General features: G+C 50.6%; 41 protein-coding genes, 1 pseudogene, 1 riboswitch and 1 other annotated feature. Of the genes and pseudogenes, 4 read left to right on the top strand and 38 right to left on the bottom strand.

Annotation, left to right across the window (positions count from 1 at the left end):
* Nucleotides 1-98: 98 nt before the first annotated feature.
* The 11 genes from HMPREF1246_RS07035 to miaB all read right to left on the bottom strand — a co-directional run bounded on the left by HMPREF1246_RS07035 (nt 99) and on the right by miaB (nt 13,866).
* Nucleotides 99-1,451, bottom strand: a complete 1,353-nt coding sequence (locus tag HMPREF1246_RS07035; protein ID WP_009015650.1) for a pyruvate carboxylase subunit B — start codon at nt 1,449-1,451, stop codon at nt 99-101.
* Between the two features lie 327 nt (nt 1,452-1,778).
* Entirely contained in the window at nt 1,779-2,765 is a 987-nt protein-coding gene (locus HMPREF1246_RS07030; RefSeq protein ID WP_021737108.1) for a diaminopimelate dehydrogenase, read from the bottom strand.
* A gap of 419 nt (nt 2,766-3,184) precedes the next feature.
* Nucleotides 3,185-4,036, bottom strand: a complete 852-nt coding sequence (locus HMPREF1246_RS07025) for a zinc metalloprotease HtpX (RefSeq protein WP_021737088.1) — start codon at nt 4,034-4,036, stop codon at nt 3,185-3,187.
* Nucleotides 4,037-4,048: 12 nt separating this feature from the next.
* Complete coding sequence (locus HMPREF1246_RS07020; protein WP_021737092.1) at nt 4,049-5,050, bottom strand: divergent polysaccharide deacetylase family protein; 1,002 nt, start codon at nt 5,048-5,050, stop codon at nt 4,049-4,051.
* Between the two features lie 92 nt (nt 5,051-5,142).
* Nucleotides 5,143-6,039: a site-specific tyrosine recombinase XerD gene (gene xerD, locus HMPREF1246_RS07015; RefSeq protein WP_009015654.1), complete on the bottom strand. Its 897-nt coding sequence runs from the start codon at nt 6,037-6,039 to the stop codon at nt 5,143-5,145.
* Nucleotides 6,023-6,292 carry an RNA chaperone Hfq gene (gene hfq, locus HMPREF1246_RS07010; RefSeq protein ID WP_016459579.1) on the bottom strand — a complete coding sequence of 90 codons (270 nt, stop codon included), beginning with the start codon at nt 6,290-6,292 and terminating at the stop codon, nt 6,023-6,025. The genes xerD and hfq overlap by 17 nt, the downstream gene beginning before the upstream one ends.
* Before the next feature lie 15 nt (nt 6,293-6,307).
* Nucleotides 6,308-7,246, bottom strand: a complete 939-nt coding sequence (gene miaA / locus HMPREF1246_RS07005) for a tRNA (adenosine(37)-N6)-dimethylallyltransferase MiaA (protein ID WP_021737125.1) — start codon at nt 7,244-7,246, stop codon at nt 6,308-6,310.
* A complete protein-coding gene (locus HMPREF1246_RS07000; RefSeq protein ID WP_021737076.1) occupies nt 7,243-8,043 on the bottom strand; it encodes a class I SAM-dependent methyltransferase in 801 nt (266 codons plus the stop codon). Before HMPREF1246_RS07000 ends, miaA begins: the two co-directional genes overlap by 4 nt.
* Nucleotides 8,040-9,926 carry a DNA mismatch repair endonuclease MutL gene (gene mutL, locus HMPREF1246_RS06995; protein ID WP_021737111.1) on the bottom strand — a complete coding sequence of 629 codons (1,887 nt, stop codon included), beginning with the start codon at nt 9,924-9,926 and terminating at the stop codon, nt 8,040-8,042. The genes HMPREF1246_RS07000 and mutL overlap by 4 nt, the downstream gene beginning before the upstream one ends.
* Nucleotides 9,923-12,538, bottom strand: coding sequence for a DNA mismatch repair protein MutS (gene mutS, locus HMPREF1246_RS06990; RefSeq protein ID WP_014128370.1), 2,616 nt, complete (start codon nt 12,536-12,538; stop codon nt 9,923-9,925). Before mutS ends, mutL begins: the two co-directional genes overlap by 4 nt.
* 2 nt (nt 12,539-12,540) lie before the next feature.
* A complete protein-coding gene (gene miaB / locus HMPREF1246_RS06985) occupies nt 12,541-13,866 on the bottom strand; it encodes a tRNA (N6-isopentenyl adenosine(37)-C2)-methylthiotransferase MiaB (RefSeq protein ID WP_021737079.1) in 1,326 nt (441 codons plus the stop codon).
* Between the two features lie 536 nt (nt 13,867-14,402).
* Here miaB and HMPREF1246_RS06980 point away from each other — a divergent pair.
* Nucleotides 14,403-15,119, top strand: a complete 717-nt coding sequence (locus tag HMPREF1246_RS06980; protein ID WP_014128369.1) for a LytTR family DNA-binding domain-containing protein — start codon at nt 14,403-14,405, stop codon at nt 15,117-15,119.
* 5 nt (nt 15,120-15,124) lie between these two features.
* On the opposite strand, the gene HMPREF1246_RS06975 is transcribed toward HMPREF1246_RS06980, so the two are convergent.
* From HMPREF1246_RS06975 to HMPREF1246_RS06885, 19 genes and pseudogenes are all read right to left on the bottom strand, one after another.
* On the bottom strand, nt 15,125-15,544 hold the full coding sequence (locus tag HMPREF1246_RS06975; protein WP_009015661.1) for a hypothetical protein: 420 nt from the start codon (nt 15,542-15,544) through the stop codon (nt 15,125-15,127).
* Nucleotides 15,516-16,952 (bottom strand): ImpB/MucB/SamB family protein, encoded by a 1,437-nt coding sequence (locus HMPREF1246_RS06970; RefSeq protein ID WP_021737120.1) that lies wholly within the window; start codon nt 16,950-16,952, stop codon nt 15,516-15,518. The genes HMPREF1246_RS06975 and HMPREF1246_RS06970 overlap by 29 nt, the downstream gene beginning before the upstream one ends.
* A 125-nt stretch (nt 16,953-17,077) precedes the next feature.
* Nucleotides 17,078-18,421, bottom strand: coding sequence for an MATE family efflux transporter (locus tag HMPREF1246_RS06965; protein WP_021737084.1), 1,344 nt, complete (start codon nt 18,419-18,421; stop codon nt 17,078-17,080).
* Between the two features lie 97 nt (nt 18,422-18,518).
* Nucleotides 18,519-19,694: a phosphoribosylaminoimidazolecarboxamide formyltransferase gene (locus HMPREF1246_RS06960; RefSeq protein WP_035224515.1), complete on the bottom strand. Its 1,176-nt coding sequence runs from the start codon at nt 19,692-19,694 to the stop codon at nt 18,519-18,521.
* A gap of 40 nt (nt 19,695-19,734) precedes the next feature.
* Nucleotides 19,735-19,813, bottom strand: a riboswitch (ZMP/ZTP riboswitch).
* A 761-nt stretch (nt 19,814-20,574) separates the two neighbouring features.
* Nucleotides 20,575-21,759, bottom strand: coding sequence for a molecular chaperone DnaJ (dnaJ, locus tag HMPREF1246_RS06950; protein WP_021737106.1), 1,185 nt, complete (start codon nt 21,757-21,759; stop codon nt 20,575-20,577).
* A 22-nt stretch (nt 21,760-21,781) separates the two neighbouring features.
* Nucleotides 21,782-23,641 carry a molecular chaperone DnaK gene (gene dnaK / locus HMPREF1246_RS06945; RefSeq protein ID WP_009015666.1) on the bottom strand — a complete coding sequence of 620 codons (1,860 nt, stop codon included), beginning with the start codon at nt 23,639-23,641 and terminating at the stop codon, nt 21,782-21,784.
* Between the two features lie 45 nt (nt 23,642-23,686).
* Nucleotides 23,687-24,268 (bottom strand): nucleotide exchange factor GrpE, encoded by a 582-nt coding sequence (gene grpE, locus HMPREF1246_RS06940; protein ID WP_009015667.1) that lies wholly within the window; start codon nt 24,266-24,268, stop codon nt 23,687-23,689.
* A 12-nt stretch (nt 24,269-24,280) separates the two neighbouring features.
* Complete coding sequence (gene hrcA / locus HMPREF1246_RS06935; protein WP_014128365.1) at nt 24,281-25,327, bottom strand: heat-inducible transcriptional repressor HrcA; 1,047 nt, start codon at nt 25,325-25,327, stop codon at nt 24,281-24,283.
* 224 nt (nt 25,328-25,551) lie between these two features.
* The gene (gene hemW / locus HMPREF1246_RS06930; RefSeq protein WP_021737080.1) at nt 25,552-26,691 is read right to left on the bottom strand and encodes a radical SAM family heme chaperone HemW; all 1,140 of its coding nucleotides are present in this window, start codon (nt 26,689-26,691) and stop codon (nt 25,552-25,554) included.
* Between the two features lie 280 nt (nt 26,692-26,971).
* Nucleotides 26,972-30,538, bottom strand: a complete 3,567-nt coding sequence (locus HMPREF1246_RS06925; RefSeq protein WP_231368258.1) for a YadA-like family protein — start codon at nt 30,536-30,538, stop codon at nt 26,972-26,974.
* 440 nt (nt 30,539-30,978) lie between these two features.
* Nucleotides 30,979-31,596 carry a L(+)-tartrate dehydratase subunit beta gene (gene ttdB, locus HMPREF1246_RS06920; RefSeq protein ID WP_009014753.1) on the bottom strand — a complete coding sequence of 206 codons (618 nt, stop codon included), beginning with the start codon at nt 31,594-31,596 and terminating at the stop codon, nt 30,979-30,981.
* A complete protein-coding gene (gene ttdA / locus HMPREF1246_RS06915) occupies nt 31,596-32,495 on the bottom strand; it encodes a L(+)-tartrate dehydratase subunit alpha (protein ID WP_009014754.1) in 900 nt (299 codons plus the stop codon). Before ttdA ends, ttdB begins: the two co-directional genes overlap by 1 nt.
* A gap of 54 nt (nt 32,496-32,549) precedes the next feature.
* Entirely contained in the window at nt 32,550-33,818 is a 1,269-nt protein-coding gene (locus tag HMPREF1246_RS06910; protein ID WP_014128359.1) for an SLC13 family permease, read from the bottom strand.
* A 349-nt stretch (nt 33,819-34,167) separates the two neighbouring features.
* Entirely contained in the window at nt 34,168-34,866 is a 699-nt protein-coding gene (locus tag HMPREF1246_RS06905; protein ID WP_369794677.1) for a GntR family transcriptional regulator, read from the bottom strand.
* A gap of 69 nt (nt 34,867-34,935) precedes the next feature.
* Nucleotides 34,936-35,142: pseudogene (locus HMPREF1246_RS11100) on the bottom strand (GntR family transcriptional regulator); the annotation flags it as partial.
* Nucleotides 35,143-35,232: 90 nt separating this feature from the next.
* The gene (gene lepA, locus HMPREF1246_RS06900) at nt 35,233-37,038 is read right to left on the bottom strand and encodes a translation elongation factor 4 (RefSeq protein WP_021737101.1); all 1,806 of its coding nucleotides are present in this window, start codon (nt 37,036-37,038) and stop codon (nt 35,233-35,235) included.
* 177 nt (nt 37,039-37,215) lie between these two features.
* Nucleotides 37,216-37,479 (bottom strand): 30S ribosomal protein S20, encoded by a 264-nt coding sequence (gene rpsT, locus HMPREF1246_RS06895; protein WP_009014758.1) that lies wholly within the window; start codon nt 37,477-37,479, stop codon nt 37,216-37,218.
* 105 nt (nt 37,480-37,584) lie between these two features.
* Nucleotides 37,585-39,957, bottom strand: a complete 2,373-nt coding sequence (locus HMPREF1246_RS06890) for an endonuclease MutS2 (RefSeq protein WP_021737105.1) — start codon at nt 39,955-39,957, stop codon at nt 37,585-37,587.
* Entirely contained in the window at nt 39,957-42,422 is a 2,466-nt protein-coding gene (locus HMPREF1246_RS06885; protein WP_021737089.1) for a DUF3656 domain-containing protein, read from the bottom strand. The genes HMPREF1246_RS06890 and HMPREF1246_RS06885 overlap by 1 nt, the downstream gene beginning before the upstream one ends.
* Nucleotides 42,423-42,652: 230 nt before the next feature.
* Here HMPREF1246_RS06885 and HMPREF1246_RS06880 point away from each other — a divergent pair, with 230 nt between their 5' ends.
* Complete coding sequence (locus HMPREF1246_RS06880) at nt 42,653-44,752, top strand: transglycosylase domain-containing protein (RefSeq protein WP_021737078.1); 2,100 nt, start codon at nt 42,653-42,655, stop codon at nt 44,750-44,752.
* A 208-nt stretch (nt 44,753-44,960) separates the two neighbouring features.
* On the opposite strand, the gene HMPREF1246_RS06875 is transcribed toward HMPREF1246_RS06880, so the two are convergent.
* From HMPREF1246_RS06875 to mscL, 4 genes are all read right to left on the bottom strand, one after another.
* Complete coding sequence (locus tag HMPREF1246_RS06875; protein ID WP_021737110.1) at nt 44,961-45,371, bottom strand: (deoxy)nucleoside triphosphate pyrophosphohydrolase; 411 nt, start codon at nt 45,369-45,371, stop codon at nt 44,961-44,963.
* Nucleotides 45,372-45,535: 164 nt separating this feature from the next.
* Nucleotides 45,536-46,885, bottom strand: a complete 1,350-nt coding sequence (locus HMPREF1246_RS06870; RefSeq protein WP_021737098.1) for a butyryl-CoA:acetate CoA-transferase — start codon at nt 46,883-46,885, stop codon at nt 45,536-45,538.
* Between the two features lie 318 nt (nt 46,886-47,203).
* Nucleotides 47,204-48,430 carry a tyrosine--tRNA ligase gene (gene tyrS / locus HMPREF1246_RS06865; protein WP_021737083.1) on the bottom strand — a complete coding sequence of 409 codons (1,227 nt, stop codon included), beginning with the start codon at nt 48,428-48,430 and terminating at the stop codon, nt 47,204-47,206.
* A 90-nt stretch (nt 48,431-48,520) separates the two neighbouring features.
* Nucleotides 48,521-48,976 (bottom strand): large conductance mechanosensitive channel protein MscL, encoded by a 456-nt coding sequence (gene mscL, locus HMPREF1246_RS06860; protein ID WP_009014765.1) that lies wholly within the window; start codon nt 48,974-48,976, stop codon nt 48,521-48,523.
* 344 nt (nt 48,977-49,320) lie between these two features.
* Between mscL and HMPREF1246_RS06855 the strand changes: the two genes are divergently transcribed.
* The gene (locus HMPREF1246_RS06855; protein ID WP_021737121.1) at nt 49,321-52,752 is read left to right on the top strand and encodes a pyruvate carboxylase; all 3,432 of its coding nucleotides are present in this window, start codon (nt 49,321-49,323) and stop codon (nt 52,750-52,752) included.
* 189 nt (nt 52,753-52,941) lie between these two features.
* Here the strand turns inward: HMPREF1246_RS06855 and rplT are convergent, their stop codons facing one another.
* The 4 genes from rplT to thrS form a co-directional block, all read right to left on the bottom strand.
* Nucleotides 52,942-53,295 (bottom strand): 50S ribosomal protein L20, encoded by a 354-nt coding sequence (gene rplT, locus HMPREF1246_RS06850; RefSeq protein ID WP_009014767.1) that lies wholly within the window; start codon nt 53,293-53,295, stop codon nt 52,942-52,944.
* A 33-nt stretch (nt 53,296-53,328) separates the two neighbouring features.
* Complete coding sequence (gene rpmI / locus HMPREF1246_RS06845) at nt 53,329-53,526, bottom strand: 50S ribosomal protein L35 (RefSeq protein WP_009014768.1); 198 nt, start codon at nt 53,524-53,526, stop codon at nt 53,329-53,331.
* Nucleotides 53,527-53,543: 17 nt separating this feature from the next.
* Nucleotides 53,544-54,071: a translation initiation factor IF-3 gene (gene infC, locus HMPREF1246_RS06840; RefSeq protein ID WP_009014769.1), complete on the bottom strand. Its 528-nt coding sequence runs from the start codon at nt 54,069-54,071 to the stop codon at nt 53,544-53,546.
* Nucleotides 54,072-54,112: 41 nt separating this feature from the next.
* Nucleotides 54,113-54,222: a sequence feature (ribosomal protein L20 leader region), on the bottom strand.
* 36 nt (nt 54,223-54,258) lie between these two features.
* Nucleotides 54,259-56,169: a threonine--tRNA ligase gene (gene thrS, locus HMPREF1246_RS06835; RefSeq protein WP_021737102.1), complete on the bottom strand. Its 1,911-nt coding sequence runs from the start codon at nt 56,167-56,169 to the stop codon at nt 54,259-54,261.
* A gap of 502 nt (nt 56,170-56,671) precedes the next feature.
* On the opposite strand from thrS, the gene HMPREF1246_RS06830 reads away from it, so the two are divergent.
* Nucleotides 56,672-57,625: an alpha/beta hydrolase gene (locus tag HMPREF1246_RS06830; protein ID WP_021737081.1), complete on the top strand. Its 954-nt coding sequence runs from the start codon at nt 56,672-56,674 to the stop codon at nt 57,623-57,625.
* The last annotated feature ends 46 nt before the right edge of the window (nt 57,626-57,671 follow it).

Raw genomic sequence — 57,671 nt, 5'->3', positions numbered from 1 at the left:
AGAGCCGTACCGATAGCACAAGACAGTCCCGTTGGCAAAAAAGAAGCAGCACCATGAAAGATAGGGTTCACGGTGCTGCACAAATTCATTCTGGTTTCTTAGCGGTTCTTTTTGAAGTATTCCAAAGCAACTTCCGGGAAGAGAGCGTAGCTTAAGACGTCTTCCACGCTAGCATTGGGATAGCCTTTTGCGGCAAGGTCAGCGCGCATCTTATCCATTTGCGGTGCGATATCATCGGCCGGACGATGGGTAATGGGCTGTTCACCATTTTTAAGGACCAGTTTTTTCAGCTCTTCGCTGATTGGGCCCGGCGTTCTGCCATATTTGCCGCGGACGATGTCGCGGACTTCTTTCGGAATCATCTTGTAACGGCCGAGAACAACGTTCATGGTAGCCATGGAGCCAACAATCTGGCTGCTGGGCGTAACAAGAGGAGGATACCCCAGGTCAGCACGGACTTTCGGCATTTCCTTCAGCAGGGCATCGTACTTATCGGCAACGCCCATCTCAGCAAGCTGTTTGCGCAGGTTGCTAAGCATGCCGCCGGGAATCTGGAAGCTGAGGACCTGCGGGTTGATGTCGCTGCTGTTTGGCAGGTTGAAGGTCTTGATAAGGTCGGCTTTAACCTTCTTGAAGTGATCAGCAATCGGATAAAGTTTGTTGACATCAATCTTCGGATCCCGTTCCTGACCGGTCAGGGTGTAAACCAGGGATTCCGTGCAGGTATGGCTCGTGCTTTCAGCAAACGGGGACATGGCTGTATCAACCATATCGGCACCGGCTTCAACAGCCTTGAGGATGGTCATGGCACCCATGCCGCTCGTGCAGTGGGAGTGAACATCGATAGGTACATGGATTTCTTTCTTAAGGGCCGTAACGAGGTTGTAGCAGGCGTAAGGAGCAAGCAGGCCGGACATATCTTTGATGCAGATGGAATCAGCCCCCATTTCTTCCAGTTCCTTGGCAAGCTTCACAAAATCGCTGTCCTTGTGATACGGACTGATGGTATAAACAAGCGTACCCTGGGCATGGGCACCGGCTTCCTTGATGGCCTTCATGGAGCATTCCAGGTTCCGTGTATCATTAAAGGCATCAAAAACGCGGACAATATCAATGCCGTTTGCCACGCTTCGTTTAATGAATTCCGTAACGACATCGTCTGCATAGTGGTTATAGCCCAGGAGGTTCTGACCGCGAAGCAGCATCTGCAGTTTGGTATTCTTCACATGGCTGCGGATGGTGCGCAGGCGTTCCCAGGGATCTTCATTCAGGAAGCGAAGGCAGGAGTCAAACGTAGCACCGCCCCATGCTTCGAGTGCGTAGAAGCCGCAATCATCTAGGGCTTCCAAGACGGGAAGCATATCGCTCGTACGCATTCTCGTTGCGCAGATGGACTGATGTCCATCTCTGAGGACAGTTTCCACGATCTTAACAGGATTCGGGTTATTCATGTTTTAAACCTCCCATATTCTTAACATTTCTGTTGTCAAATAAGCTAACTGTTTCCATTATAACATAAGACTTTCTTTTCTGTGTAATAGAAGAATCCTTATTGGAGGTATAAGTAAGAGTTCCCTTATTCTTTACTCGGTGCACAAATCGAGCTGACTTCAAAAAGGACGTACGACAGCATAGTTGGGGCTATTCAAAAAATGAGATCCTAGTATGTATTCTATTCCGATACGCCGTGCCCCCATTGGTATCAGATGAATCTCTTAAAAGCCAATGGGGGCACGTAACTACATCGTTTCGGTGCGATTTTCGCGCCGAGCAAAAAACTAAAGGAGATGGGCCCTCAGTTCCTCCCCGCTTTCAGGGCAGAGATAAGCCGGTGCGATATCAAGGGCCGTACGGCACCCCGTACCGCCTTCACGGGCAATGCGATGGGCAGCCCGCGCATAGGCCACAAGGACGGATCCCGTAAATTCCGGATTCGAATCAAGGGTCAGGGCCAGTTCAAAGATATGCTTGTGTTCGTCGTCTGTGCCTGTTTTCCCGGAACGGATGACAAACCCGCCATGGGCAAGACCACTATGATCTCGCTTCATTTCTTCCTCACTGATGAAGTGGACCGTCGTATCGTAGTCACTGAAGTAGTTCGGCATGGTTACGATAGCCTTTGTCACAGCCTCAGCATCGGCACCTTCTTCAAGGACAGCAAAAACTTCACGCGTATGTTTTTCCCGCGTCGTAAGTTCCGGGTTCTTGCCGGCACGAACCGCGTCAAGAGCGGTTTTCACGGGAATGGTGTACTGCTTGGCGTCCTTGACACCGGGAATGCGGCGAACCGCGTCACTGTGGCCTTGGCTGACGCCTTTGCCCCAGAAGGTATAGTCCTTCCCTACGGGAAGGACGGCATGGCTATAGACGCGGGCAAGGGAAAATAGGCCCGGATCCCAGCCAACGGAGATGACCCCGACGTGATTTGTTTCCTTACCGGCTGCATCAACGGCCGCAAAATGGTCAGGAATGCAGGCATGTGTATCAAAGCTATCCACCACGTTGAATTTCTTTACATATTGCGGCGTCTGTTTAGGCAGGTCCGTTGCACTGCCGCCGCAGATAATGAGGACATCGACCTTATCTTGGTAAGCGTCGATATCGTTTACGGAGATGACGGGAACACCGGTCGTTTTGATGCTGACCTTTGCCGGGTCACGGCGGCTGAAGACCGCGACAAATTCCATATCCGGACTGTTTCTAAGGGCCAGTTCAACACCACGGCCCAAATTTCCGTAGCCCATGATGGCAACTCTCGTTTTCATATCGTATACCCCTCCATGTAATTCATCTGGTTTAGTGAAGTAGAGTTACACTATAACATAAAATAAAAGGATTTTCATTAATAAATTGAAATTTTAGGGAAGTAAAAAGTGCAAGTTCCCTTTCACCAGAATGCCTGTATCAAAGGTTACATTAGACAGAGGATCCGTGCTCTCAAACTGCCTGCTCCAGCAATCAGACACCTGTTGTGCGGGGAACAAGGAAAAAAGATAAGGTGGTTTGGTGCCATGCATTCGAACTTAAAGCTGCAGGGACAGCGGTAAGGTGATAGCTATCCCCTGCCGTGAAATGTTCCGTTGTACGATGCGCCATGAGCCCATTGCTTCAGATTAATCTTTCTAAAGCAATGGGCTCACGTTCTACATCAAATCAGTCCGATTTTTGGGCTGAGTAAAAAGAATTACACAATACACTGCCTCGTCCCCATCCTTTCCGCCTGCTCGCGCAGCCGGCGGATGCGGTCTTCCGTTGCCGGGTGAGTGGAAAAGAGGCTCTTTGCCTCTTTTGCTGCAAAGGGAGAAATGATGAACATATGGGCTGAACTTTCCTGAGCCCCAGCCATAATGGTACGATGGGCGGCAAGGTCGATTTTTTCCAGGGCATTTGCCAGTTCATCGGGGTCACCGCACAGGGCGCCACCTGCTTCATCAGCCATATACTCCCGGGTCCGGGAAATCGCGAGTTGAATGATCATGGCCATGAGGGGCGTCAGAATGAGGATCAAAAGGGAAGCAATAGGATTTTGGCGATCCCGATCCCTGCCGCCGCCAAACCAGAAGGCAAACCGAGTCAACGCCGAAATAGTGCCTGCCATGACGGCGGCAATAGTGCCAACGAGGATATCCCGATGAAGAATATGGCTCATTTCATGCCCCAAGACGCCGGCAATTTCCGGAGCTGTGAGCGCGTCCATAAGGCCCGTCGTCACGCAGACCGCGGCATGCTGGGGATTGCGGCCCGTGGCAAAGGCATTGGGCACACGGCTGTTCATAACGTAGACCTTGGGCATGGGAAGGTTGGCCCGCGCCGCGAGTTTTTCTACAATGTCATATAATTCCGGCGCCTCATTTCTCGTTACAGGGACACAGCCATATTGATGGATGACCATGGTGTCACTGTACCAATACATGAAGAAATTCATAGCAAGGGAAACAAGCAGCATGAGGCTCATTCCGGATGAGCCCCCGAGATAGTCCCCTAAAAAAACTAAAAGGGCCGTCATAAGCCCCATGAGGGCAGTCGTTCTCAGCATTAGATGACCTCCTTACTGTAGCAGGGACGCGGCAGGGACCAAAGTAATGCCCGATTGTATAACAGCCTTGTAAGACCGTTTCCAGGCTTCTGCCGTATTGGGCCTAGCATGACAGATGACAATGACACTGCCATAACGGTCTGCCAGCTTGACAGCCTGCGCAATCTTTTCCTCAATGGCACCGATATCACTGCTGTTATCGAGAAAGAGCGAGTTATGTCCGGTTGGGATGCCAAGATTTCCCGCTTCCCTTTCTGCCACCGTGGCGGAATTGGTCCTGCTGTCAATAAAGAAAAGGCCATTTTCCCCAATGACAGAAAGAGCTGCGCGAATGGTTGGGCCATGGGCGGTTGCCTTGGAACCCTGATGGTTATTGACGCCGGAAATGCCGGGCAGGCTGTCGATGGCTTCCTGCACAAAGGACGCTATCTGAGCCTTTGTCTGCCCTACCCCCACGAAGCGGGTTTCGGAGCTGCCGCCTGAAACGGGTTCCATGGGCAGATGAAGCATAGCCGTGTGGCCGCTGTTTCGGATGATGGAAAGGGCTGCCGCGCTATTGGGTTTAAAGGGAATGACCGCAAAGGTCATCTTAAGGGGCAGGCTCGTCAGTGTCCGTACCGGTCCCAACTGGTAACCGCAGTCGTCAATGACGATGGCAAGGCACCCCTTATAGGCGCCTGGAGCAAGTCCCAAAGAATTTTCATCCGCCTTAGCCGGTTCCTTTTTCGCAGCCGGCGGAACCGTCTTTTTCTCTTCTACAGGGTGATCCCGAATGGGTCCCTGCTTCTCTTCTTTTTCAATTTTTTCAATCTTTTCTTTTTCGATTTCTTTGCGTTCTTTCTTGCGAACCTTCTCAATCTCTTCCTTAACGGTTTGGGGAAGGACTTCCTTCACGGTCTCGCGGACGGTTTCAGGCAGCGCTTCTTCAACCACATCGGGCCAAGTCAGATCGGGATTATTTTTTTTATGCGCCGCAAGAAACATCCCAAGACCAATAATGACAAAAAGGATCACAAATATCAAGCATCCGCCGTGCTTATTCCTGCGGCGGCGTGGCGAGCGGGCAGCCGCTTGCCGTTTAGGTTTACGAGGCATTGCATTCTCCCTTATGCCCGAGGATGGCTTTTATCATAGATGGCCTTGAGACGATGATTGGTGAGGTGAGTATAAATCTGCGTCGTAGAGATATCGGAATGACCCAACAGTTCCTGCACCGTTCTAAGGTCCGCTCCATTATCGAGCATATGAGTAGCAAAGGAGTGGCGCAGGATATGAGGCGTCAAGGATTTGGCAATATGGACCTTGAGCCCATAATTTTTAATGAGCTGCCAAAAGCGCTGCCGCGTCATGCCCGTTCCCCGAATGGTCAGGAAAAGATCGTCACAGGGACGGTTTTCCTTGACAAAATGGGGACGGACCCGGCTGAGATACTCCTTTAGATACTCAATGGCATAATGTCCCAGTGGAATGAGACGTTCCTTTGCGCCCTTACCATAAGCAATTACATAATGGGACGCAAGATTAACGCTCCCTACCTTGAGGGCAAGCAGTTCCGAAACACGCATGCCCGTTGCATACATCACTTCAAGCATGGTCCGGTCCCGGTACCCTTCCGGTGTATCTAGGTCGGGCGCTTCAAACAATCGATTCACTTCATCCACGCTCAAGACCTTTGGCAGGACCATCCCCCTTGTTTCCGATTCAACAACTTCGCAGGGATCGACCTCAATGGTTCCTTCGGCCGTCATAAAACGGAAAAAGGCCTTCAAAGCAGCCAGTTTCCGGGCAGAACTTGTTACTGCATAATTTTGGGCCTTAAGGACGCTCATATACGTAAGAATATCATCACGGCTGATTTCCTTAATGGGCTTTTTGACCCAGACTGCAAAAAGACGCAGATCACGGCCATAGGACTCACGCGTGTTGCGCGCAAGTCCCATTTCCACCGTTAGATAATCCATAAAAAGAGCAATCTCATCTTCTATTTTATTCCTTAGGGACACTCTGATCATTTCCTTTTTTAAGTACTAAGATCGATTCTGCCTCCACAGGGGCGATCGTCGAAATCGCATGTTTATAGATCAATTCCTGTCTTCCATCGCAGTCAATAATGACCGTAAAGTTATCAAATCCCCAAACCTTTCCGCGAACCTGAAATCCATTGAGCAAATAAATGACAATGGTCTTCTTTTCGGCGCGCACTTTGTTCAGGAAGCTATCCTGGAGATTGAGTGTCTTAGCGTTTGATGTTCCCATGAATGAATCCCTCTCTCATTTTTCTATAAATTGTCTTTCTCGAAGCACTTCCAGCATCTTATCCGCAATGGCTGGATAGTGAGGCGATGCGTCAAGCATCAGCCAATGGATGTAAGGCATTTTCTTGTACCAGGTAATCTGCCGTTTGGCAAAATTACGGGTTGCCTGCTTGATCTTGGCGACAGCTGTTTTTTTGTCCCATTCCCCTCGAAAATACTGGACACATTGACGGTAGCCGATGCTCTTCATGGATTGGGAATCCAAAGGGATCCCTTGATCATAGAAAAAGCGAGCCTCATCAAAAAGACCCTCTTCCACCATCAAATCAACACGGCGATTGATTCGATCGTACAGGAGGGCACGCTCCATCGTAAGACCAAAGACCACCGCGTCAAAAGGACTTTTGCTGTCCTTTTCTTGGGATACAGGGTCTCCATCTTCCCATGCTTCGATGGCTCTAATTATACGCCGTCTATCATTAATCTTCAATCGATTCGCCGTTTCTTCATCAAGTTTTTCCAATTTTTGATGGAGGGCCTCATTGCCATAGCGATCGGCATATTCTGCAAGGGCCTGACGTCGCTTGGTTTGTTCTTCGCTGGTTGAAAAATGGTAGTTTTCAAGAAGGGCCTTAAGATAAAGTCCTGTCCCCCCTACAATGATGGGCATATGCCCCCGCCCATGGATTTCCTGGATGAGGGACGCCGCTTCCCTTTTAAAATCAAAGGCCGAATATTTTTCTTCCGGGTCGCGCACATCAATCAGATGATGCACGGCAAGGGCCCGTTCTTGGGGCGTTGGTTTGGCCGTAGCAATGTCCATACCACGGAAAACAAGCATGGAATCACCGGAGATGATTTCCCCTTTGAGCTTTTGGGCAAGGAGAATTCCACAGGCTGTCTTTCCTGTCGCTGTTGGTCCGAGGATGACAACGACTTTTTCTTTTGCGGTCATGGTATCCTCCTTATGATTCCGTATTTGATGCGGCTGTAGCGGCCGCCTTGGATTTCCTGGGCGCCCAATTCGGTCAAGAACTGTCGGCTTCGTTCCTTGACGACGACAAGAGGGGCCGCCTTGAGTGCCTTTTCAATGACGCTCCGCGTCAGCGGGCGATGATCGGCAGCCGGACGCATGGGGACCATGTTAGAGGAGCCTTCGACAGGATGCTCAAACATAGGGTCAAAATAGACGGCATCAAAGGAGTCAGGCGGAAGGCTTTCCAAATAGGCCGCCGTATCCCCCAAAACAGGTTCAATGCGCCGAAGGGCCTTCAATAGGTCCTCATCGCCCTCGTCATAAGAGCGCAGGCCAAGCCGAGTCATTTGATAAAGAATGGGAGACGCCTCAACCCCCACGACTGTTCCTTCGGATCCCACAGCATAAGAAATAACCGCTGCGTCCGAGGCAAGGCCCAAGGTCCCGTCAAGGACCCGGCTGTCAGGCCGAAGGGCCAGGGCTTCCACCAGATGGTCCGTTTTTCCTTCTTTAAGGGCCCGCACGCGGAGCGTTGCCATACTGGGATGGTAATAAAGGATCCCCTCTTCGGTTTCTACTTGGGGCCCTTTCCGCGTTGCGACAAGAAGGCCGACAAGGTTCCTCTCTTTGCGAAGCGTTTCCAAGGAAACTCCACGGGGCCGCTTCAGATAAGGAATAGCAAGCGTTTCCGCCCAGGATTTCGCCATTTTGATAAGCTCCGTACCGCCCTTGAGCCCCACAGTTACGGCAAAGCGCCCTTTCTTCTCCCCCATCATGTCCGTTTAAAGAGCTTAAAGAGCTCCGGCGTCGTCACTTCAATCATACAGGGCCGTCCATGGGGGCAGGTAAAGGGATGTTCCGTATTGAGAAGTTCCAAGATGACTTCCCTCATCTGGCGGATATTCAGGAGTTCACCTGCCCGGATGGCACTGTGACAGGCCGCATAGTGAAGGACTTCCTCCCGTAGGTCACTGGTCTTGATGGAGCGGTTTTCCTCAAGAAGGGTCAGGATATCCTGGATAAAGGCTTCGGCCTCCCCGTCTTCCACATCGGCCGGCAGGGCAGAAACACGCAGGGAAGTTTCCCCGGCAGGTTCCGCGTCGACACCGAGTTTCAGAAATTCGTCGCGATGTTCTGTCACGGCATCCACATCCGCAGCACTTACGGAAAGAAAAAGCGGCATAAGAAGGGTTTGACTGGGGACCGGTTTCTGCTGCCTGATGAAACGGTCATACATGATGCGTTCATGGGCCGCATGCTGGTCGATGAGGTAAAGGCTTGTTTCTGACTGGGCGACGATGAAGGTCCGGTTGACCTGTCCCAAAGGCCAGATTACGTCAATCCCACTGGGGGCCTGGATTTCCCCTCGTTCATTCACGGAGCCAGCTATTTCTCCGCTTGTCTCTTCGCCCGTTATGGCATGGGGTTCTGTCGCGCGTGGCACCGTACGCTGCGCGCCAAAGATTTCGTCCGTATAGGAGCGATCAGGCCGCTCAACCTGAGGCTCCGGCGTACGCCAAATCGGCTGGCCAAAGGCAGGATTCTGGGGAAGAAAGCTGCGGCCTTGGGAATGAGGGAAAATACTTACTTCTTCGGCAAGGCTTTCGTCTTTTTGGGGAGACGGCTTTTTAAAGGTCACTTCGTCCTTTCCGTGTTCCGTCCCCCGCATAGGATGCGTCAGGGCATTTGTAAGTGCGTGGTAGACAGCCCGGTAAACAGCCTGCTCATCACCAAACTTGATCTCACTTTTTTGGGGATGGACATTGATATCAATCGCATGGGTATCCACGGTGAGCTTCAGCATGGCAAAAGGAAACCCTGACTTAGGGATCTGGGACTGATAGGCGTGATCGATGGCACGGCTCACCATCCGGCTTACGATATACCGATCATTGACAAAAAGAGTCTGCCACTGCCGCGTTCCCTTAAGAAGGGTGGGCCGACTGATAAACCCCTTGACACGGATTCCATCCTGTTCATGGTCTACGGGAAGAAGGGCCTCAACGACATTTTTCCCATAAAGCGCCCCAATGACGTCGAGTTCATCACTGCTTCCCGGGGTATTAAGGACTTCCTTGTCGTTATTTTGAAGCGTAAAATGGACATCCGGCCGTGAAAGGGCCATTTTGGAAAGGATATCGTTGATATAGCGACCCTCCGTACTGACCGTCCGCAAAAACTTGCGCCGTGCTGGAACGTTATAGAAAAGATCCTTTACCGTCACGGTCGTCCCCACATCTCCGCCCATCACATCAACGCTCATATTTTCCCCGCCATCGATGGTGATGCTTGTTGCAAACTCCGCGCCTTCTTCCCGTGTGAGAAGGTTGAAATGGCTGACAGAGGCAATGCTCGGCAGCGCTTCCCCGCGAAACCCCAGAGTTTTTAAGGTAAGTAGGTCCTCAGCCCTTACAATCTTGCTTGTTGCGTGGCGCAGTACGGCAAGACGGGCATTTTCCTCATCCATACCGGACCCGTTGTCCTTGACGCGGATATATTCCGTTCCCCCCTCATAAATCGTGACATCCACATGGGTGGCACCGGCATCAAGGGCGTTTTCTACCAATTCCTTGACAACGGACATTGGCTTTTCAACAACTTCACCAGCAGCAATCTGGTTGGATGTATTTTGGTCCAGGAGCTGGACTTTTGCTTTCACGAAAGTTTTCCTCCTTCCCGTTTGGCTTCTTCCGCCAGTTGATAGAGGGTATTCATGGCCTCAAGGGGGGTCATGGTCATGACATCAAGTCCCATGAGGGTATCCCGGATGGTATCGCCAAAAAGGCTTCCCTGCGTCTCATCCGTCGCCGCTTCCTTGGAAATCTCGACATGATGCGTGCCCTTATGGGAAAGCGGTGCCTCGGCGGCATATTCCTCCAAAAGCTCATCCGCCCGGTCCAGGACCTTTTTGGGCAGACCTGCAAGTTTAGCGACGTGGATTCCATAGCTGCGATCCGTTCCGCCAGGCACAATGCGCCGCAAAAAGACCACATCGTTGCCTTTTTCCTTCACGGCGATGGAATAGTTCTTGATGCCATCAAAAAGATCTTCCAATTCAATCAGTTCATGATAATGAGTTGCAAATAGGGTCTTGGCCTTGATTTTTTCGTTGATATATTCCACCACGGCACGGGCAATGCTCATCCCGTCATAGGTGCTTGTTCCGCGCCCGACCTCATCAAGGATGATGAGACTGCGGCTCGTGGCATTTTTAAGGATATTTGCCACTTCATTCATTTCCACCATGAAGGTGCTTTGCCCCGTGGCAAGGTCATCACTGGCGCCGACACGGGTAAAGATGCGGTCCACGGGGGTGATGACAGCTTCCCGGCAGGGCAGGAAGCTGCCCATTTGGGTCATGAGGACCAGCAGTGCCACCTGACGCATATAGGTCGATTTCCCGGCCATATTAGGGCCCGTCAGGATGATGAGGCGTTCATTCGTCCCATTTAAATGGACATCGTTGGGGACAAAAAGCTCCCGTTCGAGGAGTTTTTCCACGACAGGATGGCGCCCATCCTTGATGATGATTTCACCTTTGTCGCTAAGGCGCGGGCAGACATAATTTCCCTTGAAGGCAGCCATGGCAAGAGAATAGATAGCATCAAGCTCACCAATGGCACGGGCCGTATCCTGGATTGTAACAAGCTCATCACGGACACAGTCACGGATTTCATTGAAGAGATAATATTCAAGCTGCTGGATCTTTTCCTTGGCACTGAGAATCTTATTTTCAAAGGCCTTCAGTTCCGGAACAATATAACGTTCCCCATTGACCAAGGTCTGCTTGCGGATAAAGCTATCCGGCACTTGGGAAACCTGCCCTTTGGACACTTCAATATAATAGCCAAAGACTTTGTTGAATCCGACCTTTAGGTTCTTGATTCCCGTTTCTTCCTTGATGCGCAGCTCAAAATCCTGCATCCAGGCATTGTTATTTTCCGCAATATCATGGAGCTCATCCAGTTCGGCATTATACCCCTTACGAATCATCCCTCCTTCCCGGACCGTAAAGGGCGGGTCATCGACAATGCCACGGCGCAGTTCATCAAGGACGGTTTCATGACTGTCAATGCGGGAGGAAAGCTTTGCCAGGAGCCCATCCCGATAGGGGGCAAGCAGGCGCTTAAGGTCCGGTACGGCCAGAAGTGCGGTGCGCAGGGAGGCCATATCCCGAGCATTGGCAGACCCCACTTCGATTCGGGAAAGGATGCGCTCAAGGTCTGTGATTTTTTTAAGGGCTTCACCGAGCTCTGTCCGCAGCCGGGAATCACCTACAAGCGTGCCTACAGCCTGCTGCCGACTTGTAATGCGGGCCGCATCATAAAGGGGGGATTCAATCCACTGCCGCATGAGGCGGGCTCCCATGGCGGTCGCGGTGTAATCAAGGATATCAAGGAGGGTGCCTTTTTTCGTACCGTCCTTCATATTCCGGACCAGTTCCAGATTGCGGATAGCCGTTGCGTCAAGGACCATGGTCCGGTCTGTCGTAATTTCCGTGAGGCGATTCAGCTGTGCCAAATCGCTTTTTACATTGATATGGATATATTGAAGCATGAGTTCAATCGTATCCCGTACAAGCGGTTCGGTATACGCTTTCCCTTCCGTCCCAAAATGACGGGCAAAAGCATCGATTCCCCCATCTTTTTGAAAGCGGTTGACCATGCATTGGGGCAGTTTCTGAGAAAGTTCCTGCAGGAACCGTTCCGGCAGCTGTTCATCCGGGGCAAGGACTAGCTCCGCCGGCTGCATGCGGTAGATCTGATCCATCAGAAGATCTTCCCAATAAGGGCCGGATGCTTCGTACCAACTGGCCTCCCCTGTGGATACATCGGCAAGGCCAAGGACGGCCCGCCCGTCACCTATAGAAACAGCTGCAAGATATTGATTGTGCTCGTCATCAAGGACGGCATCGGAAAGAACCGTTCCTGGCGTCAAGATTTTTGTGACTTCCCGTTTGACGATTCCGACGGCTTTCTTGGGATCTTCCATCTGGTCGCAAATGGCAATGCGATATCCCTTCTTGATGAGTTTGGCCAAGTAGCCATCTACTGAATGAAAAGGTACACCGCACATGGGGATGGGATGTTTTGTATTGCCTGCGCGCTGGGTCAGCGTCAGATTGAGTTCCCTTGAAGCGGTAATGGCATCCCCAAAAAAGAGTTCATAAAAGTCACCGAGACGATAGAAAAGAAGCTTATCCTCATGCTGCTTCTTGATTTCCATATATTGCTGCACCATGGGGGTATACCCTTCACCAGTCTGCGTCATGGTTATGCCTCTTCCTTTCCTCTGATGAGCCACGTCTGGGCCCTTTCCATCTTTACATTGACAAGGTCACCCGGGGCATGGTCCCTTATCTTTGGCCACAGGACCAGATCATTTCCGTCCGTCCGTCCGCTCAGCATGGCCGGATTGCTCTTGCTGGGTCCTTCAACCATAACGGCAAGGGTTCGCCCCACCAGGCGCTTGTTGCGTTTAAGGCAGATCTCGTTCTGCAGTGCCATGAGACGATCCAGCCGTTCGTGTTTCACAGCGTCCGGGACCTGCGCCTCAAAACCAGCTGCCGGCGTTCCTTTGCGCGGGGAATAGATAAAGGTAAAGGCATCATCATATTCAACGGTACGAAGAAGGTCCAAGGTTTCTTCAAAATCTTTTTCCGTCTCGCCCGGAAATCCTACAATGAGGTCTGTCGTGATGACAGCGTCAGGCACACAGCGGCGGATAGTTTCTACAAGCTTTAAGTAGCGCTCCCGGTCATAGCCACGGTTCATGGCTTTCATGATGCGGCTGCTGCCGGACTGGACAGGAATATGGAAGTTCTTGCAAATATGCTGACTTTCGGCAATCGTCCTCACAACGGCCTCGCTCATGTCACGGGGATGGCTCGTCATATAGCGGATTCGCTCTACACCGGGGATAGCATCGACAAGCTCCAGAAGCTTGCTGAAGCCTTCCTCTTCGCCTCGATCCTTGCCATACGAATTGACATTCTGCCCCAAAAGGGTGAACTCCTTATAGCCCAAGGCAACGGCCTTTTCAATCTCATGGCAAATGGCCTCGGCACTGCGGCTTCGTTCCCGGCCCCGCACATAGGGCACGATGCAGTAGGTGCAGAAATTATTACAGCCATACATGATAGGAACCCAAGCGGCAAAGTTGCTCTTGCGAACAAAGGACCCCTCAAATTCCTGAGGCATGATAGCAAGGTCATCATAGACGCTTTCAGCGCAGCCATGACCAGCAAGGTGATTTTGCAGGATGGAACTGAAATTGTTTACATGAGCCGTTCCCAAGACAAGGTCCACTTGAGGATATTTTTTTTGGAGGTCCTTGCCCCATTCCTGGGCCATGCAGCCGGCTACACATAGGACCATATCCGGGTTTTCACGCTTCAGGCGCTTCATTTCCCCAATCTTTCCCAGGATCTTTTTTTCCGCGTTTTCACGAACGCAGCATGTATTGATAACAACGACATCGGCATGTTCATAGTCCGCACTGGCCTCATAGCCCAAATCAAGGAGCTGACCGGCATAGTGCTCGCTGTCGCTTTCGTTCATCTGGCATCCATAATTGATGATGGCGTAAGTCTTTTTCATGTTCTTCTCCTTTGTCAGTCTAACAATATATTATACTGTAAAATCGAAGAATTTTGTAGGGACCTTTGACAGAGAGATGACAGATCCCGCAGCCAATCATCTTCCTGACCGAAATAAAATAATAGTTGCCAATGCTCCGCCAATCAGAAGCCCCTTTCGGGGCGGCAATTCCCCTTCCTCTCTAGGTGACAGGGCACGGCCTTTTCCAAGGATCGATCATGTGCCCCCTTTTTAGATGCCGATCCTTTTCAGGAATATTTTTCCCTCATTAAATCCGTTTTTAATATGGGAATCTTTTTTTCTCCCTCTTTTAACTTTTTTTATTACATTTTTCTGATCAATTTTTCGATTTATATGATTTATTTCTTTTTATGTTTTTCTTATAGATACTTTTATTTGTTCTCATTTGTTTTGAAAATTTTCTGAATTATGTTATACTAAAAATCGTGATTTTTGTTACATTTATGTTATTTTGTTCCTTTTTCTCCCCGTTGACAGTAAAATCACGTATCTTCTTTACAGAAAGGAAGTCTGTTATGTTTTCCATTGCCTTGTTCGATTCCGTACGAGCAAATCTCAATGAAACGAGCGATCAGCTCAATTCCCTCTCCGCCCTGCCAGAAATCATGCATCTGTATCGTTACTCCAAATTTTCCAGTCTCCTTACCAGTCTCTCCCGTCAAGGAAAATTCCAGCTCATCATTCTCCAGAGCCTTTCCACGCCCTTTCCCGATCTGTCCCTTGCGCGGCGCATCCGGCAGTACGATCGGCGGGTTCCCATTATCATCGTGACGGACAATGAATCCTTATGTCTTGAGGGGTACGACGTCCCCATCTTCCAGTTCTATACCAAGGCCATGACGGTACAGCAAATGCGCATGGTTCTTGAGTCCCTCATGGATCATGCCCCCGATATGGGCAACCGGTTCTTTATCTTTTCATCGGACCAAAGTATGTATCAGGTTCGGCTTTCCGATATTACCTTTTTTGAAGCCAACCGCTCCTCCCTTTTTATCCACACTACGCAAAAAAGCTACGCCTGCCGGGATACACTCAAGAACCTACAGACGCGGCTTCGGCGATTTCCCTTCGAACGGATCCATAAAAGCTTCATCGTAAACACAAAGTTCATCAGCTGCCTGCAGTCCGACTCCCTGATCCTCCAAGATGGCACGGTTCTGCCTGTAAGCAAGCATAAAATGGCGCCCATGCGGCACTACCTGAAGCTTCTCATGGAGTCGTCCCTGCTCTAGGGCTTTCACTCGATGTCGCGGATCTGGGAAACAGGGATTGGTGCCTTGTCTTCAAGGTAAAACGCCTGCCTTGATAAATCAATGCGATAGAGGCGGCCTGACACCGTTCGGCAGACGCCGCCGCTCTTGCGCCCGTCCGGTTCAAAATAATGAAGGGTCACATAAGGGCGCTCCCCTATCCGGTCCATGAGAAAACGGGTCTTTTGGTCGAGCTGTTCCCGCTGCGCTTCGTCAAGCTCTGCGGCTTGATCCGTGTAATGGGCCCGTTCCATGATGGTTTCTGTAAAGCCCGTCAGCGCGTCAAAAGGCGCAAACTGGGCCGCGCGCTGGAGCCGGGGCATACGGGGCCGAGGGATTCCAAATGGATAGGGATGATCCAAGATTGCAGCATAAGGATCAGGCATGATGACCTCCAATCTGACCATGACGGGTAATGGTCATGGCTTCTTTGCATAAGTTGCGCCCCTTGACAAGGGCATTGCGGCCAAATCGGCGATGGACCTCAAGGGCCGCTTCCTGAAGCCGTGCTTCCCGTGGATCTCCATCAAGAAGGGATGTTTGCTCGGCAAAAAGGAACCCTTGCCGAACAGGGTCCTGAATGTCCTGGGAGCGCACATGGACCGCAGTGACACTCATCCGGCGCACCCATAGATAGGGATGGGCAAGGCGGTCATAAAGCGCCATCATGCTTGCCATGATAGGCTGTCCGGCATGGGTCCATCCAGCAAGACGAGCCGAGCCATGACTGCGGCCTGATGGTGGCAGGTCCCGGGAAAAACCTTGTGGCTGCGTCCGTTCATAGCCAATGGTAATGGCCACCTCATCAGTCACAAGACGTTTGCGGGCAAGGTCCAAGATGAGTTCATCCGTCATCTCCCATGCAATCAGGCGGGCATTTTCCGGTGAATAGGGCTTGGGCAGGACCTGACTTGTGCCGAGGCTGGAGGCTTTGGGGATATATCGCTTGATGTCGCTCATACGGCATGATTCCCACCCCCAGGCATGATCAATGAGCAGCTCGGCATTGATGCCAAACCAATCATACAAAAGGGAGGCATCGGAAAGACTGAGGCGGGCAATATCCCCCATGGTGTAAAGGCCATGAGCAGAAAGACGCCGGGCCGAACCGGGGCCAATACGCCAAAAGTCCGTCAGGGGCTGATGGCCCCACAAAGTCCTGCGGTAGGCGGTTTCATCAAGAAAAGCAATACGTACCCCATAGGGATCGGGCATCAAGGCTTTTGCTACGATATCCATGGCCACCTTGCTGAGATAGAGGTTCGTCCCAATACCGCCCGTTGCCGTAATGCCCGTTTTTTGATAGACGTCGCGAATCATGGTCATGGCAAGGGTATAGGGCGTCATGCCATACGTCGAAAGGTACGGCGTGGCATCAATCATGACTTCATCAATGGAATAGACATGGATGTCCTGAGGAGCAATGTACTGCAGATAAATGCCGTAGATGTCCCGACTCATTTCGATATAGCGCTGCATGCGCGGCATGGCGACAATATAAGAAAGCGCTTTTTCCGGATGATGCCTAAGCTGTGAATCAAAATGGCTCATCCCCCGGAAAGAACGCTGGGGCGCCTTGCTGCGGCGCAGGGCATTGATTTCATCGACTTTGCGGATCACTTCAAAAAGGCGGGGCCGGCTCGGGACTCCCCGTTTTTTTAGGGGCGGCGATACAGCAAGGCAGATGGTCCGATCCGAGCGACTCTTATCGGCAACGACAAGGCACGTATCAAGGGGATCAAGGCCCCGGTCCACACACTCTACGGAGGCATAAAAGGATTTGAGATCGATGCAGATATAATAGCGCAGTTTCATGATTGCCTCCTTCATAAACATTTGTTCGCTATTTATTATAGCACACTTCACTGAATAAAACAGCCCTCTTCCAGAAATTCTTTAGGAACTTCCGAAAGAGGGCTGCGTGATATCCAAATTGATATTCAGTTTTGTAACACTTCGGTCCTCTCCCTTTCCAAGTGGCGGAACAGGAAGCAGCAAATCAGGACAGAAAGAAGGGACCCCGAAGCGGTCACAAGGCCCATCGGAAAAAGGGAATCGGAAAAGGCCCGGGATGCCAAATAGACGAAAGGAATCCTCACAAGGACGATGGCGATAAGATTGTGGAGAAAAGAATAGATGGATTTTTTAGTTGCACAGAAGTAGCCGCTAAAAGAAAAATGGATTCCCGCAAAGATTGTGTCAAAGATGTATCCTTTCAGATAGGGTCCACCTGATGCAATGACCGCCTCATCAGAGGTGAAAAGACCCACAAAACGCGGCGCCATGACCTGTATCAAAAGGGACACCGAAAGGCCAAAGAACACGGCCGTCTTGATGGCATCATAAAGATAGGCGCGGGCCCGCTTGCGGTTATCCGCACCAAGGTTCTGGGCACTGAGGGCAGAAACAGCCGAAAGGAGCGAAGATGGGACAAGGAAGAGGAAACTGATGATTTTTTCCACAATGCCGACAGCCGCTGCGTCCGTCACGCCGCGCAGGTTTGCAATCATGGTGATGATGAGGAAAGAAATCTGGATAAACGCATCCTGGACGGCAATGGGAATGCCAACGCCGAGGATTTCACGGATGAGGGAGCCCGAAGGGACGAAGGACGCTTTGGAAAGACCAAGTCCCATGGGATGGCGCTTCATGACAAAAACGCCGACAAGGACGCTGACACCTTGGCTGATGGTCGTTCCTAAAGCAGCCCCCAAGGGTCCCATAGCAAAAGGCCCCATGAAAAGGAGATCAAGGGTCAGGTTGATGACGGCCGCAAGGGCCACAAAATAGGTCGGTGTCCGGGAATTGCCAAGACCCCGAAAGATAGAGCTGATGAGGTTGTATCCCGTAATAAGGGGAATGCCTAAAAAGCAGATAAAAAGATAGTGTTTTGTCCCCCTGACGGCTTCGGGCGGCGTTGCCATGATGTCCACAATACGGGGAAGAAAGTTAATCAAGAACCCTGCAAGGACCACAGAAAGGATACCAAAAATGAGCAGCGTCTGCCCGATGGTGCAGCTCACCTTCTCTGCTTCTCCCTTCCCTACAGCTCGAGCAATGGCAATGGTCGTCCCCATGGAAAGCCCCACAAGAACAACGGTCACCATATGCATGATCTGGCTGCCGACGGCAACGGCCGTAATGCTCGCCGGTCCTTCAAACTGGCCGATGATAACAAGGTCTGCCATCCCGTAAAGGGTCTGCAGGAAATAGGAAATGACAAAGGGAATGGAAAAAGAAACAAGGCTCTTCCAAACACTCCCCGAAAGGGCATTGACAGCCATAAAACACGCTCCTAAAAACAAAAAGAAGGCCCCCACCGGGAAGGTATCTCAGCCTTCCCGTGAGGAACCTGGCGTTCTCCTTACCACACGCCGTGCCTTAGTGGTGGAACAGGCGGCGGCCCGTAAAGCACATGACGATACCGTACTTATCAGCCGTTTCGATGACTTGGTCATCACGGATGGAACCGCCAGCCTGGGCGATATAGCGGACGCCGCTGCGATGGGCACGCTCTACATTGTCGCCAAAGGGGAAGAAAGCATCGGACCCCAAGGCAACATCCTTGTTCTGGGCAATCCACGCCCTACGTTCTTCCCGCGTCATGCGTTCCGGCTTTTCTGTAAAGAGCGTTTCCCAGATTCCGTCAGTAAGGACGTCATCATCGTCGTCGGAAAGATAGACATCAATAGTATTATCCCGGACCGGCTTCGGCGTATCAGGCTTAAAGGGCAGGCTGAGCGCTTTCGGTGACTGACGGAGCCACCATTTATCGGCCTTGTCGCCAGCAAGGCGCGTACAGTGGACGCGGGACTGCTGTCCGGCACCGACGCCGATGGTCTGTCCGTCCTTGACGTAGCAGACGGAATTTGATTGGGTATACTTAAGGGTAATCAGGGCAATGAGAAGATCCCGTTGGGCCCCTTCGGGAAGCTCCTTGTTTTTTGTGACGATTTTTTGGAGGCAGTCCTTTCCAATGGAGTCCGCATTGCGGCGCTGTTCAAAAGTGACACCGAAGACTTCTTTGGTTTCCATTTCATGAGGAACATAGTTCGAGTCAATCTGGATGACATTGTAGCGACCCTTTTTCTTTGTTTTGAGGATGGCAAGAGCCTCGTCATCGTAGCCTGGAGCAATGACGCCATCTGAGACTTCGTGCTGAAGGACTTTTGCCGTCGCTACGTCACACACATCAGAAAGGGCCACGAAATCGCCAAAGGAACTCATCCTGTCCGCACCGCGGGCACGGGCATAAGCGGAAGCAAGGGGTGACATTTCATACCCCTCAAGATGATAGACCTTGCGCAGCGTTTCCGTCAGCGGCTGGGCCACCGCAGCCCCGGCAGGGCTGACATGCTTAAAGGACGCCGCAGCCGGAAGACCGGTAGCTTCCTTGAGCTCCTTGACGAGCTGCCAGCTATTGAGGGCATCCAGGAAATTGATATAGCCAGGGCGGCCATTTAAAATCGTAACCGGCAGGTCACTGCCATCTTTCATATAAAGTTTCGCTGGAAGCTGATTCGGGTTGCAGCCATACTTTAATTCGAATTCCTTCATCTTCATTCCTCCCTCATATAGAAAAAAGCCAACCTCGGGCCCTTTTCGCCCAGACGGTCGGCTCACTGCGATCATGCTCCCTGTGGGTACCCCCACTTCCGTCAGTTACATGATCTGATAGGATCATTATAATATGGGAGGGGCAGGGGTGTCAATGTCGGGTATTTTGGGGCAGAGCACAAATCGCGCCGATTTTCTACACAGGGAGTCTTCATTGCCCTTTTCAAGATTCATGAGTTGGCAATGAAGTCATGGCGCATCGCAGCATATTTTGATACGCAATTTCATGTTAAAGTCGCCTGAAATATGCCTTCGTCATTCCCTTTTGAATCAGCCCAAAAATCGGGCTGATTTGATGAAGTACGTGAGGCCATTGATTAAAAAAGGTTTTGTGGAAACAATGGCCTCAGGGCCTATCGTACAATGGACCGTCCCACGTTTGAGGATAGCGATCGCTTGAGCGCATCCTTTCCTAACCTCCCCTTTTTTTACTCGGCGCAGAAATCGCGCCGAGTAAATGCCTTCGGCGGGCGAGCCACTTCTTGGATTTTTTTCGGTTTTTAGACGAATCATGATTCGCCTGAGACCCATTTCGGCCCATCTGCGTTGTCATAAAGACGCAGACTTCCTGGCAACACGGAAATGCGTGTGCGGCTTTATCAACCTAAGGATTTTTCCTGGCCTCTGAACCAATCAGAGCCTCATGCGAACCATGTATATGGAAGCAACACGGAAGTTTTAGAAAAGTGGTTGCAGCTATTGCGCCATCGTCGGTGAAAGCGGGAACTCCTCGCAACAGGACCCATCTGAGCCATATTCGCAAAGAGCAAATAAAAAAAACGAAAGTGAAAGAGGACCGTGGCTTCCCACGGTCCCCTTCTTACTTCTTATCCTTTTTATCGAAGAAATCCTTCACTTTATTGAAAAAGCTTTTTTCTTCTGGGTTAATGCTTTCGCCGCTGGCATCGGCGAACTTGCGAAGTGCTTCTTTTTGTGCATCGCTCAGTCTCGTCGGCACAACAACTTTGATCTGGATGAGCTGGTCACCCTTTACACCCGTTCTCAGGTTCGGAATGCCCTTGCCCTTGATGCGCAGGACGCGATTGGGCTGGGTTCCTTCAGGCACCTTGATGGTGGTCTGACCATAAAGAGTCGGCACCTTGATTTCAGCACCCAATGCAGCTTGGACAATGCTGATTGGCACTTCGCACAGGACTGTCGTCCCATCCCGTTCAAAGAACTTATGGCTCTTTACATAGAGATAGACATACAGGTCGCCGGCTCGACCGCCGCGCATCCCCGCTTCACCCTCGCCTGCCACACGGAGTCTCGAACCGCTGTCAACGCCAGCTGGAATCTTGACCGTAATGACGCGTTTTTGCTTTACGCGGCCTGTTCCACGGCAGTGTTTGCAGGGATTGGTAACGATTTGACCCGTCCCATGACATCTCGAACAGGTACGGACATTAACAACCTGACCAAAAATGGAATTTTGCGTAACCCGGACTTCCCCCGTCCCGTGACAATCAGGACAGGTTTCAGGATGGCTGCCTTCGGCGGCTCCCGTTCCATGGCAGTGCTCACATTCCTCTTCGCGGTTCAGGCGGATTTTCTTTTCCGTCCCAAAGGCCGCTTCCTCAAAGGTAATTTCAAGGTCAGCCCGCAAATCCGCGCCTTGACGGGGACCGCGATCAGCCCGGCGGGAACGGGACGCGCCTGCGCCTGCACCGCCGAAGAACATGTTGAAGATATCATCCATGCCTTCGCCGCCAAAGCTACCGCTAAAACCGCCAAACCCACTGCCGAAGGGATTGCCCCCGGCACCAGGACCGCCATTTTGAAAAGCGGCATGACCATATTGATCATAGGCGGCCTTTTTCTGCGGGTCACTCAGAACCTGATAGGCCTCGTTGACTTCCTTGAATTTATCGGCTGCTTCAGGATTATCCTTGTTGAGATCGGGGTGATACTTACGAGCCAGCTTGCGATATGCTTTTTTTAATTCCTCAGGCGACGCACTTTTGTCGACGCCCAGGACCTCATAATAATCTTTTTTATCTGCCATCAGTATCTCCCTCTAGGAACGATTATTTTTTGTCGTCATCTACGACTTCGGCGTCTACGACGTCATCATCGTTCTTCTTATTGTCAGAGGAAGCCCCGGCGCCAGCACCGGCATCAGCACCGGCAGTGCCACCGTTCTGGCCATTTTGCTGGTTCTGTTTATAAAGTTCAGCAGACAGTTCATAGAGCGGTTTCTGGAGGGCTTCCGTATCCGCCTTGATCTTATCTACATCGTCACCCTTCATGGTTTCCTTCAAGGTATTGATGGCTTCCTGGACCTTCTTGATTTTGTCATCGTGACCCTTGCCTTCCATATCCTTGACGGTCTTTTCAGCCTGATAAATCAGTGTATCGGCCTGGTTCTTTGCATCAACAGATTCACGGCGTTTCTTGTCGGCAGCTTCGTTGGCCTGAGCTTCCTTCACCATCTTGTCAACTTCTTCCTTACTCAGGCTGCCGGAAGAGGTAATGGTGATCTTCTGTTCCTTGCCCGTGCCAAGGTCCTTGGCGCTTACGTTCACGATACCGTTGGCATCAATATCAAAGGCAACTTCGATTTGAGGCACGCCCCGCGGTGCAGCGGGGATACCGCTCAGTTCGAAACGGCCAAGGGTCTTGTTGTCGGCTGCCATTTCACGTTCGCCCTGGAGAACATGGATGTCAACGGAAGGCTGATTATCCGTAGCCGTCGAGAAGATCTGCTTCTTGGAGGTTGGGATGGTCGTGTTGCGGTCAATGATCCGGGTGAAGACACCGCCCATGGTTTCAATCCCAAGGGAAAGCGGCGTTACGTCAAGAAGCAGGACGTCCTTGACATCACCAGCCAGTACGCCGGCCTGAATGGCAGCACCGACAGCAACGCATTCATCAGGGTTGACGCCGTGAGCCGGTTCCTTACCGAGAACGCGTTTGATGGCTTCCTGGACAGCAGGGATACGGGAAGAACCGCCAACAAGGAGAATCTTATCAATATCATTGACGGTCATCTTGGCATCACTGAGGGCCGTATGAACACACTGGATAGTGCGGTCAACAAGGTCACTCGTCATGCTGTCAAATTTGGCACGAGTAAGATCCATGTCAAGATGCTGCGGGCCATTGGCACCAGCCGTAATGAACGGCAGGTTGATATTGGTTGTCATCATGCTGGACAGTTCAATCTTGGCTTTTTCAGCCGCTTCACGAATCCGCTGCATGGCCATCTTATCACCTGTCAGGTCAATGCCGTTTTGTTTCTTGAATTCATCGGTCATCCAATCCATGATGCGATGGTCGAAGTCATCGCCGCCCAGATGGGTATCACCGGTCGTGGATTTAACTTCGAAGACGCCATCACCCAGTTCCAAAATGGAAACATCGAAGGTCCCGCCGCCAAGGTCGTAAACGAGAACGGTCTTGTCATCGGACTTATCAATGCCATAAGCAAGGGCAGCCGCCGTCGGTTCGTTGATGATTCTCTTGACATCAAGACCAGCAATACGGCCGGCGTCCTTCGTAGCCTGACGCTGGGAGTCGTTGAAGTAAGCCGGTACAGTAATGACCGCTTCCGTGACTTTTTCGCCGAGATAACGTTCCGCGTCCCCCTTCATTTTTTCAAGGATCATAGCGGAAATCTGTTCTGGCGTATAGTCCTTGCCATCAATGGTCACGGTATACTTCGTGCCCATGTGACGTTTGATGGAGCTGATGGTCCGTTCCGGGTTGGAAACAGCCTGACGTTTTGCCAGCTGACCAACGAGGCGTTCCCCATTTTTTGTGAAACCGACAACGGACGGAGTAAGGCGGCCGCCTTCCTGGGTCGTAATAACAGTCGGTTCGCCGCCTTCCATCACGGCGACAACAGAGTTCGTAGTCCCTAAGTCAATACCAATGATCTTGCTCATTATAAATTCCTCCTCATGCAACTAACTTGCTGGTTCTCACTTCAGTTAATTATGGACAACCCTTACCTTGCTGTGACGGATGACATCATCACCAATCCGGTAACCTTTTTCAAGGACCATATCAATGCTGTCATCAGGCAGGTCGGGATTGCTGCCTTGCATAACGGCCTCATGGATCTGCGGATCGAAAGGCTTGCCTTCAGCAGGAATCTCTTCGATATGCAGGGTTTCAAGGGCCTTTTCAAACTGTTTGTGGATCATAGCCATGCCCTTTAAGATGGACTCGGCATCATGGTTTTTTTCCACACTGGCCTCGGCGCGTTCAAAATTATCGAGGACCTTCAGGAATTCCCGGACCACTGAAGCCGTTACGAAACGGCCTAAGCGTTCCCGTTCTTCCGTATTTCTCTTGCGGAAATTATCAAAGTCGGCCTGCAGACGAAGCAACCGATTGGAAAGCTCATCGATTTCCTCTTGCTGCTTGGAAATCGTTTGATCCTTGGGATCAGGCGTACCATCTGCCGGTTCTGCGTTTTTTTCCTCAGCCTCCGTGGCCTTTGCTGCTTCCGCTTTGTCAGCACTCATTTCGGCGGCTTGTTGTTTTGGATCTTTTGTCTCTTCGTTCACCGTACGTCCTCCCTATTTTTCATCAATTTTATTCATGACCACCTTCAGGTAGTGATGAAGATAATCCATCACAGAAATGACCTTGCGGTATTCCATACGGGTAGGTCCCAACACGGCAAGGGTCCCAACGACCTGGCCATTCAGGCGGTAGGTCGCTTGGATCATGCTGCAGTCCTGGATGCTGGAGAACTTATTCTCGCTGCCAATGGTGACCCTTAATCCCGAGTCACTGCTGGCCTTTAGCATATCCTTGAGCATCTGTTCTTCTTCAAGGACGCCCAAGAGTTCCCGCATCCGTTCCGTATCCTTGAATTCAGGCTGTCCCAGGAGTTGTTTGGTTCCTCCAAGGAACATCTTGTCCTCCTGCTGGCCGGCCTTGACCTTCTTGATACGGCTTACGATGGATGCATACAGCCGTTTGTCCCCGGCAAGCATTTCCCGTACCTTTGCTAGGAGCTCCTGCGAAATATCATTCAGTTTGCGTCCATTAAGGTACTGCGAAACACGCTGGGCAATCTGGTCCAGCTCACTTTCTTTTACTCCGCTGGGGATTTCCACCACGCCATGATCGACATTTCCCTCTTCCGTGACGATGCACAGGATAGCCTGACCCTTGTTGAGGGGCAGGAACTTCATGTAGGAGAACGTAGCCTCGCTGTCCTTGTTTGCAAGGACGACGGATACGTTCTTGCTCATGCGGGACAGGATCTTGGCCGTGGATTGGAAGATGTCGTCAATGGTATGCACCCGCTGCCTGAACCAATTGTTGATGAGCGCCATATCGCTCGATGATAGGGTCAGGGATCCTTCACCAGCAAGGGAATCCACATAGAGGCGGTACGCCGCCGCGGAAGGAATCCGTCCTGCCGATGTGTGGGGCTGCTCCAAGAATCCAAGGAGCTCCAGATCGGACATTTCGTTTCGAATGGTCGCCGGACTGATACCAAGATTATATTTCCGAGCGATTGTACGGGATCCTACAGGCTCGGCCGTCTCGATGTAATCATCAATGACGAGTTGAAGTATTTTCTTTTGTCGTTCGGTCAGCACTGTAATCATCTCTTTCCCTGATTATTAGCACTCGAAACTTTAGAGTGCTAACATCTAATGGTTAAGATACACCTCTTTAGTCAAAATGTCAATACTTTCCCGAAAAATAATTTACAAAAAGCAAAAGCCTCAAAAAAGAAGGCCCCATGCGGGAAAAAGCCTATGGAAAAGGGCCTCCGCTGGGGTATTGTCCTTGGTGTTGGCTGCTCGCGTTCCCTTCATGGTGTGAGGTGTCAGTCCGTTGTGATGAAGGCTTCGAAGGCAAGGTTCCCGTACTGCATGCCAAGGGGCGTGAGACAAAAATGACCATCCTCCCATTTGGCCCATCCCTTATGGATGAGGTTCTCTATCTGAGGCCCGTAATCAAGGGCAAAGGAGCGCCCAAAGCGGGCTTCATAATCCAGGAGGGAGAGGCCTCTTACGGTACGTAGGTTCATGAAGATCATTTCTTCCCGCTGGACGGCAGGTGACAGGCATTCTATCTCCGGTGCCTCTCCTCTTTCGTAGGCCGCAAGATAAGCCGGGTTGTTCTCCCGTGTCCTGCCGTCAAAGCGCGTCGCTCCGGCGCCAAAGGCAAGGTAGGGATTGTAGTGCCAATAGACAAGGTTGTGCCGCGACTTGTCACCTGCTTTGGCAAAATTGGAAATCTCGTAGCGCTCGTAGCCGCCCTTGACGAGGCGGTCCATGATGAGGTCATACATGTTACCCGTCTCATCGTCTGTGGGAAGGATCCAGCGCCCTTGTCGGAGATTATGGGAAAGGACGGTCCCCGGTTCAACGGAAAGCCCGTAGATGGAAATATGGCTGGGTCCCAGAGCCATGAGTTCCGTCAAGGATGCCTCGACGCTTGCAGCCGTCTGCGTCGGATATCCATAGATAAGGTCACAGGACAGACGTGTAAACCCCACCTTTTTGCTGAGAAGGATAATGTGCCGCGCCTCATCCGCTGTATGGGTACGGCCCATGAGGCGCAGTTCGCTGTCCTCTAGAGACTGGATGCCAAGGCTCAGGCGGTCCACCCCCAACGCTCGCAGTCCCCTAAGGTAGGCTTCATCGACAGTTCCCGGATTGGCTTCAAAGGTCACTTCCCGCGGCGAATGGAGATAGCCTTTTTCCTTCAGGGCATGGAAAATGGCGGCGAGTTCCTCCAAGGATAGCAGGCTGGGCGTACCGCCGCCAACATAGACTGTCGCGCCGCGGCTTACAGGAAGGGGGGCATCATAGCTCCTGATTTCCCTGATCAGAGCCTTGACGTAGCGGGCGCGTGCCGCCCCATCCTGCCCCTGGTAGCTTATAAAATCACAGTAACTGCACTTATGCTGGCAGAAAGGGATATGGAGATAAATGCCTTGATAGGCTTCCCATGGATGCATTTGGAAGACTCCTTTATGTGTGATGGGGTTATTGTAACATGGATGAGAAGGTAGAAGGGTATATTTTTATTCAAGAGCAAAATCGCTCCGCTTCTCCAAAATAACGTGTCGTCATCTCCTGCGCCCAGCTTATGAAAGAGGAAGGGGGTTACAATCCTCGTCCCATATGGGCTCATCTACTTTGTCGCCCACGATTTTACTTTTTCAACGTACACACGTCTTTTGAAGCCGCGTAATCAGAAAAAGGCTGCAAAGCGATGCTTTGCAGCCTTTCTTACGCTTACTTTTGCGTGATCAGGCGTTTCAGGTCGAGGAGTTCTTTTTCAAGACTATCAATTTTATTTGCCTGGATTTTCAGCATTTCATCTTGATGTTCAATCTTGGCGTTCTGGTCCATGATGGTCTGCTGCATGGCAAGCGGACTAGCCTTTGGCTTCCGGCCCTTTGTGCCAAAGCGGAAAGTGACACCGCCACTCATCATGGCATCGCCGTTGCCAAGGGTGCCGCCAAGGTTATACATGACATCTTCATTCGGACGGTAGAACAGGCCAAGGGCCGCTGCATTGGCCGCTTTATAGTGACCATAACCGAGAGCAAATTCAAATTTGCTGTCCGGATCCCATTCCAGGGGATGGAGCGCTGCCAGGGCGGCTGCGCCAGCGCCAGCACGGCTCACTTCGTGGGTCATGCGGCTATTGAGGCTCTCTACGCGGTGATCAACATAATCCACATTAGCTGCACTCGTCGGATCGCTTGGATCTGTGGCAATTCCGGTAATGGTCCTCGTGACACCATCTTTACCACGAACATCGATGGTCTTTGCCGTCCCAGTCTGATCGATATTGATGGTCACGCCATCGGTTTTCATAAGGGTATTTCCATCCACCTCTTTAAGAGCGTTATAGAGAGTGTCGCCGCTGATGAGCCGATGGTCACCGCTTTGGGATTCGCCCGTGCCAAGCTTCTTCTGCCAGCTTGTAACATCGGAATCCGTGAGATTTCCTGCATCGCGGTCGGCCTTCTTATCCATGTCCTCTTTCATGACATCTTTGATGGCACTGTCATCAACGTTAACGGCATAGGAAATGTTGCCATTTGTCTCCGTCTTCGTCGTTACGGTCGTGTTCTTCCCATTGACGACCTTCACCGCATCCTGGGCAAGGTTCTTGATTGTCGTCTTTCCTTCATCCGTAACGTTGGAAAGATCCGTCTTGGCATAATTGTTGTCCAGATTATCGGTGATGTTCTTGATGCTTGTAATATTGTCTGTGTTCCTCTTCACCTGGTCATCAAGGTTCTTCAGGTTCTCTCCTGCAGTTGCATCCTTCTTGACGTAGGTGCCGTCTTCGCTGACGCGGGTTTCATCCTTGATGGCTTTTGCCACCGTATCGCCCGTCACAAGACGGTTGTCACTTTCTTTCACCTCGCCCGTACCAATGGCCTTTCCCCAGCTTTCGGCATTCTTCTTCTGGTCTTCTTCGGAAGCGGCCGTTCCGTCGGCGTTCTTGAGGTTGCTGCCAATGTTCGAAGCATCGATGTTAGCTTTCTTGTCAAGATTTTTGTTTGTATCCTGCGAAGCCTTATTTAGGGCATCGTAGACTGTATCGCCCGTCACAAGACCGCTGTTCCCTTCTTCGACCTTGCCGTCACTGGCCACATCGACCTTGAAGGTTTTCACCCCATCCACCTCACGGGAGGAAACAGTCGTATAGGACCCATTTTCCATATCGATGGTGCCTTTGGCGAGGTTCTTGATGACCGTCTTACCGGCATCGGTGATGTTCGTCAAATTCGTTAGGTCCGTAATGTTCTTCGCATTAGTACCCACCTGTTTATCAAGGGCAAGGAGGTTGTCACCAGTGGTACTCGCCATCTTGACATAGGTGCCATCTTCCTTCGGACGCACTTCCGTATAGACCGTTCCGCCCGTTACAAGCTGGCCATTATTTTTATCAATGGTGCCCGTACCAACGGCGCTGCCCCAAGCGTTGAGGTTCTGCTGGATGGCATCATCCGAAGCAGCCGTCGAGCCATCGTCCCCTTTGAGGTTCTTGCCGACGTTCGACGCATCAATATCGGCCTTGTTACTGACCTTCGTATCCATGTCAGTATCGATGGCATTTTTGGCATCCTCAATGGCGTTATACACGGTATCACCGGAGACGAGGTTTGCGTCGTCTTTTGCGACCTTACCATCATTCTTTGCAGAGACAGTGTACGTAACGGAAGAACCGTCCGTCGCTTTTTCCATCTGCACTTCTACGCGGTCGCCGGCTTTTACTGTGACGGCCCCTACAGCAGCTTTCTTGATGACCGTTTGTCCGTCAGCTGTAATATTGGAAAGATCTTTCAGGTTCCTAATATCTGTCGCGTTGCTCGCAATGTTCGACGTATTGGTGGAGATGTTGTCGGCATTACTCTTCACCTGTCCATCAAGGGCCAAAAGGTTATCACCCGTCGTGCTTGCCGTCTTGACATAGGTCCCATCAGATGAAGGCCGCACTTCGCTATAGACCGTGCCGCCCGCCACAAGGTTCGCATCGCCGGAAGCAACAGCACCATCATTGTTGACGCTTATCTTGTAAGTGGCAGCCCCTGTCGTTTGGTCCGTTTCGCTTGCTACACTGATGCGATCGCCTGCCGAAACTTTTGTCAGCTGATCCATGGTTGCCGCATCGTGACCATCTTTACCGTATCCTACATTGACCAAGCGATTATAAAGGTTGCTGCTATAAGTCTGTTCCTTTACGGTTCCTCCCCCGTTCACTGTATACGATGTTTGATAATATTTATCACCTTTGTTATGTCCGACGGAAATGGTTCCTGCTTCCGTGGCCACGGCGCCTGCACCGATGGCAACCCCTTTTTCAACATTTGCTGACGCACCGATGCCAATTGCAACGGCATCTTTTGCCGTATCTGCGGTTGAAGCACCGCCAAGGGCAACAGAATATTGTCCTTGAGCAGCCCCTTTTTCTCCCCCTACCAAAACTGAATAGAGCCCACTTGCAGCATTAGACCAGCCGCCTAAAATGGCAGTCCCCGTTCCGGACACCGTATTGCTGGCCCCGCCATAAACAGAAGTCAGCGTACCTGCTGTCATATTATAGGTTCCGCCAAAAATGCCCGCCTGTCTTCCTCCAACGGTATTTTTTGTTCCCCCAATCAGAACGGACTGGTTAGCATTCCCTGAAGACTTGTTTACCGTTCCGCCAACAAATACAGTATCCGTTCCACTCGTCAGTTCGTGTTGATTCCCACCAATGATGATCCCGTTTGCCGCACCATTTTTATTATTTGAGCCTCCAATGATTGTGCTGTTGGTGCCGCTTGCTGTATTGGTATTTCCGCCCATAATAGACGCATTTTCCCCTGAAGCCGTATTGGTGGAACCACTTACAACAATGGAGTTTCTCCCTGAAGCTATATTATTGGCGCCGCCCGTAACAACAGAATAAACGCCAGAGGCCGTATTTCCCGATCCCCCTAAAACAACGGAATAATTTCCGCTGGCCGTATTGTATTGGCCGCCTAGGACCTGTCCGTATAGCGCAAGAGGTGCCGTTGCGGTTCCAATGCTGCCGCTATCAGTAACAAAGATTTGCCCTGCGTGGCCCCACCATGAATTGGTTGAATCAATGAAAGCATAGTATAGATCTCCCGTTGTTTGGGCAGTCGTACCGCCTGATGTCTTATAATCCATCGAGACCTGTTTTTCCGGCGTGATTTCCGCGGCGTACCCCACATTTCCCACAATCCTGCCTTGATTAAAAGGCAAAAGCGCGGTCACTCCCCATACGGTCATAGATGCCATGGTCAAGATAGCAATCTTTTTACGCAAGCTCATTGTCCCTCTCATCGATCTCCTCCTTGTTTTCCTTCAGTCCCCCATGGTATTTTTCTCTTTTATCCATTTTTTCTCTTTTCAAATTGTAAAATAGGCATAATGAATCGTTTCGTAAACTAAGTTTATTATTTACAGAATATTATGCATTTTAATGATAACTAATTATTTTAGTTTCTTTTTTATATCTATATTCTTATTCATGTCTGATCATTCTATAAGGAATTTTGTTATATGTCAATAATATTTTTTAAATAAAATAGATTCATAATATATATATTATTGGTAATCATGTTTAAAAATCGATTATATTCATAGAATACAACTTTCACTTTAAACGAATTACTCATTTAATTTATATATAAAAATCGGCCATTTTCTTACAAATTCGTAAGAAAATGGCCGATTGATTCAGAGACTTACTGAGTTAGGGAACGACCTGATTACTTTATGAACCCAACCTGCTTGCTGATTTCAGCATAGACCTGTTCCGCCGTTTTACGGTATTTCTTCTTATTTTCTTCAAAAAGGTTGTCCCCGTGAGTATCAATGGCGACAATCAAGGGCCCTAAGGTATCGACTTCACTGGTCCACAGGGTTTCCGGCATCCCCAAGTCTTCCCACTTACGGTCAATGATCTGCTTGAAATTGACAGCACTGACAACGGCGCAGCCAGCCGGAAAAACGCAGAAGATACAAGTATCTTCCTTGCAGGCTTCCTGGGTCCCCTCCCCCATGCCGCCTTTACCGACAATCAACTTGACGCCCGTTTCCTTGATGAAGGCCTTTTCAAATTTTTCCATTCGCATGGAAGTCGTCGGTCCAATGGAGACCATTTCGAAGCGATCCTTTTCGCCGGCAATGGGGCGGACAATCGGCCCGGCATGGAAGATGGCCCCGCCTTTGAGGTCAACGGGAAGTTCCCTTTTTTCCTCGATGAGGCGGCGATGGGCAACGTCACGACAGGTCGTAATGTGACCGGTCAGGTAGACAATGTCACCGATTTTGAGGTTCTTGATGTCTTCGTCCTTGATGGGCGTATGAAGGATAATCTTAGCCATTAAAATTCAGCTCCTTTGTGGGTAGTAACAGTATAATGCAGATCCTTATCAAAGATGATGTGACCGCGGCGATGGTTCCAGCAGCCAATGTTCACGGCAACACCGATGGCCGATGGATGGCGGGCTGTATTGACGATATTGACGCCCAGTACAGAGGCCGATCCTGTCATACCCTGCGGGCCTAGGCCAATCTTATTGATGCCTTCTTCCAAGAGCCGTTCCATCTTGGCTGCCCGTTCGTTCGGGTTATGGGACCCGACAGGACGCATGAGGGCCAGTTTTGAATTAAGGGCCGCTGTTTCAACGCTGGTTGCAACACCAACACCAACGAGGAAAGGAGGGCAGGCATTCGGGCCATAGCTGACCATTCTTTCAAGGACAAATTTCGTAACGCCTTCATACCCCTCCCCTGGCATCAGGACCATGGCATGACCTGGAAGGGTGCAGCCACCGCCTGCCATATAGGTATAGATTTCGCAGGAATCAGAGTTTGGTTCAATGGACCAAAATACGGAAGGGGTTCCTTTACCGACATTTTTCCCCGTATTGTATTCGTCAAAGGTTTCTACACTGTTATGACGGAGCGGGGTCGTAACCGTCGTGCGGATCACGGCTTCACGCAGCAGTGCTTCCAAGTCGTCAATGAGAGGGAACTTGGTTCCGCATTTTACAAAGAACTGCAGCACGCCCGTATCCTGACAGGACGGACGGTCAAGCTTTTTGGCAAGCTCCATGTTCTTTTCATAGGTTTCATATAGCAGTTTGGCAATGGGTACGGTTTCCTTGGAAGCCAGTTCCTTTAATTTGTCTGCAACATCGTCCGGCAGGACCTTGGACGTATACCCGACAAACCGAGCCATGATATCGGTCATCTGTTCAACTTGTTCAGTGTGTGACATTTAAAAATTCCTCCTTATTAATAACTGCCTAGCTTGATATGGGTCATCATTTTCTCAAGGATAAAATGGGAAAATGAGGGGAAGCAAAATGAGACTGATAATAGCGGAAACCACAATCATCGGAAGGCCTGCCTTGACATAATCATTGAACGTATACCCACCTGGGGCAAAGACCATCATATTGGCCGGCATCCCGATAGGAGTGGCAAAAGCAAGGGACGCTCCGATGACGGTAGCGACGACAACGGCCTTGGGATCCGCCCCCATTCCGGCTGAGATATTGAGACTGATTGGTACGAGAAGGGCAGTCGTGGCAAAGTTGCTCATAAAGTTTGTCATGAGGGTCGCGAGGAGAAAGACCACCACGAGCAGAGCAAAGGGAGACGCACTGGGTCCCAAGGCACTAATGACCGTGTCAGCAATCATCTTGCCGGCGCCTGTCTTTTGAAGGGCTTTGGCAAGGGCCAAGGTGCCGCCATAAACAAAGATGGTCTGCATATCAATGGAACGATAGGCCGCCTTTTCGCTGATAGCGCCGCAGGCCACAAGGACAACTGCACCGATGCAGCCGGAAAGATAGAACTTGATGCCAATCTGCTTTTCAAAGATCATGGCAAGAATGGTAAGGACCATGACAACCAAGGAAACCATTTGTTTCCATCGCGGCACATCGGAAAAGTCCTGCTCCTCATCATACATGGAATCTCCCATGTTCTTCGTTTTTTCCGGCAGGAAACGATACCCGACACAGGCAAAGAAGGCCGTACTGATCAGAAGAATAGGAAGACCGACAAAGCCATATTCAAAGAAACTGATTTCAACACCTACATTCTGAAGCGCGGCTTTTCCTAAAAGGTTGCCCGGAGCGCCGATAATGGAGAGGTTCCCGCCCATGGCAGCAGCAAAGATGAGGGGAAGGAGCAGGCGGGAACGGGAAAAACCAGATTTTGATGCCGTTCCAATGACGATTGGAATCAAGATAGCGGCCGTTCCTGTATTGGAAAGAAAGCCGCTCATGATGCCCGTCACAAGCATGACCGCAACAATGAGTTCCCGTTCCGTATGGGCGAATTTGGTGACGATGCCGCCCACCCGATTGGCCATACCGGTTTCAAAAAAGCAGCCCCCAATCACGAACATAGCAACAAAAAGGATCAGATTGTTATCGACAAAACCACCAAAGGCATCCTTGGGACTGAGGACTCCTGTAAGAACCAGGACAAGGAGCGCAATGATGGACGTAACCGCCAGTGGAATCTTTTCCCAAACAAACATAACAATAACAAATAAGAGCAGTGCCAACGTAATGGCAACGGGTGACATAGCAATTCCTCCCTTAGATAGAATTGGCGCCATTGGATACATTTTAAAATATACATTTGTATTTTATATTTAATAAAGTATCCATTTCTTGATTAGACTATATTCCAAATTTGATATTTCGTCAAGAGAATCATAGAGTTTTCTGTTTTTTCCATACAATTAACGAAATGCTCTTACGAATATTATCTAATTAGTCGAGTTTTTATCAGGTGTTTTCCATTCTGCTCATAAAAAAAGAGACTTTCCGAAAATCACTTTGTGACTTTTGGAAAATCTCGTCTCTACGAGTGCGCCAACGCAGGCACTGCTATCCATTTTTGTTTGTTTATAAAATAGATATATCCATTTTTTATTTTTCTTCCCTTGTGACAAAGCTGCGGTAATTGGTGAGCACGTCTTCCATGCTGCGCTTCATATGGGCAACCATGAGCGCCCTCGCCCGCTTGCCGTCATGGGCCCGCAGGGCTTGCATGAGCTCATCGTGCTCTATGCTGGAAATCTTGGCATATTCCTCTTCGGTGACCAGATATCCCATGGATAGACCACTCCATAGATTGGCTGCAAGATGTTCCAATTTCTCATTGCCACAGGCTTTCCAAATGGCCATATGAAAGCTTTCGTTGTAGTCCTTATAAGCACTGTAATTTTTCTCCGCAAGGGACCGCTTCATATCTTTATAGACAGCTTCAATGCCGGAAATATCGGTCCCTTCCTGCGCTGCAAGATAAGCAGCTTCGCCTTCAAGGAGCGCGCGCACGGCATAGTGGTCACGAATGTTCTTAGTGCTCATGCCTAGAACAACGGCCCCTTTATTGGGACGCAGCCGGACGAGTCCCTGGGAAGAAAGCAGCTGCAGAGCTTCCCGCACAGGGGTGACGGATACACCCATCCTGCGGGCCGTTTCTTCCAAAGTCAGGACCGTTCCCGTCTCGATTTCCTTACGGAAAATAGCCTTGCGCAAATAGGAGGCGACCTGTTCCCGCGCGGGCAAGAGATTGATAGGCTGGATGGCCGTATTTTTGAGCGGTTCTTTTATTTTTTCCTGCATGGGTAGATCCAAGCCATCAGGGGAACCTTTTTTTCCCCGCACAATGATGTGGCGGTTGGAAAGCTTTTCTGCATAACCTTCTGCCACGAGACGATTCAAAGCCTCTCTTACAGGCATCCGAGAAACACCAAAGGATTTGGCCAGTTCCACCTGTTTCAATTCTTCACCAGCCGAAAGGATTCCCTTTTTGATTTTTTCTGAAAGGACCGAGAAGATTAGGTCCTGCGAGCTTACTTTTCCCTTAAGGAGAGCGTTTTCTTTCTTGTCAGCCTTCATGACAAAGGCCCCCTTCTTTGCTTTTTATGAAAAATGAACTGTCCGCCAGTCTAGGTAAAGAAAGGACAATCCCCGCAAGCAAGGAAATGCTTACTTTTCATCCATTTTAAGGATGGCCATGAAGGCTTCTTGGGGCAGTTCCACGGAGCCAACCTGTTTCATCCGTTTCTTCCCGGCCTTTTGTTTTTCAAGAAGTTTACGTTTACGCGTAATATCACCGCCATAGCATTTGGCAAGAACGTCCTTTCTCAGGGCACTGACGTTCTCACGAGCAATGATCTTGCTTCCGATTGCGGCCTGGATGGGGATTTCAAAAAGCTGCCGGGGAATGATCTTGCGCAATTTTTCCACAAGGGCGCGGCCCCGTACTTGGGCGCGGTCCCGATGGACAATGGCCGACAACGCGTCGACAGGATCCCCATTTAGGAGGATATCGACTTTGACCATATCGCTGGGCCGATATCCCGACAGTTCATAGTCAAGGGAGGCATAACCGCGGGATACGGATTTCAAGCGGTCAAAATAATCAAAGATGATTTCACTTAAAGGCAGGCTGTAGTGGAGCATGACCCGGTTTTCATCAAGATAGGTCATATTGGCATATTCCCCACGTTTTTCTTGGGACAGTTCCATCACAGGTCCCACATATTCCTTGGGTACGATGATGGTTGCATTAACAAAGGGCTCTTCTACATGGTCGATGACAGTTTGGGGTGGGAAAAGAGAAGGATTGTCCACCATTTCCACATCCCCATTCGTACGGACAACTTCGTAAATGACGTTGGGTGCGGTTGTAATCAAGGCGAGGTTATATTCTCTTTCCAGCCGTTCCTTGATGACATCCATGTGAAGGAGCCCCAAAAAACCGCAGCGGAAGCCAAACCCCAAGGCGGAGGAAGTTTCCGGCTCAAACATGAGGGAAGCATCGTTGAGCTGCAGTTTTTCCAGAGCATCGCGGAGGTTATCATAATCGGAATTTTCCACAGGATAAAGACCACAGTACACCATGGGAGTTGCTTTGCGATAACCGGGCAGGGCCTTGGCAGCGGGATGGTTTTCATCCGTGATGGTATCCCCCACCCGCGCATCGCGGACGTTCTTGATGGACGCGGCAAGGAAACCAACCATGCCTTCCCCCAGTTCCTCAACATTGACAAGGGCCGGTTTGAAGACGCCCACTTCCGTAACTTCATAGACTTTTCCCGTTGCCATAAGGCGGATCGTCATGCCCTTTTTAAGGCAGCCATTCATAACACGTAAGTAGAGCATGACCCCTTTATATGAGTCAAATTTAGAGTCAAAGATGAGCGCCTGCAGCGGTGCCGCGTCATCCCCTTGGGGAGCCGGGATACGGTTAACAACAGCCTCCAGGACCTCATCAATGCCAAGGCCCGTTTTTGCCGAGCAAAGAATGGCTTCCGACCCATCAATACCCAGGACATCTTCCACTTCCTTGATGACCCGGTCAGGATCGGCACTAGGAAGATCCACCTTGTTGATAACCGGGATGATTTCAAGGTCATGTTCCATTGCAAGGTAGACGTTGGCCAGGGTCTGCGCTTCAATGCCCTGAGTCGCGTCGATGACAAGGAGTGCGCCTTCACAGGCAGCGAGAGCTCGGGAGACCTCGTAGTTGAAGTCGACATGGCCCGGGGTGTCAATAAGGTTCAAGATGTAATCATTGCCGTCTTTGGCATGGTAATCAAGCTGGACGGCCTGGTCCTTGATGGTGATGCCCCGCTCCCGTTCAAGGGACATATTGTCAAGGATCTGGTCTTCCATTTCCCGCTTGGAAAGGGTCCCTGTCTTTTCGATGAGGCGGTCAGCAAGCGTGGATTTTCCATGATCGATATGGGCAATGATGGAAAAATTCCGGATTCTATGGGTCTGTGGCATGGATTGATTCTACCTCCAAGATTTCAATAAGCTAAAAACACCGCGCGGCATAAGCCGCGTGGGGGTTATTTTCATTATAGCATGAAGGATGGCTCCTTGTAAAAAAGCCGCTGCTGAAAAAGCTTCCGTATAGCAAAAAGACTGGCAGCCGAATGGCTGTCAGTCTTTTGGACTGTCTTATTTGACTGCGTTGACTTTCTTGGCTAAACGGGACTTTTTGCGAGCAGCAGCAAATTTGTTCACCGTACCCTTGCGGGCAGCTTTATCGAGTAAGCTTGCAGCGGTCTTAAGAGCGGCCTGAGCCTCATCCTTGGAACCAGCAGCAGCAAAAGCTTCAACCTTACGTGCAGTACTGCGGATTTCCGCCTTGACGGGGCCATTGGCAGCGCGGCGCTCAGCATCAGTCTTGACGCTACGAACGGAAGACTTAATATTCGGCATGTTTTCACCTCCACCAATTAGCTTTACCGAAACATTTTATCATTAATAGATATAAAAGGCAAGGAGTTTTTCCATAAGGCTCCTGTATGAGCCGGTCGGTTCCTTCTATTTGACGTACACGATGGTTGCTCCAAAACCGCCTTCGTTAAGAGGTGCCATTTCTGTTTTTTTCACATTGGGATGCTGCTTGAGGTATTCGAGCAGTCCCTTGCGAAGCATGCCCGTGCCCTTTCCATGAACCAAGCGGAAGCGGTCCATACCGGCAAGCAACGCGTCATCAATGGCCTTATCCACGTCAGGGATGGCTTCATCCACGGTTTTCCCCCGTACATCGGTCTGGATAGACGTATCCTGGGCCTTTTTAACAAAGAACTCATGACGGCTGCCGGAACTTTTCTTAAGCGTCCGGTACGTCTTTTGCGGCGAAACTGGCTGGGCCTTTGTGAGAATACAATCCTTCATGGACACATTCATCTTCATGACGCCGACAGCAACCGTCACATCACGGCCATTGACAGCTGTAATCTTTCCTTCCTGGCCCAGGGTCTTGACAAAGACCACCTTGCCAACAGCCGCGTTGCCGCTTGTAAGGCCCTGCCCTTCCGGCTCCGTGCGGCCCGAAATGGAAAAATTCTTACTAAGGGCCTTGCGGCTCATCTCAGCCAGCTGTTCGACTTTGGCGCTTTCCACGAGATTCTGCTGAGCCCGCAGTTCCTTGAGGATGCCTTGGCTTTCACGGCGGGCGTTGCGATAAAGCTCATCCGCTTCTTCCCGGGCCTTGCGAAGGATGTCATTCCGGCTCTTTTCAAGACGGGTCTTTTCTGCTTTCAGCTGGTTGCGGAGGATTTCCGTTTCCCGCCGCAGCGTTTCAATTTCATCCTTGCGGCTTTCGTATTCCCGCCGCTCTCCTTCAAGATTCTGGAGCACCCGTTCCATATTGCTGTGCCGCTCATTGATAAAGGTCCGTGCCTCATCAAGAATGTCTTCAGATAGGCCCAAACGGCGGCTGATATAAAAAGCGTTGCTGCTTCCCGGGACCCCCATAAGAAGACGGTAGGTCGGACGCAGCGTTTCCGGATCAAATTCGACGCTGGCGTTCTGCATGCCTTCATGTTCATAGGCAAAGGTCTTGAGCTCGCTGTAATGTGTTGTCATGATCGTAAGGACATGGGCCTTATAAAAATGCTCAATCATGGCCATGGCAAGGGCTGCTCCTTCTGTCGGATCGGTCCCGACACAGACTTCATCGACAAGGACCAGATCGCGATCCGTGGCTTCCCTTATTATGGAAATCATGTTCTTCATGTGACCGGAAAACGTGGACAGGCTCTGTTCAATACTCTGTTCATCGCCAATATCGGCGTAAATTCCGGAAAAAACAGGGAAAACCGCTTCTTCAGCAGGAAGAAAGAGTCCCGCCTGGGCCATGAGGGCAAAGAGGCCAACGGTCTTTAAGGCGACAGTCTTGCCGCCCGTATTGGGTCCTGTAATGAGAAGCGTCGTAAAGTCCCGACCCAGCTCAATATCAAGGGGGACAATAGAATCCTGCTCCAAAAGGGGATGACGGCCCTTGACAATACGCAGATTGTGATCAAGGACCATCATGGGTCGCCGCGCCCCAAGCGCCTCGGCATAGAGAGCCTTGGCCGAAATGAGGTCCACTTGGGCCACAACGGTAAGACTCTCAAGGATATGGTCTGCTTCAGCCCCTACATGGCTTGTCAACGTTCGCAGGATGCGTTCCACTTCCGCCTTTTCTTCAAGGATATACTTCTTGATGTCGTTATTGAGATTGACAACAGCCATCGGTTCAATGAAGAGCGTCGCCCCGCTTGACGACTGGTCATGGACAATGCCAGGAAAATTAAGGCGATATTCTTGCTTGATGGGGATGACATACCGATCCTCACGCATGGTGACGAGGGCGTCTTGGAAATATTTCTGGTTGTTTGGGTCATGCAGGAGGTCGGAAAGCTTATCCTTTACCCGGTTGCGAGCAACGAGGATGCCCGTTCGAAGGCCCGAGAGCTTCACCGAAGCTGTATCCTTGATATTGCCTTTTTCATCAAGGACGCTGGATAGCTGCTTAGAAAGGCGCGAAAAATCATAAAGCTCATCGCCGTAACGCACAAGAGCAGGCGCCGTTTCTCTTACCTCCTTAAGGAATGCCTTAAGGTCCAGCATCCCCGAAATGGCATCCTGGATGGCCTTGAATTCTTCCGGATCAAGAAGGCTGCCGACACGGGTACGTTTCACCAATCCAGAAATATCCGTAATGCCCCCTAAGGGAATACGCCGGCCTTCATCGAGGATACGGACCGCTTCCGCAGTTTCTTCCTGAGAAAGTTTGACCTCCTCAAAGCGGGAAGAACTCATCAGTTCCATGGCAAGACGCTGCCCCATGGCCGTACCAGCGTACTGGCTGAGTTTTTCCCTGACCTTGGTAAATTCCAATGTATTGATTGCAAATTTTGCCATTATAAGACACCTCTAAAATAATGGCCCCGCGTGGTTCCCGGTTCATTTTCCTCGACAAGGGTCACCCCGTCAAGAACGCCCCGGTACATGGCGGTCAGGACGCCAGTCTCTTCGACAGAAGCATTCCGGGCGTCAAACCGCAGCCGGGCAAGGCCTATCTTCTCCATTTTCTTTGCATGGGCCAGCATGGAAAGGCGCTGACCATTGAGGATATGCATCCGGCCAAATTGGTCCTGTTTCAACGGGAAACGGACTTTCTTCCGGTCCTCGAGAAAACCGGCTTCTTTGCAGTGATAATCACAGTGGCCTTGATCAAGATGGCCGAGGAAGCTGCCCTCTACACAATATTCGGAGACCATCATTTCAAGGGAGCCTTCGGCAAGGCATTCCAAGGGCAGGTTTGACTTCCTCGCAAGGCCCTCGACTTGGGAGAGCGTAAGTTCCGGAGACAGCGTGATGCCCTCAGCGCCAAGTTCCTGCCAAAAAAGGATGCTCTGGCTGTTAAAGGTATTTTGGTTCCAATCGACCCACAAAGGAAGTCCCTGGGCAAGGACCTTTTCTACAAGTCCGTTATTGCTCACGACGATTCCGTCAGGCGACAGGGCCTGCCAACGGGGTAGGACCTGATCATAGTAGGAAAGCTGTCCTTCGGAAACAATACGGCTCGTGCCGATATACCACTTCTTTCCCTTTTCCCGGACCCAGCCGCCAAGAGTTTCAAGGTCTTTCAGCGTCAAAAGAGGCAGGGTAAAACTGTCGCCGCCAACAATAAGGACGTCGGCGCCGCCTGAAAGGGCGGCTTTGGCCTTATCCAAGGTATCAACATGGACGGACAGTTCAGCATGGCGGCGCAGAGAATGATTGACAGGCTGGGACAAATTGCGGTCACTCCATTGAACCTTTTTGCGGGGCGGGCAAAAATCCTCAAGGCGCGCTTTCGTGAGAGCTTCTACAGCAAGACGGCGCGCTTCATTGATTTCACTCATGGGAACCATGACATTGTCATCGCACGTAAGGAGCAAGCTCCCTAAAGAAAATTCCGTGTTGCCCAGGCGGTCCACCTGTTTTCGCACCACGGTTTCATCAAGGGCATGCTTGCGAGCCCTTTCTACAATGAACTGAGTCTGTGCCGTCCCCGTATGACCTTCATCATCCGCAGCCGTAATGGTCATAGGCTTTCCGAAAGGAGCGGTCACATAAAAGGACAGGGGAATGCGTTTTTTATGTTCCGGGCCAAAGAAACTTTCAGCATAGATCATGAGTTCGTGGTCATTCGTCCGGAAAACGCGGTCGTTAAGACGGAGGCCTCGAGGTACGGAGATGGTAACCTTCTCGCCTACTTCGGCTACGTCACGGCTCTTTCCATTGACCGTCATGGCATCGACAATCGTTCCCACGCGGCCGCCGACGCTCACCCAAAATTCCAGACCGTCCCCCAGGTGCAGGGTCCGTTCGAGCTTGATCGTACCTTCCGTGTGATCTTTATTCAAGGAAACAACCCGGCCCAGAAGGATGCCGCGGTTATTGGGGCGGCGGTCACTCATCATGGTTCGTCCCGGCTTTTTCTCAAGATAGGCCGTCGTAAAATCACGGTTGAAGATCTGTTCAATGTGTTCACGATCTTTTTCAGGGACAACGTACTTGCCTGTGAAATAGCGGTCAATGGCGCGGCGGTAGATATCTGTCACGACGGCCACGTATTCAGGCCGTTTCATGCGCCCTTCGATTTTAAAGGACCGAACGCCGGTTTCGATGAGTTGGGGGAGGATGTCAAGGGTGTTCATATCCTTTGGACTCAAGAGATACTGACCGGCATCAGCGTTTTGGAGCATGTCCTTTCCCTCCTTGTTGACCAAGGTATAGGGCATGCGGCAGGTCTGGGCACAGCGGCCCCGGTTTCCGCTGCGGCTGCCGATGAGGCTTGACATAAGACACTGACCGGAATAACAGATGCAGAGTGCGCCATGCATGAATGTCTCGATCTCACCAGGCGTCTTTTGACAGATTGTTTTTAAGTCCTTTAAGGTGGTTTCCCTAGCCATGACAGAACGGGGCATACCCTGATGGTAGGCAAAGATGGCACCAGCGGAATTGGTAATGGTCATCTGCGTACTGGCATGCAGTTCCAGTTCAGGTACCGTGCGGCGGCAAAGCCGGATGATGCCAAGATCCTGGACAATGATGCCATCAACACCGATATTGCTGAGGAACGTGACATAGTCCCCCAGCGCCTTCATTTCCTCATCAGTGACAAGGGTATTGACCGTGACATAGATACGAACATGGTGCAGGTGAGCAAAAGTGATGGCCCGCTGCAGTTCTTCAGGGCCAAAATTTTCGGCATAGGCCCGAGCGCCAAAAGCAGAGCCACCCAGATAAACCGCATCGGCACCGGCAAAAACAGCCGCCTCAAGGGCCTCCCAGGTCCCAGCCGGGGCCAAAAGTTCAACATCTTCTCGTCTCATGAAAATCTCCTTATATCATAGAAAGAAAATAGCATAACAGAATTTTGAACTTATATTATATCATATTGAAAGTCCCAAAAGAAGAAGGACCTACCCTCCCTTCCCCTTTCGAGGGCCACAAGGCATGCGAATTCGGAAAGAATTTCTATTGCAGTCCGTCAAGTTGTGATATAATACGGTTAGCTATTTGCTTTTTCCATCAGATCAATCTAGAAACAGGAGCTGACACAATGACGTATAAAGGAAAAAGAAACTGGAGGAATCTCCTCAAGCCCCGAAATCCTCGGGAAAAGAAAAAATTAGGAGGCATGATTCTTTCGGCTGTCCTTGCCCTGATCCTTGTAGGGTTCATTTCCCTCACGGCTTTCTTTGCCCTGGCAAAGTTCACAACAGCCAAGATTATGTCAAAAGATATGGTGCCCATGGCGTCGTCCCAGTTCTATGACATCAATGGCGACCTGATTTCGACCGTTGATTCCGAAGAAGACCGTATCCCCGTTTCCATCAGTAAGGTACCTAAAAACCTGCAGAACGCGTTCCTTGCAGCTGAAGACATCCGCTTTTACCAACACGGCGGAATTGACTTCAAAGGGATTGCCCGCGCCATCTACACCTACATTCGTTATGATGAGGTCCAAGGCGGCAGTACCATTACCCAGCAGCTGGCCAAAAACTACTTCCTTACGCAGGAACGGACGCTGACGAGAAAGATCCACGAAGCCTTCATTGCACTCCAGATTGAACAGAAGTACACCAAAAAGGAAATTCTGGAAATGTACATGAACCAGATTTACTTCGGTCAAGGGGCCTACGGGGTCGAAACGGCAGCCAATACCTACTTTGGGAAACATGTTGAAGATTTGGATCTTGCCGAGGCCGCTATGATTGCCGGGATTCCCAAGAGCCCGAATTATTACAACCCGAAAGCCAATCCGAAGGCAGCCAAGGCCCGTCAGGAAACGGTCCTCAGCCAGATGGAAAAGTATAATTTCATCACGCCGGAAGAACACAAAAAAGCAAGTGAGGAAAAGCTCGAATATAAGAGCCTGACTTCAAATCCTGGCTCCAAAAGCTATTTCATCGACTACTGCATCCAGATCCTCATTGATAAATTTGGTCCCGATGCCGTCTATAAGCAAGGGCTCAAGGTTTATACCTCCCTTGACCCAACCATGCAGAAAGCCGCTGAACGGGCCGCAGCCCTGACGCCGACCTACTACACGGACAGCAATAAGCTTAAGCAGCCCCAGTCAGCCATTGTCGCAATCGATCCGAAAACAGGATACATCAAAGCCATGATTGGCGGCCGCGGGACGGACCAGTTCAACCGGGCCGTCATGGCAGAGCGCCAGCCGGGTTCCGCTTTTAAACCTTTTGTTTACCTTAACGCCTTGGAACATGGTGCCACACCAAACGACATTGTCGATGACTCCCCCATTCCCGGCAGCTGGAACCCGCAGAACTATGACCGCCGCTTCCACGGCAAAATGACCTATCGCCGGGCTCTCACCTATTCGTACAACATTCCGGCCATCAAGATCAGTGAAAAATACGGCAACAGCAATGTCTTGAAGCTTGCCAAGAAAATGGGCATTACGACCCTTGTTGAAGATGGACCCCAGTCCGATGACAACTCGGCCATGGCCTTAGGTGGCCTGACCCACGGCGTCACGCCCCTTGAAATGGCAGGTGCCTATGGCGCCATTGCCAACATGGGAAAATTCAACAAACCGACGCCAATCGTCAAGATTGTGGATCGGAACGGCAAGACCATCTACGAACACAAAGCAGACCCTGTTACAGTAGCTAAACCGAGCAGCGTCTATATGCTGATCAGCATGATGGAAGATGTCATGACCCGCGGTACCGGGCGCGGCGCTGCCATCAGCAGACCTTCTGCCGGCAAGACGGGGACCACGAGTGAATACCGCGATGCTTGGTTCGTCGGCTTCACACCAAATCTGGCCGCTGCCGTCTGGATTGGCGACGACAACAATGATTCCTTAGGCGGGATGACGGGCGGCGGTGAACCGGCCACCTTATGGCGGACCTTCATGACTTACGCCGTCGATGAACTGCCTGTGGAAGATTTTGAACGTCCCAGCGGCTTCAAGGAACCGGTTCGGGTAAGTGAACCCAACGATGACAAGAAAGCCGAAGAGGACAAGAAAAAGAAAGAGGCAGAAGAAAAGAAAAAGAAAGCAGCCGATGAGAAGAAGGAAGCGCAGGATGCCAAGCCTTCTGAAAGCGGTTCCAAAGCCTCTTCCAGCGAATCGTCAGCGCCTAAGAGCAGTATTGCTCCTCCGCCTGTCAGACCGCCAAAACAATAAGATCAGGAAGAAAGCTGCAGGATTCGGTCCTGCAGCTTTCTTGCAGAAGGATAGAAAAGGACTCCCCCTCTTTCTTACCTCGGTGGAAATTTTTTATTGAAAAAGGAGCATCCCTCCAAACAAAATCCTTGCTTGGAGGGATGCTCCTTTTTTGATTTCATGGACCTTTGCCTGCACCAGCCAGGTATTTGCGTCCTTTGCGTTTAGGTTACATGATTTTTCTTTCCGCTTCCTTGAAGAAAGCCTTAACGGCTTCCACGACCTTCTTATCAGCTTCCATCCAGTCCATCTTATTGAAGTCACGCCAAGTAAGCCATTCGGCATTTTCATGTTCCAAGAGCTTCAAGGTACTGGGATCGACGCTGCAAAGGTAGCAGTCCATCACCAGATGGAATTCAGGGTAATCATATTCGACGGTCGTGAGCCGTTTTCCCACTGAAATTTGGGCAGCCAGTTCTTCCTTGATTTCACGGACCAAGGCCTTTTCCGGGGTTTCCCCAGCTTCCACCTTACCGCCGGGAAACTCCCATTTATCCTTAAATTCACCGTAGCCACGCTGGGTCGCATAGACACGGTCGCCGCGGATCATGACCGCAGCCGCTACATGAACGGTTTTCATTGATGGATCCTCCTTAACTGGAAAACAGATTGCGAGGATGAATTCCTACGCTTTTTCTATTGTACCACACAGCGTATGGGAAGAAAACCGGAGTGAACAGGTCTTCCTTACGAGCCGCCAAAAAAGGGCCGTGAAAATTCTCACGGCCCTTTTCCCATAGCTTATCAGCGTTTGTTGGAATTTCTCCAAATCCCGATGCTTTCTGCATCTTTGATCAGTTTTTCGCGGACATCCGGATGGGCAACGGAAATCAGTTTTTCTGCACGCTGCCACGTGGTCATCCCTTTGAGATTGACAATCCCGTATTCCGTGACAAAGTAGTTGAGGTTCGTTCTCGTCGCCGTAATGGCATCGCCAGGCGTTAAGGTCGGAACGATACGGCTCTTGATTTCCCCATCATGACCCTTAAAGGCAGAAGAGCAGCAAAGGAAGCTCTTACCACCCTTGGACAGATAAGCTCCCAACATGAAGTCAAGCTGTCCGCCAGCACCGCTGATATGTCTGTGCCCAACCGATTCGGAAGCCACCTGACCGGTCAGGTCCACTTCGATGCAGTTATTGATGGACATGAAGTTATCGATCTGGGCAACGACACGGGCATCATTGACATAATCAACCGGAGCAGCCATGATGGCAGGGTTATTGTCTACATAATCATAGAGTTTCTTCGTGCCGGCAGCGAAGGTAAAGACCTGACGGCCCTTGTCAATATTCTTCTGCGCACAGGTCAGCTTGCCGGCGTTAGCGATATCAACAAACCCATCGACATACATTTCCGTATGAACGGAAAGATCCTTGAGGTCGCTCTTGGCAATCATGGCACCAACAGCGTTCGGCATACCGCCGATTCCGAGCTGCAAGCAGGCACCATTCGGGATTTCCGGAACAATGAGCTTGGCAACTGCTTCATCAATCTCACTGGGAACACCGCTCGGCAGATCGGCCATGGGAATGCCTTCATTTTCAACAATGAAATCAACATCATCAATATGGACACTGACTTCCGTACCACCTAAGACGACCGGCATCAGAGGATTGACTTCAACGACAACCTTTTCGGAGACTTCGATCACGGCTGCAATATCGGATGCGGAAAGGCCGAAATTAAAGTACCCATGTTTATCCATCGGAGCCACTTGGATGAACGTGACATCGACATGTTTAATGTTGTCGCGGTAATTGCGGGGGAGCTCGGAAAAACGCAGCGGCGCATAGTAGCCAATTCCGTTATCCGTGAGTTTTCTTTCATAACCACTTGCATGCCAGGAATTCCAGCACATCTGTTCCTTGGCATTGGGAATCTTGGCCACTTCCGGCATCCAGAGCGCAACACCGCCGCGGAACTTAAGATCTGTCAGGCTCGGTTCCTTGATCATCCGTTCCGCCAGGGCCTTATCCAGTACGCGGGGATGGTTGGCGCACCACCCATAGTCTACCCAGTCACCGCTTTTTACGATTTTAACGGCTTCTTCCGGCGTCGTGAGTTTCTTTGCGTATTCCTTTTCGTAATTCATGACGTTAACATCCTCCCTATTTTCTATACACCCCGAATCCCATGGGCAGGATCCCTCTCCAACGTAAGGACAATGGGACAAATTTCCCCTCGAAAAGCCCCCCAAGGGGCACTCATGAAAATCAGGTTTATTGACTCCTCTATTATATCTCATTTTAAAGATTTATGTGAAAAATTCGCTAATTTAAACTAAATTCTTATTGATAATAGTTTCTATAAAATAACTATTGTGAAATCCATGTTTAGCTGACTCATTTTTTTCCCATGGGAAAAAGGTCCCCCCTTCAAATAGAAGGGGCAGGACCTTTACAATCATCTTTTATTTTAAGATGAGACGATAATATTTTTTCTTTCCTTTGCGGAGGAGGACCTCCGTTTTACCTTCAAAAAGGGTTTCCGATAGCGCGGCGGCCACATCCGTTACCTTCGTATCCCCGACCGTAAGGCCATTTTGTTGGATCAGGCGGCGTCCTTCGCTCTTGGAAGCAATGATCTTGGCATCAAAAAGAAGGTCCAAAAGCGGGCTTCCGAATTGCTCCTTCGTAACTTCCACCACAGGGGCATTTCCCATATCCCCGCCAGCACCAAAAAGGGCTTCCGCGGCTGCTTTGGCCTTATCGGCTTCTTCTTTTCCGTGAACCAGTTTTGTCACTTCATAGGCTAAGGTCACTTTTGCTTCGTTGATTTTTGACCCTTCAAGGGCGCCGAGACGGCGTACTTCATCCATGGGAAGGAAGGTCAGGAGAGCCAGGCATTTTTCCACATCGGCGTCATCGACGTTTCTCCAGTATTGATAAAAATCAAAGGGAGAGGTTTTTTCTGCTGACAGCCAGACGGCTCCGCCGACGGTCTTGCCCATTTTCTGGCCCTGACTGTTGGTCAAGAGGGTGTTGGTCATGCAGAAAGCGGGCTGACGATCTTTACGTCGAATGAGTTCCACTCCGGCAATCATATTGGACCACTGGTCATCACCGCCCAGTTCCATCACGCAGTTATACTTCTTATGAAGGACATAGAAGTCATAGGCCTGCATGATCATATAGTTCATTTCAAAGAAAGAAAGTCCATTTTCACTGGCAAGGCGGTTCTTGTAGCATTCTGCCCCCAGCATCCGGTTGACAGAAAAATGAACGCCTACTTCGCGGAGGAACTTGATGTAATTGAGCCCCAGCAGCCAGTCCGCGTTATCGGCAACAATGGCCTTGCCGTCCGACAGATCGATGAAGCGGCCAACCTGTTTCTTGAAGCATTCCACATTGTGGTGAATGAATTCCGGTGTCAGCATCTTGCGCATCTCATTTTTGCCGCTTGGGTCACCGATCATACCCGTACCGCCGCCCATGAGGATAATGGGACGATGACCGGCACGCTGCATATGGGCCATGACCATAAGAGCGATGAAATGACCTACATGAAGGCTGTCCGCCGTCGGATCAAAGCCAATATAGTATGTGATCTTTTCCTTTTCCAATAATTCCTTGATTTCTTCTTCGTGGGATAACTGTTTAAGGTAACCCCGTTCCTTGAGAGTATCAATGACGCTCATGGACAAACCTCCTTGTTATGATAAAAATAAGGACCCATGCAGGTCCCCTATTTTGCAAAGGAACGACTGCATGGATCAGCAAAAGCAATCTCAGTGACTGTCCTTGGGGATATCAGAAGTACAATGCGGACATTTTGTTGCGGCCGGATCGATGGGCATCTTACAGAATGGGCAAAGCGTCTCTGGTGCTGGTTCTTCCTTTTCTTCCTTCTTAAAGCGATTCAGGAGGGAAATCATGAGGAAGATGACAAAAGCCATGATGAGAAAATCAATGACCGTCGTAATGAATTTCCCGTAGGCAATGACAGGAACCTTGGCAGCCGTTGCTTCTGCAAGGGTATCAACTTTCTTGCTGGAAAGATTGATAAAGAGGTTTGAGAAATCAACCCCACCCAAGATCATCCCAATAGGCGGCATGATGATGTCGGACACAAAGGAAGCGACAATCTTACCGAAAGCACCGCCAATGATCACACCGACAGCCATGTCGACAACGTTACCGCGAAGTGCAAAAGCTTTAAAATCCTTCAAAAAGCTGGACATCATAAAACCCCTTTCAATTGGGCAGATTTAAAGCAGTCTGCGGTGGACTGCATTCTTTGTATTATACCATAATATGGGAAGAACGCAACCGTTTCGGGAGATGAGGATCTCCCCCTTTCAAAAAGAAAACCTTGGAGAAAGAAAAGGCGGATTTGTATGGTTTCTAACAGTTGCAAAGCGAGCACCCATTTTTCTTAATAAATCGAACGATTTTAGTTGCATAATGAAATTCATTTGTTATAATAGCAACTACAGTAAGAAAATTTCTATATTGACTATTACCTTTTTCTTATTACCCGGTTCCTAGGCATAGTCCTTTGACCGCGAATCCAAGGGGAGGTCCTTCTATGAAAAAAATTACGTCCGTCCTGGTCGCCAATCGCGGCGAAATTGCAATTCGTGTTTTTCGTGCCTGTCACGAAATGGGAATCCGAACAATTGCGGTCTACAGTAAAGAAGATTCCCTATCCCTCCATCGCTTCCGCGCCGATGAGTCTTATTTGATCGGGAAAGGGAAAAAGCCAGTCGATGCCTACCTTGATATAGAAGAGATCATCCGGGTGGCCCATGAGCACCATGTCGACGCCATCCATCCCGGCTATGGCTTTCTTTCGGAAAACGCAGACCTTGCTAGGCGCTGCGCCGAAGAAGGCATCACGTTCATTGGCCCCCATATCGACCACCTCACCATGTTCGGTGACAAAGTCAACGCCCGCGCACAGGCCAAAAAGGCCGGTATCCGGTTTATTCCCGGCAGTGACGGACCAGTCATGAACTTTGCTGAAGTGGAAAAGTTTGCCAAGGATGTGGGCTTTCCCATTATGCTGAAAGCCGTCAATGGTGGCGGCGGACGCGGCATGCGCATGGCCCATTGCATGAGTGAGCTGAAAGACGCCTATGAACGAGCAAAATCCGAAGCTAAACTCGCCTTTGGCAATGACGAGATCTATCTTGAAAAATACATCCGCAATCCAAAGCACGTCGAAGTCCAAATCATGGGCGATGAACACGGGAATGTCTTCCACCTTTATGAGCGGGACTGCTCCATCCAGCGCCGCCATCAGAAAGTCGTCGAAATCGCGCCGGCCTTTGCCCTTCCTCGGAAGCTCCGCCAAGAAATCTGCAACGCGGCCGTAACGCTCATGAAGAACGTGAACTACGTCAACGCCGGTACCGTCGAATTTCTTGTGACGCCGGACGGTGACTTCTACTTCATTGAAGTGAATCCCCGCATCCAGGTCGAACATACAGTAACGGAAATGATTACGGGCATCGACATTGTCCAGACCCAAATCAAGGTGGCAGAAGGCTATGCCCTCACGAGCGACGAAATTGGCATTCCGTCCCAAGAGGCCATCATGTGCCACGGCAACGCCATCCAGTGCCGCGTGACGACAGAAGACCCTCTAAATGGTTTCATGCCTGACTCAGGCAAGATCATTGCCTACCGCAGCGGCGGCGGGTTTGGGGTCCGCCTTGACAGCGGCAACGCCTTTACCGGGTCCATTATTACGCCTTACTACGATTCCCTGCTCGTGAAAGCAACGACATACGGTCTCACCCACGCCCAAGCTGTACAGAAGATGCTCCGCGAACTCGATGAATTCCGTATCCTCGGCGTCAAGACAAACATTGGCTTTTTGACCAACGTCCTGCGCGAAGCCTCCTTTGTACGCGGCGACTACGATGTCAATTTTATCGATGACCACCCTGAGCTCTTTGACCTGCCCGTGGTCCATAATAGGGGCACGAAGCTCCTCAAATATATTGGCGAAGTCACGATCAATGGCTATTCCGGAAAGGGGCCGGAAGTCCATCCCGATTTTACTCCCTTGGAACTGCCGGAACCGGCAACGGGCGATTATCCCCAAGGAACGAAGGCCATCTTTGACAGCCGTGGGGCCGAAGGCCTTGCAAAGTGGGTCCTGGAGCAAAACCAGGTACTCATTACCGATACGACGATGCGGGATGCCCACCAATCACTCCTTGCGACCCGTGTCCGCTCCCAGGATATGCTTCGCGTCCTGGAAACGTCGGCAAAGAAAATGCCCCAATTCTTCAGTTATGAATGCTGGGGCGGCGCTACCTTTGATGTGGCCTACCGGTTCCTCAAGGAAGATCCGTGGAAACGCCTGCGGGCCATGCGGAAAAAGGCGCCCAACGTCCTTCTCCAGATGCTGATTCGCGGGGCAAATGCCGTAGGGTACACGAGCTACCCCGATAATGTCGTAAAAAATTTTGTTGAACTAGCAGCCAAAAACGGCATCGACGTCTTCCGTATCTTTGACAGCTTGAACAGTCTGGACAATATGAAAGGAACCATCGAGGCCGTTCGTGAAACGGGCAAAGTGGCCGAAGTCGCTCTGTGCTATACCGGAGACATCTTGGATCCCAGTCGCTCCAAGTATAACCTGGACTACTATGTTTCCATGGCTAAGGCCCTTGAAGACGCCGGCGCCCACATCATTGCCATCAAGGATATGGCAGGACTCTTGAAGCCGGAAGCAGCCTATGCCTTGGTTTCCGCCCTGAAAGAGGCGGTATCCGTACCGATTCACCTACATACCCACGATGGGTCCGGAAACGCTGTGACGACCTTATGCCGCGCTGCCGATGCCGGTGTCGATATTGTGGATGCCGCATTTTCCGCGCTTGCCGGCGGAACGAGCCAGCCCAGCATGAACAGCTTCTACTACGCCATGAGCGGCAAAAAGAACCAACCTCAACTGAATATCCAAGCGGCAGAGGAAATGAGCCGCTACTGGGCCTCGGTTCGGCCCTACTACAAGGGTGTCGATAAAGGCGACCCCTTCCCCAACACAGAAGTCTATGACTGCGAAATGCCAGGCGGCCAGTTCTCAAATCTCAAGCAGCAGGCTAAGGCCGTGGGCCTCGGTGACCGCTGGAACGAGATTAAGAAGATGTACCATGACGTGAACCTCATGTTCGGTGATATTGTGAAGGTTACGCCTTCCTCGAAAGTCGTCGGTGACATGACCCTCTTCATGGTCCAAAATGACCTGACAGAAAAGGACATCTACGAACGGGGTGACAGCCTTGATTATCCGCAGTCCGTCGTGGATTTTTTTGAAGGCCGCTTAGGCGTGCCCTACGAGGGATTCCCGGAAAAGCTGCAGAAGATCATCCTCAAAGGCAGGAAGCCCCTTGATAAGCGTCCTGGTGCCCTCCTTGACCCCATTGATTTTGAAGCCGTCCGGACAAAGCTCGAAAATGCTCAATACAACCACACCGATGAAGATGTGAACGCCTACTGCCAGTATCCCAAAGTATTCAAGGACTATGAGGAATTCATCAAGAAATATGGGGATGTCAGCGTCCTTGATACACCGACCTTCTTCTTTGGCATGACAAAAAACGAAGAAATCACGGTCACTTTGGATGAAGGCGTGGAGCCCGTCATCAAACTCATCAACGTAAGCGATCCCGATGATCGGGGCATGCGGACCGTTACTTTCATGTTCAACGGTGCGGAACGGGAAATCGACGTGATCGACAAGAATGTCGACCAAAAGACCATCGTCAGCAAGAAAGCAGATCCCAATAACCCCGGTGACGTAGCAGCAACCCTTTCGGGTTCGGTCGTAACTGTCCTTGTAAAGAGCGGAGAAAGCGTAAAAAAAGGCCAGCCCCTTGTGGTCACGGAAGCCATGAAGATGGAGACGACCATTACGGCTCCCATCGCTGGCGCCGTTGGCACCATCTACGTAACCAAAGGACAAGCCATTATGAGCGGCGACTGCCTGCTTGAAATCAGGTAAGGAGCGAGTAGCAGTGATTTCTAAATAGCAATCCTGACCTCTCACACGACCGTGCGTACCGTTCGAAGCGCAGCGGTTCCCTCGGTTTCACAAACTTGCTTGTCATAGCCCACCATGGGTATATAACCATGGTGGGCGCACAAAAAACAGCCTGTGAAGTAATTTCTTCACAGGCTGTTATCTTATTTATTAGAGAGCCGCTTTGGCGGTTTCAACGAGTTTTGCAAAAGCAGCAGCGTCGTTGACAGCCAGATCAGCCAGGACCTTACGGTCGAGTTCGATACCAGCTTTCGTCAGGCCGCAGATGAAACGGCTGTAGCTCAGGCCATTAGCACGGGTTGCAGCATTGATACGGGCAATCCAGAGCTGACGGAATTCGCGTTTCTTGGCTCTTCTGTCACGGCGAGCGTAGTACAGCGCCTTCATGACGGTTTCATTGGCTTTTTTGAAGAGCTTGCTCTTGGAACCTCTGTAGCCCTTAGCGAGCTTCAGAATGTGTTTATGACGTCTATGGGCAGTTACACCAACTTTAATTCTTGCCATTTTCCATATCCTCCTTCGTTCTCAATACCAGTCTTATGCGTAAGGCAGCATCTTAGCTACGCGTTCATGGTCAGTCTTATGGACCAAGGCAGCTTTACGCAGGTTTCTCTTACGGGTCGGAGACTTGTGTTCCAGGATATGGCTTCTAAAAGCCTTGGCACGCTTGAATTCACCGGTAGCAGTAGCTTTGAAACGTTTAGCCGCAGATCTGCGGGTTTTCATCTTAGGCATAATGGATATCCTCCTTATTATTTGGAACTTTTGGGAGCAACAATCATGACCATGTTGCGTCCTTCCAGTTTCGGTTTTCTTTCGATGACTGCAATGTCCTGCAGTTTTACAGCCATTTTATTGAGCAATTCCTCTCCCAGTTCAGGGTGGGTCAGTTCACGGCCGCGGAACATAATGGTGGCCTTGACCTTATCTCCGCCTTCAAGGAAACGAATGGCATTTTTGGTCTTGACATCAAAGTCGTGTTCTTCAATGCGGATACGCAGTTTGACTTCCTTTACGTCAACGGTCTTTTGACGCTTGCGGGCTTCCTTTTCCCGTTTCTGCTGTTCATACTGGTACTTGCCATAATCCATGATTCGGCAGACCGGGGGCTTAGCCTTCGGAGCAATTTCAACCAGATCCAAATGATGCTGGGCAGCAAGCTCGAGGGCACGGGCTAGTGGCATGATGCCCAACTGCTCCCCATCGACAGTATTGACGCGGACTTCCCTAGCGCGGATCTCTTCATTGATCCTCAATTCATCTTTTGCTATGACGATCACCTCCACAGAATATGGATAAGTACAATCCCGGCACTTACCTCAAAGTAAAAGAAAAACGGGCGAACCAAAGTCCACCCGTCAAACGAACATATCATAGACCCTGTCGAGCTTAGGCTGCAAGGTGAGAAGCAGGTGGCCTCTACTTGGTTACTTGGCTATTCTACTACAGATAGAGCAGTCTGTCAACTTATTTTTTCTCCTTGATTTCCTTCTGGAGTTTGGCAATGAATTCATCAACAGCCATCGCTCCCATCTCGCCTTCGCTGCGGCTGCGGACGGACACCGTACCATTCGTAGCTTCCTTTTCACCGACAACGAGCATATAGGGAACTTTCTTGATCTGACCTTCGCGGATCTTGTAGCCAATCTTTTCATTGCGGTCGTCGAGGTGGGCACGGATGCCAAGGGCTTCCATCTTGTCCACGACAGATTTGGCGTATTCATTGAACTTGTCCGTAATCGGCATGACGCGGACCTGTTCCGGAGCCAGCCAAGCTGGGAAGGCGCCGGCATAGTTTTCAATGAGGATCCCAATAAAGCGTTCAATGGATCCATAAACAACACGGTGAATCATGACAGGACGATGTTTCTGTCCATCTTCTCCCGTATAGGTGAGATTGAATTTTTCCGGAAGCAGCATATCAAGCTGGATCGTACCGCACTGCCACGTACGGCCAATGGAGTCCTTCAAATGGAAGTCGATCTTCGGACCATAGAAAGCGCCGTCCCCTTCGTTGACGACATATTTCAGGCCAAAGTCATCCATAGCTTTGCGCAGGGCGTTCGTCGTCATTTCCCACGTAGCGTCATCGCCCATGGAGTTATCCGGACGCGTGGATAGTTCTGCATGGTACGTCAGACCGAAAGTTGCATAGACCTCATCGAAAAGACGGATCGTTTCTTGGATGACGTCTTCAATCTGGTTAGGCATCATGAAGATGTGGGCATCATCCTGGGTAAAGCAGCGGACACGGAACAGACCATGAAGGGCACCGGACAGTTCATGACGGTGAACAAGACCCAGTTCACCGACACGCAGCGGCAGGTCACGGTAGGAATGGGGCTCACTGTCATAGACCAGCATGCCACCGGGGCAGTTCATCGGTTTGATGGCATAATCTTCGCCGTCAATCTTCGTGAAGTACATATTTTCCTTATAGTGATCCCAGTGACCGCTCGTTTCCCAAAGCTGGCGGTTCATGATCATCGGCGTGGAAACTTCATAATAGTTATACTTGCGATGAACTTCACGCCAGTAATTGATGAGTTCGTTGCGAAGGATCATGCCGTTTGGCAGGAAGAAAGGAAAGCCAGGGCCGTAGTCGCTCAGCATGAAGAGACCAAGCTGTTTGCCCAGTTTCCGGTGGTCACGCTTTTCTGCTTCTTCCAGCATATGGAGATAGGCTTCCAGGTCTTCCTTGCTGGCAAAAGCCGTGCCATAGATGCGCTGGAGCATCTTGTTTTTTTCATCGCCGCGCCAATAGGCACCGGCAATGCTCATCAGTTTGAAAGCCTTGACCCGGCCCGTGGAAGGGCAGTGAGGCCCCGCACACAGATCCGTGAAGTCGCCCTGAGAATAGGTACTGATGACAGCATCTTCCGGCAGGTCTTCGATGAGTTCAACCTTGTACGGTTCATTTTCTGCCTTGAATTTAGCAAGGGCTTCGGCTCTGGGAATTTCATGACGGACAACGGGCAGGTTTTGCTTGACAATCTTCGCCATTTCCTTTTCGATGGCTTTCAGGTCATCGGGCGTAAAAACGTGCTCACTGTCAAGATCATAATAGAATCCTTTTTCAATAGCTGGACCAATGGCAAACTTGGTTCCCGGGAAAAGGTGCTGGATGGCTTGGGCCATGACATGGGAAGCCGTATGACGGATAGCATGGAGGCCTTCCGGACTGTCAGGCGTAATGAATTCAACAGCAGCATCCCGGTCCAAGGAATCAGCAAGGTCCTTGTTCACACCGTCGACCTTTGCCAAAAGCGCCGTTTTGCCCAGTTTCTGGTTGAGGCTCTTGGCAATATCCAGCAGGCTGATGCCTGCTTCAAATTCTCTTTTGCTGCCGTCCGGCAGACTGACATTGATCTTTGCCATAATAAAAACTCCTCCTTTTGATTGCCAGGGGATATAAAAAAGGCCCGTCCCTAACATAGGGACGGGCACATGCTCGCGGTTCCACCCTGATTGATCCCCGATATGGGGACCCACTCGGTACCTTTAACGCAGGTAATACGATCAGGCTTACTTTTGGGTTCAGCCGATGGTTTGAAGGTGGTGAATCATCATTCGTCTGGGTCGTTCTCAGCTTCCGACCTCTCTGTACAGTGGCCCTGATGACGTGTCCTTCGCATGACCGATGGCAATTTTGAATTTGTGCTCATTATACCACGACAAAATCCCTTGTCAAGGGAATTTGGAAAATTTTTCTTGATAACATGCCTGTCACAAGAAAATGAACAGCGGCTATTTTGTCACTTTTTACAAGATGGGACAATAAAAATCCGGATTTTTTGTGACAATCCCCTGTTCCCACTACCGTCTTGAATAAAATCGCGCTACAATGGGATGCGAAAAAAATAGAAGGAGACGCATCATCTTGAAAAAAATCATCGACCTCCTCCTTGTCCTTATCGTGCTGATGATGGGCATAGGAGGCGGCTTTTTATACCGTGAAGGGATGGGATATGTGGACTATGCCCTGCGTCGGGGCAATTCCAAGGACCCTTGGGGGCCGCCCCAGGCCTTTGAGGAAATCTACCCCTACCCCAACAAAGATCCCCAGAACCAGCCCAATGCCCCCCTGGCCCCAACTGAAATCTGGACACTCCAATCCTTTGACGGGCTGCAGCTTGTAGGATCCCATTTCCTGCCGGAAGGAGAAAGCCACCGCTGGGTCATCCTCGTTCACGGCTACGGCTGCAATGAACGCTTTATGTGGGGCGTCGCTCCCTATTATCTAAAAAGGGGCTATCATGTCGTGACACCCAATATGCGGGCATCGGGAAAAAGTGAGGGAACCTACCTCACCATGGGCGTCCTTGAAGGCAAGGACGTGGCCCAATGGGCCCGGGAAATCACAGCCGTGGACCCTAAGGCACGCATTGTCCTGCACGGCGAATCCATGGGTGCAAGTGATGTCATGATGGCCCTGGGAGAGCCCCTTCCTAAAAATGTCAAGGCCGTCATTGAAGACAGCGGCTACAGTGACCTATCCCGTCTCCTTGAAGAACGCATGGAAGACCTCGATATCCCCTACCCCAACGCTATCATTGAGGGAGCGAATCTCCTGATGAAAATCCGTACAGGCGTCTTTTTGCGGGACGTTTCCCCCATCAAGGAGGTCAAAAAAAGCACCCTTCCGATTCTCTTCATCCATGGTTCGCGGGATGAACTCATTCCGCCCCACATGATGAATGACCTTGCCGCACAGAGCCCGTCCCCAATAAAGGAGGAACTGCTCATCAAAGGTGGGCGGCATGCAGAAAATGATACCTTGGGAGATGTCTATTTCCGTCAAATCTTCCGTTTCCTTGAAGAAGCGGGCTTGTGAACCTCCCCCGCATATAAAAGCGGGAGATTCTCGAAAAAGATAAAAA

It is taken from the genome of Acidaminococcus sp. BV3L6, assembly GCF_000468835.1.
In the GTDB taxonomy this organism is placed as follows: domain Bacteria; phylum Bacillota; class Negativicutes; order Acidaminococcales; family Acidaminococcaceae; genus Acidaminococcus; species Acidaminococcus intestini.
This window is presented reverse-complemented; position numbering and strand designations above follow the sequence as displayed.

Excerpts from the sequence above, each read along its gene's own strand:
- HMPREF1246_RS07035 (WP_009015650.1), bottom strand. The coding sequence starts at position 1,451 with ATGAATAACCCGAATCCTGTTAAGATCGTGGAAACTGTCCTCAGAGAT.
- HMPREF1246_RS07030 (WP_021737108.1), bottom strand. The coding sequence starts at position 2,765 with ATGAAAACGAGAGTTGCCATCATGGGCTACGGAAATTTGGGCCGTGGT.
- HMPREF1246_RS07025 (WP_021737088.1), bottom strand. The coding sequence starts at position 4,036 with ATGCTGAGAACGACTGCCCTCATGGGGCTTATGACGGCCCTTTTAGTT.
- hfq (WP_016459579.1), bottom strand. The coding sequence starts at position 6,292 with ATGGGAACATCAAACGCTAAGACACTCAATCTCCAGGATAGCTTCCTG.
- miaA (WP_021737125.1), bottom strand. The coding sequence starts at position 7,246 with ATGACCGCAAAAGAAAAAGTCGTTGTCATCCTCGGACCAACAGCGACA.
- HMPREF1246_RS07000 (WP_021737076.1), bottom strand. The coding sequence starts at position 8,043 with ATGATGGGGGAGAAGAAAGGGCGCTTTGCCGTAACTGTGGGGCTCAAG.
- mutS (WP_014128370.1), bottom strand. The coding sequence starts at position 12,538 with ATGACGCAGACTGGTGAAGGGTATACCCCCATGGTGCAGCAATATATG.
- miaB (WP_021737079.1), bottom strand. The coding sequence starts at position 13,866 with ATGAAAAAGACTTACGCCATCATCAATTATGGATGCCAGATGAACGAA.
- HMPREF1246_RS06980 (WP_014128369.1), top strand. The coding sequence starts at position 14,403 with ATGTTTTCCATTGCCTTGTTCGATTCCGTACGAGCAAATCTCAATGAA.
- HMPREF1246_RS06975 (WP_009015661.1), bottom strand. The coding sequence starts at position 15,544 with ATGGTCAGATTGGAGGTCATCATGCCTGATCCTTATGCTGCAATCTTG.
- HMPREF1246_RS06970 (WP_021737120.1), bottom strand. The coding sequence starts at position 16,952 with ATGAAACTGCGCTATTATATCTGCATCGATCTCAAATCCTTTTATGCC.
- HMPREF1246_RS06965 (WP_021737084.1), bottom strand. The coding sequence starts at position 18,421 with ATGGCTGTCAATGCCCTTTCGGGGAGTGTTTGGAAGAGCCTTGTTTCT.
- HMPREF1246_RS06960 (WP_035224515.1), bottom strand. The coding sequence starts at position 19,694 with ATGAAGGAATTCGAATTAAAGTATGGCTGCAACCCGAATCAGCTTCCA.
- dnaJ (WP_021737106.1), bottom strand. The coding sequence starts at position 21,759 with ATGGCAGATAAAAAAGATTATTATGAGGTCCTGGGCGTCGACAAAAGT.
- dnaK (WP_009015666.1), bottom strand. The coding sequence starts at position 23,641 with ATGAGCAAGATCATTGGTATTGACTTAGGGACTACGAACTCTGTTGTC.
- hrcA (WP_014128365.1), bottom strand. The coding sequence starts at position 25,327 with ATGATTACAGTGCTGACCGAACGACAAAAGAAAATACTTCAACTCGTC.
- hemW (WP_021737080.1), bottom strand. The coding sequence starts at position 26,691 with ATGCATCCATGGGAAGCCTATCAAGGCATTTATCTCCATATCCCTTTC.
- HMPREF1246_RS06925 (WP_231368258.1), bottom strand. The coding sequence starts at position 30,538 with ATGAGCTTGCGTAAAAAGATTGCTATCTTGACCATGGCATCTATGACC.
- ttdB (WP_009014753.1), bottom strand. The coding sequence starts at position 31,596 with ATGGCTAAGATTATCCTTCATACGCCCATCAAGGACGAAGACATCAAG.
- ttdA (WP_009014754.1), bottom strand. The coding sequence starts at position 32,495 with ATGTCACACACTGAACAAGTTGAACAGATGACCGATATCATGGCTCGG.
- HMPREF1246_RS06910 (WP_014128359.1), bottom strand. The coding sequence starts at position 33,818 with ATGTCACCCGTTGCCATTACGTTGGCACTGCTCTTATTTGTTATTGTT.
- HMPREF1246_RS06905 (WP_369794677.1), bottom strand. The coding sequence starts at position 34,866 with ATGCAGGAAAAAATAAAAGAACCGCTCAAAAATACGGCCATCCAGCCT.
- lepA (WP_021737101.1), bottom strand. The coding sequence starts at position 37,038 with ATGCCACAGACCCATAGAATCCGGAATTTTTCCATCATTGCCCATATC.
- rpsT (WP_009014758.1), bottom strand. The coding sequence starts at position 37,479 with ATGCCGAATATTAAGTCTTCCGTTCGTAGCGTCAAGACTGATGCTGAG.
- HMPREF1246_RS06890 (WP_021737105.1), bottom strand. The coding sequence starts at position 39,957 with ATGGCAAAATTTGCAATCAATACATTGGAATTTACCAAGGTCAGGGAA.
- HMPREF1246_RS06885 (WP_021737089.1), bottom strand. The coding sequence starts at position 42,422 with ATGAGACGAGAAGATGTTGAACTTTTGGCCCCGGCTGGGACCTGGGAG.
- HMPREF1246_RS06880 (WP_021737078.1), top strand. The coding sequence starts at position 42,653 with ATGACGTATAAAGGAAAAAGAAACTGGAGGAATCTCCTCAAGCCCCGA.
- HMPREF1246_RS06875 (WP_021737110.1), bottom strand. The coding sequence starts at position 45,371 with ATGAAAACCGTTCATGTAGCGGCTGCGGTCATGATCCGCGGCGACCGT.
- HMPREF1246_RS06870 (WP_021737098.1), bottom strand. The coding sequence starts at position 46,885 with ATGAATTACGAAAAGGAATACGCAAAGAAACTCACGACGCCGGAAGAA.
- tyrS (WP_021737083.1), bottom strand. The coding sequence starts at position 48,430 with ATGAGCGTCATTGATACTCTCAAGGAACGGGGTTACCTTAAACAGTTA.
- mscL (WP_009014765.1), bottom strand. The coding sequence starts at position 48,976 with ATGATGTCCAGCTTTTTGAAGGATTTTAAAGCTTTTGCACTTCGCGGT.
- HMPREF1246_RS06855 (WP_021737121.1), top strand. The coding sequence starts at position 49,321 with ATGAAAAAAATTACGTCCGTCCTGGTCGCCAATCGCGGCGAAATTGCA.
- rplT (WP_009014767.1), bottom strand. The coding sequence starts at position 53,295 with ATGGCAAGAATTAAAGTTGGTGTAACTGCCCATAGACGTCATAAACAC.
- rpmI (WP_009014768.1), bottom strand. The coding sequence starts at position 53,526 with ATGCCTAAGATGAAAACCCGCAGATCTGCGGCTAAACGTTTCAAAGCT.
- thrS (WP_021737102.1), bottom strand. The coding sequence starts at position 56,169 with ATGGCAAAGATCAATGTCAGTCTGCCGGACGGCAGCAAAAGAGAATTT.